This window comes from Allobosea sp. P4_E12, from assembly GCF_056401655.1.
In genome coordinates this window covers 1-50,294 of sequence record NZ_JBFUIY010000040.1, presented here as the reverse complement: position 1 = coordinate 50,294, position 50,294 = coordinate 1, and the positions used below count along the sequence as shown (strand labels likewise).

The following is a 50,294-nucleotide window of genomic DNA, read 5'->3' as shown; positions in this document are numbered from 1 at the left end:
TAGCTTGACTCCTTGGGGTGCTTGGATGTTCTAATTTTGTTCTCATTCGAGCGCGAGTCAAATGTCATCTTCCGATGTCGATCAGGCCCACCATTCCGCCGACCCTGGAGACGGATCTCCGGCACGATCCGTGGATCGTGCTTCGCTTTCGCTGCGATTACTGCAAGCGCTGGGCAGACGGGGGCCTGGCGGCCTGTGCGGAGAAATTCGGCGCCGGCACGACGCTGGGCGAGCTACTCGAGATGTTCAGGGGGCGGTGCGCCTGGCGGGCGGAAATCCGCAAGCCGCAGAAGTACGGGTTCAAGTGCGGGGGCTATTGTCTGGACGTTGGGAAGACACGGCCGCCCGATTTCCCGGCGACGATGGGAGGCTTGACCGTGATCGACGACGGGCGGGATGATCTGCTCCCGGCCGAGCCTCGCGAGATCGAGCGGCGGAAACGGATAGGCGAGGAGTAGCGGGAATGTGCGGCAGGTTCAGCCAGGCGTATTCGTGGGAGGAGATTGTCGCATTCAGCCAGCCGCTGATTGTGCCGGCCGAGCGGCCGAACCTGCGAGCTCGCTACAACATCGCGCCGACAACTGAAGTCGACATCATCGTTCGGGATGGGGAAGGCAATCGCGTCCTCAGGAAAGCGCGCTGGGGCCTGATCCCGGGCTGGTGGAAGAAGAAGGCGAACGAGTCGGGCGCGACCTTCAACGCGCGGATCGAGACGGTCGATTCCAGCGCCATGTTCCGATCGGCCTATGTGAAGCGCCGATGCATCATCCCGGCGAGCGGCTTCTACGAATGGACCGGCGAGAAGGGCGACAAGACCCCGCATTTCATCAACGCGGCCGATGGCGGCCTGCTCGGTTTCGCCGGCTTGTGGGAGGCCTGGACCAATCCAGAGACCGGCGAGGGGATCGTTACCTGCACGATCATCACGCGCGACGCGAACAAATGGATGTCGGAGATCCACAACCGAATGCCGGCAACGCTGCTGCCGCGGGACTTCGAAGCCTGGCTTGATGGGTCGGGCGGCAAAGAGCTGCTGATGCAGCCGCCGCAGGAGCTGCGCGAGTGGATCGTATCGCAGCGGATGAACAAGACCGGGGTAGGGGATGACGACCCGGCGACCGCGGAGGCGTTCAAGGAGACGCTGTTTTAGCCCAGGTTGCCCGCCCTCATGCCTTCTTTTGGTAGGCATCCGCGGCAGCCCTGCTGGCTCGCCTTCGCCGCATCGATCCGTTTGCGGCGTTCCTCGCGGCGGCCCGCGATCTCTTCAGGCGTCGATTGCGTCGGCGGGAATGACCTCGCCAGTTCGGCGATGTTCTCCGCTTTGTTCAGGGCGGTGATTCCGCTCATGACCGTCTAAAGCCTCAATAGGTCGCGCACGATCGCGTAACGCGCGGCCCGCATGCGAATGGTAACGAGATCATCCTCGTCGTCATCTACCTTGGACTCCCTGAACGCTTCCTTCATGAGGGGCTTCAGGGCGGCGGCTTGAACAGCCGCGACCAGAGGCTCATGCCTTCTCTCCCGAGCGGATGGCGGCGGGCTGGATGAGAGCGAACACCGCAGCGGCGAGGACATCCATTGGGGCGGATGACCGGTCCGGCCAGTAGCCCTGCTTCGCAAGAGCGGCGTCGCGTTCGGCGCGATACTCTGTCTGCGCCTTTACCATTGCGGCCTGGATCTCCTCCACCCCCGGAGCAATCGCCCCCGGCGGGGAGGCGGAGAGGGCGGCGCAAACCTCTTCGGCAATGCTGTCGACGAAAGAGGCCGCTGCATCCTCGGGGTTGACGTACTCGGCCGCTTCGCACCCCTTCACGATGATATCGCCGTTTGGCCGGCCGTTGACCTCGTCGGCACAAGCCCTGCGGATTGCAGCCTTGACCGCCTCGATCTCCCCGGCGGGCGCGGCTGGGATAGCTTGTACCGGCATCGCGCCGAACAGCCAGCAGTTCCAGTTCATGGTTGCGCGCGCCCAGAACTCGCGGGCCTCAGCTTCATCGGTAAAGACGGCGTCTCCGCGATCGGCGTCATCGAAGCGCACGATGAAATGGCGCTCGTTCTGCCGGTCGCCGGGCTGGCACCATTGCGCGCCCTTGGCGATCGAAGGCGTCGTCGGGGGCTCGGCGGGCGCGGCTGGGGCAGGGTGGGCGTAGAGGGGTGTCTCGGTATAGCCGGCCGCTTTGTCGGCATCGGTTAGGCGTGTGGTCTCGTAGGAAACGACGCCGAACCTCGGATGCTCGTGCCGCCAAGCCACAGCCTCTCCCGGCGTGCGCGAGAGAGCGGCGAGCGCTGCGTCTGCGCGTGCCAGAATGGCGTTGATGTCGTCATGGAGGTTCCCGTTCTGCAAGCGGACAATCGCGGTCAGATCGCGGACCAGCGCCTGGATGTCAGCCGTCGTCATGAGCAAACGTCCTCCGGCACGCGGGTGAGGGCCGCTTCCCAATGCGTCCATTCGATGATGTCGAGCGAGCAGTTCTCAGCCAGACCGTGTTCGGTTGTTGCGCCCTTCGACTTTTGCCAGCCGGGTAACAGGACGATCGTGTCAGCCTCGTTGCAGATGAAGGCGCAATATTCCGCGAACGCCTTCCGCTTCGGGAATGTTGGCTCCGTCCAGGTGAATTCGCGCGGATTGTAGACGCGATGGCCCATTCCCCGCAGGCAGCCGGCCACCCGCATGAACAGAGGGTGGTTCTTCTCAGGCATTCCCGAGATGGGTCCGCTCAGATAGATTGTTCGGGTCCCCATCACTTCCCTCCGTTCGCGGACAGGGCAGAGGGGGAGGTCATGGCGCGGGGCTTCAGGTCGTCGGGGGCGTCCGCGCGACCGATATAGAAGCCGTCCGTGTAACCCTGGCTGTTGCCCTTGACCGGCCACTCCTCGGAGACGGCGACGTTCAAGCCGTCTACGCCGCGGTCCTTTTGAATGCCGGCGACCCAGAGCGGCACCCGAGCCCATTCCCCGTACTTCCTCAGCACCTCGTCGGTCACTTCGACCGGGTCGCCAACGCGCGGCTGCCAGCCATCCCCGACCGTCCCCGCGATCTCAGCGGCCGGTGAGGTGGCGGAGAGGTAGGCCGCGACCGCAACACCAACGCTGTCGCGCCATTCGATCTTGACCTCCTCCGGCTCGCGGTCCCAGCCGACGTACGAGCATCCCTTGCGGTCGCCTTCGTATTCGTAGGAGCGCTGTGCCGCGTGCTCCAAAGCCTTGCTGTCGATCATGTCGGTTCTCCGGTGAGGGCGCGGGGATCGGGGATGATGTTCGATGAGACGAAGTCGGCTCCCCGCTCGCGAGCTATGTGGTAATTTCGAAGCAGCCATTTCTCTTCGTCGGTGGGCGCGATCAGCACGTCGATGCCGTTGACGTTGATCTTGACCCAGCAGCCGACCCGTCGCGCGACCCCGCAGGCGTCGATAATCGTGCGGTCTACGTCCTGACCTGCGAAGCCCCCCAGCTTCAGCATCACCGCGCTCATGACGCGTCACCTTCTGAGAGCGCACGGCGGCCGGCGGGTGTGACGCGGTAGCGGTAGGCTGCAAAGCTGTCGGCATCCTTCTTGTCGATTAAGCCTGCGCCGTGGAGTTGCTGGAGCGACCAGTTCCAAGGGTCGTAGCGTCGCATCCCATCTGGTTGGTCGGCGATCTCTTGCAGCACCCTCCGCCCCCAATCCGTAAGAGGCGCCTTCGTCAGATCAGTCATTGCTGTCTCCTGTGAGGGCGCGGGCGCGGCGGAAGTCGCCAACCGTGATCCTGCGTTGCTGCTCGAAGGCAGGGTCTTTGTCGGGCCAGCGCGCGACGTAGACGACGTGGTGACCGGGCTTGTACTCTGCGAGCAGCCCGAACTCGTCTCGCCACTCTTCGAACGATTGAGCAGCCTCAGCGAACGGCTTCAGCACCCCCTCCAGCTCGGCAACTCGCGCGGTGGCGGTGGTGGCGAGGGCTTCGGCGGCTTCGCACTCGTCAACCATTGCCGCGAACGGGTCGGTTGCGTCGCTGACCGCGATGTACTGCTTGACCTTCTCGATCTTGGCCAATGCCCCCTCCGCAGCCGCCAGCCGGGCGCGGAGGTCGTCGATAAGGGCGAGGAGAGAGCCGACGCGTGCGGGCGAGCAGCGGGCGACCCAATCCGCATTCGACGTTTCGAGATCCGCGCCACGGCCATCTTCCCACGCGGCAAGGCGATGGTCATTCCACTTCCCGTCCTTGCCATTGTTGTTATGGAACGTGCAGACCGTTGACCAACTATCGCCGGTCAAAACCTGCATGCCGAATCTGGATGGGTTCCAAGGCCCCGGCGTCACGCCTTCCATGGCAGCCCGCCATTCGGCCAGCACCGCGTCCTCGCTGATAGCGCTCTCGGGGGTGGCGTCAGTCATGGGCCGCCGCTCCTTGTTGGGGGGAGGGGGTGGCCAGGATGCCGAAGCCGGATGCCGCGGCCCTCTCAAGGGCTTGGCGAGCAGTCGAGCCTTTGGCCCAAAGGGCGGTGCCATTCGACGGTGACTTGCCGGCGGTCCCGTCAGGCCGGATGAACCGAAGCTTCCGGGTGAATAGGACGAGATCAGCGCGGCGCCACGCGTCCATGAACCACGGTGCGGACGTACGATCAGGTGTTAGGGCGATCCCGTCCCCATGGTCGAAGAACTTGGTTAGCCCCGGGGCCAAGGCATTCCGGCCGCCGAAGGGAGGGTTCATCCAGACGAAGCCGCTCCACGGATATTTCAGGCTGTGCGCGAAGATGTAGTTCTTGGCGGGGACGCGGCAGAGCGAGAAGTCGCCGGGCGCGGCAACATCCAGATCAAACGTGCAACCGAGCGCGTCAAAAACCTCGGGCGGCGTGTACCACTCATCCGAGCCGCCGGGCGTATCCCAGTAGCTCATGGCGCCACCTCGCGGAGGGGTGAACGGGGCGAGAAAGGTTTGCGAGCCGGATCGTAACCCGTTGATCCGATTGAGGTCGATTTTAGAGGTTTGCGAACCCTAAACCGTTGATTAACCTCAGTTCTGGCGCTCCAGCTCTGGGCACCATTCCCCCTCCAAGGGGGTGATCAGCAAAGAAAACGCGCTCCACCGAAAGCCCATCTCCCCGACGACGGTGAACGGGAGCGACCTATCGGGCCTGAAGACGCTCGTCGCATGGGCCGTAGCAAATCATTGCGTCCTCACGAACCCTACCCTCGGAGTGACAGTCGCCCCGGGTGGACCTCAAGCCTCCAATGCGGAATGCTCGGCGCATGGCTCGAATCATTGCTGCCACGTTGCTCTTTCTCGCAGCTCTCGGGATCGCCCAGGTGACTCTCGCTGCCGGTGCCTGCCGCCCCACGCGCGACGGCAAGGATCGCATTGAGATCACAGGTGGCTGCCCAAGCGGCTACTACGTGCGGGGGGCGTGCTGTGAATCCTTCAATGCCATCTCTCCACAGGCACAGCCGAATGCCAGCAGCGCGAAGACCTGCCCGGCCGGCACCGTGTTAAAGCTTGGGGTCTGTGTCGCCGGCCAGTGATCGGACTGGGGGCTAGCGCGGAGCGGACCTTGCAGCCTGTTCCCTATCGGGAGGGGCGGGGGCCAGTTTGCCGCGGCACAGGAGTAGCCGAGGGGCGTGGAGAATACGCGCGCCTGCAGAGTTCGTTTCCGGCGGTTGTGGAGCCCGTTCGCGGCAGACAGACCCGGTACGCACCTGCAGGGTCGGGGCGCGTCGGCGGAACGGAGGGGCGCAAGCTGGCATCGGCACAATGGTTGCTGAATCGTTATCGATGCAACCATTGGATGTCTTTGAATGATACAGGAGGCGCCGAAATCGTACGCGGGCCCCGCTTTGCCGGGCCAACGTGCGATGCTGAGAAGAGTTACAAGTGCCGTCGCTGGAGGAACCTGGGCTTTCGCATTGCTTGTTCCGCTCGAAAGCCGGGCCGACTGGCAGGTCACGACGCGATATTATGACGGCGGCAAGACCACGACTTATCGTCAAATTCGTCCAAGCAACTTCGCCATCAACTCTCTCCCGGACGGGCCGGCTCCCGCAAATGATTGTCCTGGCCTCGCCTTTGAGGTCCTGAACCCGAATCTCGGGGAAGCTCGCTGCGTCGGGCGCGTCAGATCGAACAGGGAGCGTTGATACGCCCCAACCGTCGCAAAGCATGACTTCAACAGAGTGGGCCGGTCGATTTGTCTTTCCGCGCGACCGGCCTTCGCGCGCCGGCCCGCGGACGCTGTCCAGCTCAACACCTGCATCAAGCCCTTCAGGAGCTGGCGAGGTGGCAGCTTGGGTTCCAACGGTGGCGCATCGGCAGGGGGCTACGGAGTTGCTCTATGGTTCCGGTGAGATGGTCTGCCTGAAGATGACAATGGACGTGATGGCAAGCGCCAGCCAAAACCCCCATCCGATCAAGATCGCAACATCGCCGCTGAGGACTGTGCGGCCGCTCACGCGCCAATAGAGGGAGAAGGGGCGTCTTCCGTAGTCACCGATCGCGAGCCTGCCCAGCGTTAGGCCGCGAATGAGCACCTTACCCGTCAGGTAGCCGATGATCTGAAGAAAGAACTCGGCTACCAGATTGAGCATCGCATCCAGCACGATTTCCCCCCTCCCAGCTATGGACTTCCGCTTCCGGCAGCTGAGAGGGCCGAAAACCCTCCCGGCCACACCGTGCCGGCTCTCTTCGTATGGCTCTGTGCGTCGCTGCTGACGGCTGCAGGCGCCCGCAACCCGCTGGCCGGGCCAAACATCCAGCTTGCGAAATGAACGCTTCAGTGTCGCGGCTCGCTGCCGCCCTTCAGCTCCACTTCAAATCGCAAGAGCTGGTCGAACAGCGGCGCCTTTCGGACGTCATCATCGAGCCCGCCATCGGGCCTCTTCTCCGATCGTCGGCTCTCGAGTAGCCCGAGCCATGACAGCGGCCGGAGCACCCGCGTCGTCAGGGCGAACTCGGGAAAGTCGGGAGCGATCGGGTCCCCGATGGTCTCCATGATCGTGCAGGCCGGCATCAGGTCCTTCGCATGGGACCAGCCATGCGCCGTCACCGACAGGCTCCACAGGATCACGCCCATGTGGTGCTGGGGCCAGAACTCCAGCGGGTTCCGGTCGAAGTCCTGGAGGTTCACCTTCCAGAATGTCGCTTCGAACAGCGCGGCCAGCAGCGCCGGGGCGGCCTGGGGTGCCAGCATGGCCTTGCCTGCCTTGCTCGCCTTCAGGACCCCCGAACGTTTCCGCAGGAGCCGGGCCGCCTGCAGCACGATCCGTGTGAACAGGACCCCGTAGGCATCGTGCTCGTTGATGACCTTGTTCGTCGCGAGCGTGGTGGCCTTGTCGTATCCCGGCCACTCCGTCCGGTCGAAGACGTGCCGGACATCGGCCCGCTTCAGGGCGCCCGCAGGGGTGAGGACCAGTCCGCCCGTCTCCACGGCAAGCGCCAGCAGGAGCCTCGCGGCGATAACCATGGGAGCCTGAAGCGCGACCTCGACCGAGACGTCATCGGGCGTGAGGCGAACAGCCTGCGGGACTCTGCCGGGAGGCTCAAGGAGCGCCTTGAGGGAGGACGGCTGAAGATGGGCCCAAGCGGGGGGAAGGTCTGTCACGGGGAGAGCGTAGGCGGGCCGGAGCGATTGCTCAACATTGCGCTTCGCTGGAGATGCGGGCCTCGGCGGGTGACACAGGTCGATGACAATAGGTCATGCCGGATGGCTTATCGAGGCTTTGATTTGATCGCGAATTTGGCGCCGACGCCCTATGGGCCATGGGCGCCATGCGCTCTGTTTCGGCTTTCGGTCGGTCATCGCGATGGCCCGCGCAAGGCCGGCGCAAAATCTGCGCCGGTCTGCCGAGTGGGCCTTCCACATGGAATCTAGCGGCCGAAGATGCTCTTGAAGAACTTCGCGACCGTGTTTCTGCTCTTCTTGCGCTCGAGTTCGGATGCGTCGGTGATCCACGCCGTCTGAACGACACGCCGCTCGCCCGCGAAGGGCTTGTGGCCGTGCCAGGAGTTGTCGGAGCGCAGGAAGCCGAAAACGGCGCCCATCGTCGGAGGCACCTCGCAGGCGAAGGGCTCGAAATTCGTGCCGTCATAGAGCACGCGCAACCGGCCTTCCGAAGCCGGGGACCAGTCGTCGTTCAGATAGAGCAGCACGGTCATGACCTTGCTCGGGCCATCGGTGTGAATGCGGCCGTCCTTGGCCTGCGAGAGCTTTCGCACAGTGGTCAGGCGCGGAAAGGCGTGGAGGTCTTTTCCAAAGCGCTGCGAAAGCACCTCGGTGAGGTCCGGGCTCTCCATTTCATCGATCAGCTGCTTAAAGCTTCCCGCCAGCTCGATATCGTCGACGGTCAGATAGCCAGGCTTCGTAATGGTCGGGTAATCCCGACGTATATCGGGGATGGCCTCAGGCCTGAGAAAGTTCTCACCAAGGAAATGCGGATAAGGCTGCAGTGAGAACGCACTGTCGCGGATCGCATCTGCATTGAGTAGCTGGAGAGCCATAGCCGTGGTCCCTTAGTAAATTACATTCGGTAATTTCGACCGGTGGTAGACATGTAAGAGCTGCTGACCGTGCCTGCGCGCGCTGGAGAAGGAGCCAAGGCTTGCAGACAGGAATCGAGCAGCCGAAATCGTATCTTATCCATACATGCGAGCCTCCACGATGCAAGATTGCTTGCATCGTCCACGGCGAAACCGTTCGGCGGGCGAGAATTCGCATTGTGTCGGCGCTGCGATTGCAGGAGGCGAGGCCCGCCTTCTGCTTCGTTCCGGCCCATTATCCCAGGCAATGACATCAGGGTGCGCGAACCCCTCCTGCATCCCGTGCGCATTCGGGCCTCGCGCATGCCGCGGACGCCGTTGCGCAAAGCCGATGACGAAAATTCGCAGGTTCGGGAATAAACGGCGCTGCAGAGCTGTCTCCTCAATGAACGCAGCGTGGTTGCGTTCCTGGGAGATCGACCATGACACATCATCGGATCGACAATGGGCGGCCTGACACCACCCGCCGCGAGACGCTCGAATGCATGATCTGGGCCGGAACCGGCGTGCTTTGGACGGTTGCGAGCGGGGTGCCGGTCTCGCTGGGCCTGCTCGGCAAGGCCGAGGCGGCAGAAGCGGTCACCAAGGGGTTCACCTTCCTGCAGATATCCGACAGCCATGTCGGCTTCGACAAGGCCGCGAACCCGCATGCTCTCGACACGCTCACCGAGGCCATCGCCCAGATCGGGGCGCTCCCGGCCAAGCCCGCCTTCATGATCCACACGGGCGACATCACGCATCTCTCCACGGCCGCTCAATTCGATGATGCGGCGCGTGTCATCGGCGGCGCGAGGCTCGACGTTCACTACGTGCCTGGCGAACATGACGTGATCGACGAGGGGAACGGACAGGCCTATTCGGAGCGGTACGGCAAGGGCAAGCAGGGCGCCGGATGGTATTCCTTCGACGAAGGCGGCGTGCATTTCATCGGCCTGGTCAACGTCGTGAACCTCAAGGCCGGCGGGCTCGGCCAGCTCGGGCCGGAGCAGCTGAAATGGCTCGCCGACGATTTGCGCGGCCGCAGCGCCTCGGCTCCCATCGTGGTCTTCGCGCATATCCCGCTCTGGACGGTCTATGCCGATTGGGGCTGGGGCACCGCCGACAGCACGCAGGCGCTTGCGCTGCTCAAGCCCTTCGGGTCCGTCACCATCCTCAACGGCCATATCCACCAGATCATGCAGAAGGTGGAAGGCAATGTGACCTTTCACACTGCAAGGTCCACGGCCTTTCCGCAGCCGGCGCCGGGGACCGCCTCCTCGCCCGGTCCCCTGACCGTCCCGGCTGGCGAGTTGCGCAAGTTCCTCGGCATTACGAGCGTCGCCATTCGCCCGGGCGCAAACGATCTGGCGATCATCGACAGCACGCTCGCGCGCGGCTGAACGAGGGATGGCGTAACCGTGCAATCGGGAGAGCGACATGACTTGCAGGCACAGGCCCCTCTGGGCTGCGGGCGCGATCATCGTCCTGTCGGTCCTCGCCGCATCCCGTCCCGCGGGGGCGGAGGAGGCGCTGGTGAGGATCTCCAACTTCGCTTTCGTTCCGCCGGACCTCACCGTGAAAGCCGGAACGACGGTCACGTTCCGGAACGAGGATGACGAACCGCATCTGGTTGTCGCGGGTGACGGCTCGTTCAGATCCCGCGCGCTCGATACGAAGGACAGTTTCGCGTATGATTTCACCCTGCCGGGGGAGTTTTCGTATTTCTGCAGCCTTCATCCGCATATGCAGGGAAAGATCCGCGTTTCCCGCTGATCGGACCTTGTGGCCGGGTGTCCAGACGGCGAGCCGACAGTGGCAGCAAGCGGCGACCCTTCCGCCGAACGGTTTCGCGAGGTGGTGTTGCCCCATCTTGCGGATGCGCTGGCCTTCGCCCGCTGGCTCACGGGCAATGCACATGATGCAGAAGACGTCGTCCAGGAGGCTTGCCTTCGCGCCTATGCCGGGATCGGAACCTATGCAGGCGGCAGCGCTCGCGCCTGGCTTCTCGCGATCGTGCGCAATGCCTGTCACACATGGCTCGCCAGGAATCGCGGGCCGATGCTCGTGCCGCTCGACGAGGTCACGGATGCGGATCTCCTGGCTTCTGGCCCATCAGGCGATGACGATGCGGAGGCGGCCATGATCGCCCGCGCCGACGCGGCAGAGATCGAAGCGGCGATTGCAGCGCTGCCCCAGCCGTTCCGCGAGGTTCTCGTGCTGCGCGATATCAATGGGCTGGGCTATCGCGAGATCGCCGATCTGATTTCGGCGCCGATTGGCACCGTCATGTCCCGCCTGTCGCGAGCCCGCACGATCCTGATCCGCCAGCTTGGGGGACGCAATGACCGAGCGTGACGGCCAGCCCATCGATCCAGGCGAAGCGCGGCTGCTTCTGCACGCTCTCGTCGATGGCGAACTCGATGCGGCCAGTGCATCTGCGCTCGAGCGCCGCCTCGCAACCGATCCGCCCCTCGCGGCGGAAAGGGCGCGGATCGTTGCCCTGCGCAGCGCGATGCGGCAGCTGCCCCGGCCGGAGCCCAGTGCCGAGCTGCGCAAGCGTGTCATTGCGATCGGCGCCGATGCATCGGCGCGGCCGGCTCGCAGTTTCGATTGGCGCGCACTGGCCGCAACCGCTCTGATCGCCAGCCTGCTGGCCGGGGGCGGAACCTATTGGGGCGTGTCGAGAGTGGCGCCGGAGGATATGGCGGGCGACATCGCCAGCAGTCACCGCCGGGCCCTCATCGCACCCACTCCGGTCGACATGGCCTCGTCCGATCGACACCAGGTCAAGCCATGGCTTGACGCCAAGATCGGCCTGTCTCCGCCGGCCGACGACTTTGCTCGGGATGGTTTTCCCCTCGTCGGCGCACGCATCGATGTCATCGGCAATCACGTCGCGCCGACCCTCGTCTACCGCCACAATGAGCATCTGATCTCGGTCGTCGCCTTGCCGCGCGCTGTCTCGTCCCAGCCGCCCGCCGGGCCCAGCGGCAGCTCGGCACGGGGGTTTTCACTGGTGACCTGGGAGGATCGCGCCTTCACCTATTGGGCGATCTCCGATCTGGAGCGGGCGGAGCTCGATGCCTTCGTGCGGCTGTTCCAGGCGCGCGCCGCCGAAAAGGGGTGACCACCGGCATCGCTCACCGCTTCCGAGGTGATGGTCCCGAGCTCTTCCGGCGCGTAACCTTGGGCATTCGGCTGGAGCGAGGCACCCGCTCAGCGGGGGCACCAGTCCCAGAAGCCGGTCATGCGCTGGGGCCCGCGCGCGGCGCCGGGCCGGCGAGCGAGACAGCCGCTGCCCCGGCGATGAAGCCGAGCGCCGCCCCCGCTGCAACCGCTCCGCCGCGATGCCAGTGACGCCGCGGGTGAACGACGGTCACAGGCCCCGGGCGATGATGCCGGACCTGCGGGCTCGGCCGATGGACATGCGACGGGCGCTTATACGGACGGTGCTGCGGCCGGCTGACATGCGCCCCGTTGCCGGGCCGTTGGGCGCTGGAATGGTGGCCCCTGCGGACAGTCTGCCCCGATATCTGCGGCGAGCTGGAGGAGCGGACCTGCGCTTCGGCCGTGCCCAGGCTGGGCAGGGGCGCCACGACGCTCGCTAGGAGGGCGAAGAGCATGAGAAGCGATTTCAGCTTGAGAGAATGGCGCATGATCTCTTCTCCTCCACGGCAATCGCTCACGCCCATCGAGCCATGGCGCTCCGGTGGCTTCGCGTCGCCGCCCATCCATGCTGGCCTGTCATGTGGAAGTCGATCAACTCATTGTGGGTTGGCGGCCCGGATGGTCCGGCAAGCTTGCCCGGACTCTTCGCGGGCTGTACGTCATCGGTTAACGTGCCGGGCGCAGGTTCCAGATAGACTTGAACCGATCGATCGTGGCGGGGATTTGCGAATTGCCGGGTCAGACTGAAGAGCGCCGCCACCACCGCAAGAAGGTTGTGCAGGAAGCGCGAATCCGGCTTCCCGGCCAGAACAACGAGATTCCCTGCATTATCCGCGATGTCTCGGTGTCCGGCGTCAAGCTGCGCGTGCCGATGGGGTTCGAGGCGCCAGACGTCTTCAGGCTGATCGCTCCGGCCCTGCACATCAACAGCTGCGTGCGGATCGCCTGGCGCAGCCAGCACTCGATCGGCGCGACCTTCATCGCGGACACTGAGCGCCCCGACTGAACGCTGCGAGAGCTGTGGCATTCTGCGAGAGGCGGGGGCCCTGGGTCGGAATTCGTCATCTTGCCGCAGGTCGGGTTCGATGCTGAGTTTCGCGGGTGCCGGAGGTGCCCGATGCCGTTCAGCTCCCTTCCCGAACTCCTCGAACTCGCAACAGCGCGCGAGGCCTTTGAGATCGCCTGGGCTCATATCGAGCCGTCACTCTGTTTCCAGGCCGCCAGCAGCGAGAGCATGAGGCTGTGGCTCGGCCATATCGTTGCCGGGCTGTCGAGTGCGCAGCCCGATGTCGATATCGTGCCTCTGGCGGTCGAGCAGTTCCTGGCGACGGTGCCGATCTCCCACTAGCCTGAATCCTGACGCTGCGCCGCTCCGGAGCAAGGACGGTGAGCGCCATCGCAGGCTGAGGTCTGTCGATTTCACGGCCCGATCAGTGGCTCGGCCTGGGCGAACTGGGCTGCGGAGGCCGTGATCAGTCCGTCATCGGCCATGCGTCGGAGCACCCAGTCGCGCCGCTCCTTGGCGCGACCGCGGTTGTCGGCGATGTCGAGCCGGTAGGTGTTCGGCGCCTTGGGCAGGGCGGCGAGATAGGCGGCTTCCGCGACGCTGAGATCGGCCGGGCTCTTGCCGAAATACTGGGCCGAGGCCGCCGCGATGCCATAGGCGTAGCCGCCGAAATAGATCTGGTTCAGGTAGAGTTCGAGGATCCGGTCCTTGCTCAGAGCGTCCTCGATCCGGCTCGCCAGGACGATCTCCTTCACCTTGCGGGCGAGCGAGGGCGGCTGGCCCGGCAGCAGCAGGTTCTTGGCGAGCTGCTGGGTGATGGTTGCGGCGCCTGCCGGCGTCCGGCTCTCGCCCAGGCTCGCGAGGTTCTGGGCTGAGGCCCGCAGGATGGCCGGCAGGCTGTAGCCGCCATGGCGGTAGTAGTCCTGGTCCTCCGCCGCGAGGAAGGCCTTCACCACATGGGGCGGGATGGTCGCGAGCGGCACCGGCCGGCGATACGCCGTCAGGCCGCCATCCCGGCCGTAGCGCTCGAGATCGGGCGGTACATAGCCTGCGATCTCGGCCGTGCTCGGCAGGTCCCCGCCGTGAGCCCAGAACAGGCCGCCGATCGCCGATGCGCTCAGGCCCGCGAGGAGGCCGAGCAGGGCTGCGCCGCGCAGCGCGGTGCGCTTGATGCTGCCCGCCACCGCATAGGGCACCGAGAGCGGCTCGCTCGCCACGCCCCAGGCTTCGCCGAGCTTGGCGATCATCTCGGCCGAGAGATGCCGCCGCCGGTTCAGGACCTCCGAAGCGCGCGAGCGCGAGCCGAGGAGCTCGGCGAGGTCGGCTTGCGTCCGCCCCTTGGCCTGCATCGCGAGCGTCAGATAGGCGATGGGGTCCGGCGACGCGATCGGATGGGTCTTGCGCTCGTAATCGGCGACCAGCAGGCACAGAACCTCGAGCCGGTCGGCCGCCGCGGAGCCCGGCTCCGCGGCAAACAACCGGTCGATCTCGGCCAGCGCCGCGTGATGATCCGCTTCGCTCCTGATCGGCCTGACGGGAAGGGTTTCGCGCTCCCTCACCTTGCGTCCTCCTCGTTGAGGGCGGTGACCGCGGTGATGCGGATCACGCCCAGCTCGAAATTGACCCTGAAGGCAACGCTGCAGCCGACATGCGGCAAGGCAAGCGCAACCGCATCCTCGCTCACGAAGCGGGCAACGGCGCCGCAATCGCGCGCAATCTCGTCGCGCGCCCGCCAGCTCGCCTGCCGCAGCAGCGCATTCAGGGCGCGCAGAGCAGAGCCGGCCTGTGGGTGCGCCTCGCCATACTCGGCCAGGGCCGAGGCTCCGATGACGATCATGCTGGTGCGATCATAATGTTCCCATAATTGGGAGCAATTGCTCTCATGCTCCCGTTTTCGGGAACATTGATAGGCGCTCGCGCCCGCGGTTCAAAGGATGAAGTGATGCGCCGTCTCCCACGCCTTGCGCTCGCCGCGCTCTTTCTCCTCACGCTCTTCATCCTGATCAGCAACAGCAGTCTCCTGGCCTCCCGGCCGCAGGGCCGGCCGACCTTGCTCGCCCATCGCGGCATCACCCAGCTCTACGACAAGACCGACCTGCGCTCCGATGTCTGCAGCGCCGCGCGCATGCTGCCGCCGCGCCATGACTTCATCGAGAACACGCTGCCATCCATGCGGGCAGCCTTTGAGGCCGGCGCCGATATCGTCGAGCTCGACGTGCACCCGACCACCGACGGCCAATTCGCGGTCTTCCACGACTGGACCCTGGAATGTCGGACGAACGGCGAGGGTGTCACGCGGGAGCACGCGATGGCGCAGCTGAAGGCGCTCGATGTCGGCTATGGCTATACCGCCGATGGTGGCAGGACCCATCCGCTGCGCGGGAAGGGCATCGGCATGGTGCCGACGCTCGACGAGGTCTTTGCAGCTTTTCCCGGGCGGCGCTTCGCCATCAATGTGAAGAGCCGGGACAGGAACGAGGGCGAGAAGCTCGCCGCAGTCCTGGGGGCATTGCCGCCTAAGGCCCGTGCGCGCCTGATCGTCTATGGCGGCGACGAGCCGGTCGAGACGCTGCGGCGCCTCCGACCGGATATCCCGGCCATGTCCAGGAGCACGCAGATCGGCTGCCTGACGCGCTATGTCGCCTATGGCTGGACCGGCGTGATGCCCGAGATCTGCCGGGGAACGATCGTCCGGGTGCCAATCAACATCGCCCCATGGCTCTGGGGCTGGCCAAACCGCTTCCTCAACCGTCTCGACAGCGCCGGCACCCAGGTCTTCGCGCTCGGCCCCTATCAGGGCGGCGGTTTTTCGACGGGCCTGGATACGCTCGCCGAATTGTCCCGTCTGCCCGCGGGCTATTCAGGCGGGATCTGGACCGACGAGATCGCCGTGATTGCCGGCGCAGTGAAGCCGACGCGCTGACGGCGTGTCCTTAGATCATCTGTGATTGCATCGGCTTTCCCGAAAACCGCAATCCACTTTTCCGGCCGATGCTTCAGCGGCGCCGGCAGAGGGCAGCCTCATGCGCAGTCGCGCGGCGAAGGATCTTCGTCGCCGTGATTCGCACCGGCGGTCCGTCCTCCACTGTGCCGGAAAGGACGAGACGCCCGGAATAGAGGCCACTGGTGAGGTCGCGGCGCGCAGCATCCGCGGCCGGCAGGCTGGAGAGGTCGGGATCGGTCTTCGCATAGCGCCGGCCTGACGGCACGAGAACGACATCCTTCGAAGGGCAGGGCGCCTGCACGCAGCGCAAACCATTGTCGCAGGCCACGAACAGCGCCTGGGCCACTGCCGGAGGCGGAATCGCGGCAGCAGCCAGGAGGGCGAGCCCGGCCCCAAGACAGCGCAGGCGGCTGCCTCCGCGCGCGGGCGACACGATCACTTTCAGGGCAGCGTGCATCGGCGATTTCCTCAGCCCGGTGAAGATGGCTGATAATCTTTCACACTGACGGCTTGTCAAAGCGCCGGGCAATCGGGCATAGAGCCGGTAACGGAGACGTGGCCGAGAGGCTGAAGGCACTCGTTTGCTAAATGAGCATACCCCACAAGGGTATCGAGGGTTCGAATCCCTCCGTCTCCGCCACTTCTAACCTCTTGAAATCGCGTCGCTAGGCCAATTCCTTCGGCGCGGCCGGGTCACAGGTGTCGGGCGCGTTCGAGCGAGGACGCTCTATCCGGGGCCACAATCGATTCCGGCCGCGTTCGCGTCTTGCCCAACATCGCCCCGAAGGAGTGTCTTGTCGCTCGGTCGGATTGCAGCCCCCTCGACGGTCACCGTCGCACATCCCGGTCCGAACGCCCACCGCGTCAGACCCTATTCTGCAGGACTATGCGGCTTGGCCACCGCTTCGCCAGCCTGCGGTGTCGCCGCCTCTGCGATCGGCTTCGGCCGCGTCGAGGGGCGCAGGCGTTCCCGCATCGATTGGAAGAAGACGTAGAGCGGCGGGATCACGAAGATCCCGAGCAGCGAGGCGAAGATCATGCCGCCGAAGACCGGCGTGCCGACATTGCGCCGGGCGAGCTGCGAGGCGCCAGTGGCGATGACGAGCGGCAGCAGCCCGAGGATGAAGGCGAAGGAGGTCATCATCACCGGGCGGAAGCGCAGCCGGGCGCCTTCCGCCGCGGCCTCGAGCAGCGGAACCCCGCTCTCGCGTTGCTCCTTGGCGAACTCGACGATCAGGATGCCGTTCTTCGCGGCAAGGCCGATCAGCACGATCATGCCGATCTGGGCATAGACATCGAGTGTCAGGTGCCCGAGCACCATGAAGGCGAAGGAGCCGAGAATGCCGATCGAGACCGAAAGCAGTACGGGCACCGGAATCGTCCAGCTCTCGTAGAGCGCGACGAGGAAGAGGAACGCGAAGAGCACGGCGAAGGCGAGGATGATCGGCGTCTTGCCCTCGGCCCGCTTCTCCTGAAAGGCGGTATCGGTCCATTCTCCGGCATAGCCCGCGGGCAGCACGCGGGCCGCGACCTCCTGCATGGCGTTGAGCGCCTCTCCCGAGGAGACGCCGGGCGCCGGGCCGCCCTGGATCGTGACGGCCCGCAGGTTGTTGTAGCGGATCAGCGCGGGAGGACCGACGACGACGTGGATCTCCAGGAGGCTGCGCAGCGGCACCATCTTGCCGTCGGCGCTGCGGACATTGATCCGGTAGATGTCGTCGATCGAGGCGCGGTCGACGGCCTCGGCCTGGAGTTGCACCTGCCAGGTCCGGCCGAACAGGTTCATGTCGTTGGCGTAGTAGCCGCCGAGCGAGGCCTGCAGCGCCTGGAACACATCCTGAAGCTTGACGCCGAGAATCTGGACCTTGTTGCGGTCGATATCGAGATAGATCGACGGCGTGGTCGCCGAGAAGGTGCTGAACACCCGCGACAGTCGCGGGTCCTGGTTGGCGGCAATGGTCAGGCCGCGGACCACCTGTGCCAGGGTTTTGGGGTCGCCGCCGCGCAGATCCTCCAGCACATAGGTGAAGCCGCCGCCGGTTCCCAGGCCGATGATCGGCGGTGGCGCGAGCGGCACCACGGTGCCGCCCTGGACCTGCGCGAATTTCGGCGCCAGCCGGCGCATGATGGCGGGCACGCCGAGATCGGCCCCCTGACGCTCGCTGAACGGCTTGAGCGTCACGACCATGAAGGCGGAGTTCGCCTGCGAGTAATTGTCGATGAAGTTGAGGCCGACGACGGAGGTGTAGTCGGCGACCGTCGCCTCGCCCTTGAGGATCTCCTCGGCTTGCTGGACCACGGCCGAGGTGCGCCCGACCGCAGCGCCGTCCGGCAACTGGACCACCACGAAGAAGGCGCCCTGGTCATCCTCGGGCAGGAAGCCGGTGGGGGTGAATTTCGAGAGGCCGCCAATACCCACCGCCGCGATGGCGACGAGGACGAGGCCCATCACGGAGAAGCGGACGATGCGCGCGACCACCGCGCCATAGCCGTCGCGGACCCGGTCGATGCTGCGCATCACATAGCCCATCAGGCCGCGCCTTGGGCCGTGATGGCGCTTGAGCAGGACACCGCACAGCGCCGGCGAGAGCGTGAGCGCGTTGATCGCCGACAGCACCATGGCGACGACGACCGTCACGGTGAACTGGCGAAACAGCTCGCCTGCGATGCCGGGAATGAAGGCGACGGGAACGAAGACGGAGAGCAGAACGAGCGTAATCGCGATGATCGGCGCGGTGATTTCCCGCATGGCGACCTTCGTCGCCTCGCCCGGCGTGAGCTCCGGCCGCTCCTCCATCACGCGCTCGACATTCTCGACCACGACGATCGCGTCGTCGACGACGATGCCGATGGCGAGCACGACGGCCAGCAGCGAAACCGAGTTCGCGGAGTAGCCGATGGCGTTGAGGACGATGAAGGCGCCGATCAGGCTGACGGGGACCGCGAGCGTCGGGATGAGCGTCGCGCGGAAACTCCCCAGGAACAGATAGACGACGATGACGACGAGCACGAAGGCCTCGAGGAGCGTCTTCTTGACCTCGTCGATGGTGGCGGTGATGAAGGCCGTCGGATCGTAGGTCACCTTCCATTCCAGGTCTTCGGGAAAGCTCTTGGCGAGCTCCCTGACCTGGGCGCGGACGGCGTCGAGCGTGGTGATCGCGTTGGCGCCGGGCGCCTGGTAGAGCGCGATCACGGCTGCCGGGCTGCCGCCGAGGTGGGTGTCGCGGTCGAGATTATTGGCCCCGAGCTCCAGCCGCGCGACGTCGCCGAGCCGCAGCACCGAACCATCCGGGTTCGTGCGCAGGATGATGTTGGAGAATTCCTCGGTGGTGGCCAGCCGTCCCTTGGTCTGGATGCTGAGCTGAAGCTGCTGGTCGTCGGAGATCGGCCGTCCGCCGATCCGGCCGACGGCGGCCTGCACGTTCTGCGACTGGATGGCGGCGATGAGGTCGCCGGTCGTCAGGTTGAGTCCGGTCAGTTCGTCGAGCTTGATCCAGGCGCGCATCGCATAATCCTGCGCGCCCCACAGAGCGGCATCGCCGACGCCCTGCGTGCTCTTGATCCGGTCGAGCATGTTGATGGTGACATAATTCGACAGGAAGAGCGGATCATAGGTGCGCTTCGGCGAGTAGACGGCGAGCACGCCGAGAAGAGCCGAGGACTTCTTCTTGACCGTGACGCCCTGGCGCTGGACATCCTGCGGCAGCTTCGACAGGGCGATCTGAACGCGGTTGTTGACGTTGACCGCGTTGATATCGGGATCGGTGCCGAGCTCGAACGAGGCGAGCAGCGTGTAGCTGCCGTCGTTGCCGCTGACGCTCTTCATGTACATCATCTTGTCGACGCCCACGACCTGGGCCTCGATCGGCTGCGCGACCGTCGCGTCGACGACCTGGGACGATGCGCCGGGATAGACCGTCGTCACCGAGACCTGCGGCGGCACGATGTCGGGGTATTGCGCGACCGGAATCGCCAGCAGCGAGAGCAGGCCGGCGATCGTGGTGACGATGGCGATGACGATGGCGAGGCGGGGCCGATCAACGAAGATCGCGGAGATCATGGGCTTCAGCTTCCCTTGATCATCGCCGGCACCGGGCGTGCCCGGACGGGTGCCCCTGGCCTGACGGCCTGCAGACCCTCGACGATGATCTGCTCGCCGCCGGCCAGGCCTTCGGACACGACGGCATTGGGGCCGTCCTCGCCGCCGAGCTTCAGCCGCTTGACGACGGCCTTGCCGTCCACGACCGCAAAGACATAGACGCCGGCCTGGTCGGCGATCAGGGCTGCCTGCGGCACCACGATCATCTGCTGCGGATCGCCGACCTCCAGGGCGACGCGCACCAGCTGCCCGTCGGTCAGCGCGCCGGTCGGATTGGGCATCCTCGCCCGGACGAGCACGGTGTCGGTGCCACGATCGACCGAGTTGTTGACGAAATCGATCTGCCCGAGCTGGTCGTAGAGAGTGCCGTCGGAGAAGCGGAGCTGCACCTTGACCGCCTTGGGATCGACATGCTTGCCCGTTTCGGCGCTCTTGAGGAATTCGCGCTGGCTGACCGGGAAGGTCACATACATCGGATCCTGGCTGATGATCGTCGTCAGCACGCCGCTGTCGGGGCCGACCACATTGCCCTTCGTGACATTGGTCAGGCCGATCTTTCCGGAGATCGGCGCCGTGATGGAGGTGTAGCCGAGATTGACTTTCGCCGTGGCGAGATCGGCCTGGTTGGTCATGATCGCGCCGGCGGTCTGCTGCTTCTGGGCAACGGCCTGATCGCGCGCCACGACGGTGCCGGCCGCCTTGGCCAGCAGGTCCTGGGCACGTTCGAGCTGGATCGCGGCCAAGGCGTCGGCCGACTTGCTGATCTCGAGCGCACCCTGCGCCTTCTCGACCGCTGCCTGGAAGAGGTCGCGCTCGACCCGGTAGAGCGGGGCGCCGGCCTTGACCATGTCGCCTTCCTTGAAGAGCACCTCCTCAAGATAGCCGGTGACCCGGGCCCTGATGTCGACCTTGTCGATTCCCGAGACGCGGCCGACGAAACCGAGAGACTTGGAAATCGGTTTGCGTTCTGCGTTGATGGTGCCGACCTGAACGGCGGCAGGCTCGCCTGTCTGTGCGAGGGCCGGCCCGGCAACGGCGCAGGCGACAGCCGCCACATATGCAATCCGCCACATCGACGCCTCCCTGCCAGCCGTGGTGAAGACTTCCCGGGCCGCTCTATGGCGCAGCGGGTCTAGGTTTCGCCGATTTCGTCAGTGACCGTGTGATGCCGATCGAGCGTGACATCCCCGATCTTGATCGCTGCCCCGGCGGGGCCAGGCGTGATCGGCGTCGCGCAGACCGGGATGAGAGCGCGCCTGTAGCCCTTTGGCTTCGGCCCGATGACCTGACAGCTGGCCGAAGGGCGACATCGCCCATCGAAGAACTCTCGCAGACGCCGTCATCCAGTGACCTCATCGCAAAGGTGATGCTCGATAGGTCCTGACAGTCGTTCCAAACGCTTCTGCCTAGAACTTTGATACTGTAACACCCGCAGTGCGATACAGTAAGTCGGTGCGGTCGGCCTATGGTTCGTCACCACACCGAGACCGTTATGTGCCGCTAGGGCAGACCGATGATGGCTCGTCGAAGGCAGGCAACCTCTCAGGCGTTGCTTCGGCTCCGGGTCCGGTGACGATCCGGCATCGGACGGAAGCGGCGGGCAGGCTCGCCAGCCAAGCGCGGCGCCAACCGTCATCGGCGCCGTCTTCGACTCGCCTTTGGGCCATCGATCTAGCGCTTTCTTAAGAGCTCTTCAGGCAGCGTCTGCAGTTCACCGGAGAGCAAGCACCTTCAGGGTAGCCTGTCACGACAGTTGATTCGGCCTCCTCGCCAGAGAGCGGCGGCCGGTCGAACCGACGCTGCTCCTCGATGCGTGTCTGGACGATGGAACGAACCTGATGAAGAGCCTGACGATACGCCGCCGCATTCTCGTGAGTTTTGCTGCGGTCCTGGCGGTGATGTCGGCGATGGCCGCCATCTCCTATCTCTGGTTCGTTCAGACCGAGCGCGAAGCGGCCAGGGTCGAAACCAACACGGTGCCGGCTCTCTATTTCAGCACCCGGCTGATGACGACATGGACGGAGGCCAGCAGCCTCCTGCGCGAATTCGTGCTCGAGGACGTGGCCGCGGACAAGGCCAGGATTGCCGACGCCATGCTCGCCAATCGCGATCAGCTGCGCGGCCTGCTGAAGTCCTATGAAGGCACGCTCGACTCCGAGCAGGATCGCCAGAACTATGCCCTGGTCAAACAGCTTTTCGACCAGGTCTTTCCGGCCGAAGACGCGATCGTGGCCGCAGGCAAACAGGCTGCGGCCGGCGGTCAGGCTCTTGACCAGCGCGGCGCAGTCCGGAGCGAGTTCGAGCCGATTGCTGCCAAGCTGCGGACAAGCCTGCAGGCGATGGTCGAGTACAACAAGTCGGAGGCCGATGAATCGACCCAGCGCATCGTCTCGATCGTGCGTACGGCGGAGTTGGGCCTGGCCGTCAGTTTCCTGGTCGCGCTCGCGCTCGCGGCGCTGTGCGGCTACCTGCTGTTTCGCGCCATCACCGTGCCGCTCGGAAAGCTGCTCGGCATCGTCGATCTCATGCGCCGCGGAGATTTCAGCGCGCGGCTCGAGCTCCAGCGTCGCGATGAGTTCAGCACGCTGGCCGACGGCGTCAACGCCATGGCCGACGATCTCGCCGGCCTGATCGGCCAGGTTCAGAAATCCAGCATCCAGGTCAACACCTCGATCACCGAAGTCGCCGCGACCTCCAAGGAGCAGCAGGCGACGGCCAGCGAGATCGCCGCGACGACGACGGAAATCGGCGCGACCGCCAAGGAAATCTCCGCGACCTCGAACGAGCTCGTGCGCACCATGGACGAGGTCTCTGTGGTCGCCGAGCAGACTGCGGTGCTTGCCGGAGGCGGGCAGGCCGGGTTGTCGCGCATGGAAACGACGATGCGCCACGTCATGGAGGCGGCCGGCGCGATCAATGCCAAGCTCGCGATCCTCAGCGAGAAGGCGGGCAACATCAATCAGGTCGTCACCACCATCACCAAGGTCGCCGACCAGACCAACCTGCTTTCGCTGAATGCCGCGATCGAGGCGGAAAAGGCCGGTCAGTACGGCCGGGGGTTTGCGGTCGTGGCGACGGAGATCCGCCGCCTCGCCGACCAGACAGCGGTGTCGACCTACGACATCGAGCAAATGGTCAAGGACATCCAGTCGGCCGTCGCAGCCGGCGTGATGGGCATGGACAAGTTCTCCGAGGAGGTGCGCCGCGGCATGCAGGAGGTGCAGCAGGTCGGCGGGCAGCTGTCGGAGATCATCGAACAGGTGCAGGGGCTGGTGCCGCGCTTCGAGGTGGCAAACGAGGGCATGCAGGCGCAGGCAACCGGTGCCGGCCAGATCAGCGAAGCCCTGTCGCAGCTCAGCGAAGCCGCCCAGCAGACGGTCGAGTCGCTGCAGCAATCCACGCTCGCGATCGACGAACTGAACCAGGTCTCGAGCGGGCTGCGCAGCAGCATCTCGCGTTTCAAACTTCGCGCGTAGAGCATCGGCCCGAAAAGTGGATACCGGTTTTCGTAAAAGCGGATGCAAAGACAAAGTGCGACAGCATCAGGCCGGATTTGATATCCGGTCTGATGCTGTCGCAGGAGCAGGCGAGCCGAGCCCCGTCCGATGCTGTTTCTGATGTTCCGCCTGGGTCAGGACCGCTATCTGCTCGATGCCCGGCAGGTCGAAATGGTCTTGCCCCTGCTCACCGTGAAAGCCCTGCCGGCTGCGCCGGTCGGCGTCGTCGGAGCCATCAACTACCGGGGCGCACCGGTGCCTTTGATCGATCTCAGCCTGCTCGCGCTCGGGCGCGCTGCTGCCCCCCTGCTGAGCACGCGGATCATCCTCGTGCGCTATCCGGTCGGTGCAGGCGAGCACGCCCTGCTCGGGCTCATTGCCGAGCGTGCGATCGAGACCGTCGAGCGCGATCCGGCGGATTTCGTGGCCACGGGTGTCGAGGCTGGAATGCCTCCCTATCTCGGCCCGGTCGCTTCCGACGACAAGGGGCTGATCCAGAGGATCCGGGCGGAAGCCCTGCTATCCCCAGCGATCCGTGAGATCTTGTTCCAGCAGCCCGCGACGCATTCCTGATGGACAGGGCCATGGGCACAGGGGCGTTCGAACAGCTTCTCAGGGAGATGATCGGGCTCAGCAGCGAGACGGTCGGCGCCTCGGTAATTCGTCATGCGCTCAAGCGACGGATGACCGACTGCGAGATGCCGGACCTCCACACCTATTGGAGTTATCTCAGCGAGAACCGCACCGAGCGTCAGGAGCTGATCGATGCGGTCGTCGTGCCGGAGACCTGGTTCTTCCGGGATCGCGAGGCCTTCGCGGCGATGACGCGCCAGGCTCGCGAAAGCCGGGGTTCCGGGACGCCGCTCAGACTTCTGAGTCTGCCATGCTCGACGGGCGAGGAGCCCTATTCCATGGCGATGGCGTTGTTCGACGCGGGCTTCGAGGCAACGGAATTCAGCATCGACGCCGTCGATGTGAGCACGCGTAATCTCGTCTATGCCGAACGTGCGGTCTACGGGCGCAACTCCTTCCGCGGCGAGGAACTCGGCTATCGCGACCGGCATTTCGATGCGGTCGAAGGCGGCTTCCGCCCGCATGAGCGCGTCCGCCGGCAGGTTTGCTTCACGCTCGGCAACCTGCTCGGGCCGGTCCCGCAGCCGAGGGCCGAACCTTACGACGTCATCTTCTGCCGCAACCTGCTGATCTATTTCGATCGCGAGACGCAGGGGCTGGCACTGGACCGGCTCAGGCAGATGCTCGCAGACAAGGGCCTGTTGCTGGTGGGGCCGGCCGAGTCCGGATTGCCGACCTTGCATGGCTTCGCTTCGGTGCGCTTCCCCAGGGCCTTCGCCTTCATCAAGGCAAGCGCTGTGCAGCAAGCGCCGGCAGCGGCTCCCGTACGGAGGTCGCGTCCGACGCCACTGCCCGCACAAGCGCCACGGCGTATCGCGCCGCCTCCGCGCGTGCGCCCCTTCGCGCAGAAGACCGCACCAGGAGAGGCTGCTTCGCCGGCGCCCGACCCGGCAGCCAAGAGCCTTGCCACCATCGAGCACGCCGCCAATGCCGGCCGCCTCGGTGAGGTCAAGCGCGCCGCTGCGAGCCATCTCGAGGAATTCGGGCCGTCACCGGAGGTCTTCTACCTGCTTGGCCTCGCCCATGATGCGGATGACGCGCCGTCGGACGCGATCCAGAATTACCGGAAGGCACTCTATCTTGCACCCGACCATCGTCAGGCGCTCGTCCAGCTCAAGCTCCTGCTGCAGCGGCAAGGCGACAAGGCCGGAGCCAAGGCGCTGACCGACCGGCTCGACCGGATTGCGAAGAGGAGTGACGTCTGATGTCCGTCACGGCCGGCATGCAAGCGACGGAGCAGGGACAGGGCATCAATGAGTGCTGGCGCCAGATCGGTGTCAGCGGGGACAGGTCCTGTCCGGAATTGCGGGAGCATCTGCATTGTCGGAACTGCCCGACCCATGCGGAGATCGCACGCAGTCTGCTCGATCGCCCCTTGCCTGCGGGCTATTCCGAGGAATGGGCACAGCATTTCGCGAGAGCTGCAGAGCGCCCCGAGGCCGAGGGTGGGGCTCGCAGCGTCGTTCTCTTTCGTCTGGGAGAGGAATGGCTCGGTCTCCCGACGACGACCTGTCACGAGATCGCGGAGCCGCGCCGCATCCATTCGCTGCCCCATCGCCGGACCGGCGCAGTGCTGGGCATCGTCAATGTCCGGGGCGAACTGCTCATCTGCATGTCGTTGCCGGAGCTCCTCGGCATCAATACGGGCGGGCAGAGTTCAGGCGGTGGCAAGATCGCCGTGTTTCGCCGTCTGATCGTGATTGGCAGGGATGAGAGGCGCGTCGCCTTCGAGGTCGACGAGGTGCACGGCATGCATTCCTATGGGGAGCGCGACCTGATCGCGGTACCGGCAACGATCGGCAAATCGGCCTCGACCGTCATCCAGGCCATGCTGTCCTGGCAGGGGCGCACGGTCGGCTGCCTCGATGAGGCACCGCTGCTCGCCATGATCGACCGGAGTATCGCATGAGCGGCGAGGATTTCAGCCAGCTCTCGATGCTGGACCTGTTTCGCGCCGAACTCGACTCGCAGTCGCAGGCGCTGACAGCAGGCCTGCTGGCGCTTGAGCGCGATCCTGTCGCGGCCGTTCATCTCGAAGCCTGCATGCGCGCCGCCCATTCGCTCAAGGGCGCGGCCCGGATCATCGATCTGACGCCTGCGGTGCAGGTGGCGCATGAGATGGAGGAGTGCTTCGTTGCGGCCCAGCGCGGGCAGGTCAGGCTCAATCACGCCCATATCGATGCGCTTCTGAAGGGCGTCGATCTGCTGGCCGCGATCGCCACTGAGCCGGGACCTGGCGAAGAGGAGATCCAGCGCAGAATCGCAGGCTTCGCGCAGGCGCTTCAGCAGCCTGGCTCCTCGGCTTCGGGGCCGGACGTGAATGACGAGCTCCCTGCGGCGGCTCCGGAGAGAGATCATTCCAGCGAAGCTCCGCCCGCTCGAGCCCAGGAGCCGGCTGCCGGATCCGCGCCGGCGCTATCCCAGACGCCGGGAAGCCCGGGGTCGGACCGCATGGTGCGCGTCACGGCAGAAAGCCTGAACCGGCTGCTCGGGCTCGCGGGCGAGTCCCTGATGTCGGCCCGGCGCCTCAGACCGTTCAACGATGGGCTCTTGCGCCTCAGGCGCGTCCAGACCGATCTTGCCAAGAGCTTTGACGCGCTGCGCGCCGCGATGCCGGCGGTGACGACGGATGTCAGGGCCCTGCAGGCGCTCGCCGAGGCTCAGCTCAAGCTCGGGGAAAGCCAGGCTATTCTGGCGCAGCGCCTCGACGAGCTCGATGCCGTCGACCGGCGCGCCACCGATCTCGCCAATCGGCTCTATGACGAGACGCTCGCCAGCCGGATGCGCCCCTTCGACGATGGCGTCCGGCATTTTTCGCGGACCGTCCGCGATATCGGGCGAACCCTGGGCAAGAAGGTCCGCCTCGAGATCGTCGGCGGCTCGACGAGCATCGACCGCGACATCCTCGAGGAACTCGATGCCCCGCTCGGGCACCTCCTGCGCAACGCCGTCGATCACGGGCTCGAACCTCCCGAGGAGCGGCGGGCCGCAGGAAAGGCGGAAGAAGGCCTGATCAAGCTCGAGGCCCGGCACAATGCCGGGCTGTTGCAGATCATCGTTGTCGACGATGGCCGCGGGATCGATCTCGACGCGCTGCGCCTTGCGACCAGCAGGCGGGGGCTGACGACGGCCGAGACGGCGCAGAGCCTGAGCGAGGCCGAACTCCTGGAGTTCCTGTTCCTGCCTGGCTTCTCGATGAAGGGCAGCGTCAGTGACATTTCCGGACGCGGCGTTGGCCTCGATGCCGTGCAGGCGATGGCACGCCAGGTCCGGGGGCAGGTGACCGTGTCGTCGGAGCTCGGCGCCGGGACGCGTTTCCAGCTTCAGTTGCCGCTGACGCTCTCGGTGATCCGCGCCCTGCTCGTCGAGATCGACGGCGAACCCTATGCGTTTCCGCTGGCCGGGATCACGCGGACGCTGATGCTGCCGCGGGAGCGGATCGAGATCCTCGAGGGCAGGCCGCATTTCCGCTTTGAGGAGCGGCAGGTCGGACTGGTCACGGCGCATGAGGTCCTGGGGCGTGACGAACCGCAATCGGGTTCTGTCGATCTCGCTGTCGTCGTGGTCGGCGAGGGGGGCGGGGCCTATGGGCTGGTCGTCGACCGCTTCCTTGGCGAGCGCGATCTCGTCGTCCGTCCGCTCGATCCACGGCTCGCCAAGGTCAAGGACATCAGCGCTGCGGCCCTGATGGAGGATGGTTCACCCGTCCTGATCCTCGACGTCGATGATCTGATCCGCTCGATGGAGAAGCTCGCCTCGACCGGCAGGCTCAAGACCCTGGAGCGCGTCGTTGCCAGCGTTGGCCAGAAGCGGCGCAAGCGCGTCCTGGTCGTCGACGATTCACTCACCGTGCGCGAACTGGAGCGCAAGCTGCTCGATCATCACGGCTACGAGGTTGAGGTCGCGGTCGACGGCATCGATGGCTGGAACGCCGTCCGATCCGAGCCGTTCGATCTCGTGGTCACCGATATCGACATGCCCCGTATGGACGGCATCGAGCTCGTGACACTGATCAAGAAGGATAGCGGGCTTCGGAACCTGCCGGTCATGATCGTGTCATACAAGGACCGGGAAGAAGACCGCCGCCGCGGGCTCGATGCCGGTGCGGACTATTATTTGACCAAGGGCAGTTTCCACGACGAGACTTTGATCCATGCCGTCGCCGACCTGATCGGTGAAGCATGGGGCTGAGCGGCAGCACGGAGAGAGGTTCATGAGGATCGGCCTCGTCAATGATCTGCCGATGGCGGTCGAGCTGCTTCGGCGCATCGTCGTTTCGACAACCGAGCATGCAGTCGCCTGGATCGCGGTGAACGGGCGCGAAGCGGTGGAGGCGTGCCGACGCGACAGGCCGGATCTGATCCTGATGGATCTGAACATGCCCGAGATGGATGGCGTCGCGGCCACCCAGCGGATCATGGCAGAGACGCCCTGTCCCATTCTGCTGGTGACCGCGAGCGTCGATGCCAATGTCTCGGGCGTCTATGACGCCATGGGCCATGGCGCGCTGGACGCGGTCGACATTCCCAGCGTGGGGGCCGACGGCAATGCCCAAGCTCAATCGGCGGCGCTGCTGGCCAGGATCGCGATGATCGGCCGGCTCTCGCGTGATGTCGCGCCCGTCGTCCGGACGACGGCGCCGGCCCGCACCGCTGCACCGTCGGCGCAGCAGTTGATCGCGATCGGTGCGTCGGCGGGGGGCCCCGCTGCCGTGGCCACACTCCTGGCCGGACTGCCGGGCGGCTTTCGCGCTGCTCTCATTCTCGTCCAGCATCTCGATGCCCAATTCGTGCCGGGCTTCGCCAGCTGGCTGGGCCAGCACACCGCTCTTTCCGTGCGCCCCGCCATCGAAGGCGACAGGCCCGAACCGGGGACCGTGCTGATCGCGGCAAGTGGCGATCACCTGGTCTTCAAATCGGGCCATGACCTCGGCTATAGGTCCGAACCGCGCGACTACGTCTACCGGCCATCGGTCGATGTGTTCTTCGAGAGTGTTGCGCAATGGTGGCAGGGAGATCTGGTGGGCGTGTTGCTGACCGGCATGGGCAGGGACGGCGCCCGCGGGTTGAAGCTCCTGCGCGACAGGAAATACTTGACCCTGGCACAGGACAGGGCGACGAGCGCCGTTTACGGAATGCCCAAGGCGGCCGCTGCGATCGATGCAGCTTCCGAAATTCTACCACTTGCCGCGATTGCGCCACGCCTTGTCGAGGCATGCCGTCAGTCGTTCTGAAGAGGTTGTCTTGATGACAGGCGAACCGACCCTCACCATGTCTTCCGTGCCCCCGCCGGCGGACAGTTACATGTCCATGATCCTGCTCGTCGATGACCAGGTCATGGTCTGCGAAGCCGTGCGGCGGGCGCTGGCCAACCAGCCCGATCTCGATTTCCACTACTGCACCGACCCCTTGGCGGCGATCAAGGTGGCCGAACAGGTGAAGCCGACCGTGATCCTGCAGGATCTCGTCATGCCGGGCGTCGACGGGCTGGACCTGGTGCGGCAGTATCGCAAGCACCCGTCGATCCACAATGTTCCCGTCATCGTTCTCTCGACCAAGGAAGATCCCGCCACCAAGAGCGAGGCCTTCCAGGCGGGCGCGAACGACTATCTCGTCAAGCTCCCCGACAAGCTCGAACTGATCGCTCGGGTGCGCTACCACACCCGCGCCTATCTCGATCATGTCCAGCGTGACGAGGCCTATCGGGCGCTGCGCGAAAGCCAGCGCGAGCTGATGCGGGTCAATCTCGAGCTCGAGCGCCTGACGCGGATCGACGGGCTGACCGGACTCGGGAACCGCCGCTATTTCGACGAGTATCTTGCGGCGGAGTGGAGACGCTGCCTGCGCACGCAGCATCCGCTGTCTGTCCTGATGATCGATGTCGATCACTTCAAGCGCTACAATGATGCGTATGGCCATCTCGCCGGCGATGAAGTGCTGAAACAGGTCGCCAACGTGATCCAGGGCGGCTGCACCCGTTCGACCGATCTGGCGGCGCGCTTCGGCGGCGAGGAGTTCGTCGTCATTCTGACGGATGTGCCGCAGGAAGGCGCGAGATACGTGGCGGAACGGCTGGTTCAGGGCGTACGGGATCTGAACATCGCGCACGGCACGGGCCGGGTCACGATCAGTGTGGGCATGGCAACGACGATGCCTCACGAAGGCGGAGAGCCGGCGAAACTGGTCAATGCCGCCGATCTCGCGCTCTTCCGCGCCAAGAACGAGGGGCGCGATCGTTCGGTCTCGTCGGAAATCTCCGCGGTGCCGTAGCGTCGTCGCCCCGGCACCTTCCGGGGCCGACACTGTCGGACTGACGCGCGCTGCTCACCCGGTATTGCGCAGCCCGGCAGCGATGCCGTTGATCGAGATCAGGATGCCGCGGCGGGCCTTCTCGTCGATCTGGCCGGAGCGCCAACGGCGCAGGAGCTCGACCTGGAGATGGTTGAGCGGGGCGATATAGGGGAAGCGGTGGATGATGGACAGCGCCAGGGCCGGGTTATCGGCCAGGCGCTGGGTTTCGCCGGTAATGGTCGTGATCGCCTGAACCGTCCGGGTCCATTCTGCTTCGATCTCGGTGAAGATGCGCTGGGCAAGCTCGCGATCCGGAACGAGATCGCAGTAGCGCCGGGCAATGCCGAGATCGGCCTTGGCCAGGACCATGTCCATATTGGACAGAAGTGTGCGGAAGAATGGCCACTGCGCGCTCATGCGCTGCAGCAGCGCGATGCGCTCGGCCGGCGCGGCGGCGATGAAGCCCTCGACCGCGGAGCCGAATCCGAACCAGCCGGGCAGGGCCAAGCGACTCTGGCCCCATGAGAAACCCCAGGGGATCGCGCGCAAATCCTCGATCGAGCGCGTCGCCTTTCGCGACGCCGGGCGCGAACCGATATTCAGCTCCGCGATCTCGGTGATCGGCGTGGCTGAATAGAAGTAGTCGGTGAAGCCGGCCGTTCCATAGACCAGCGCCCGATAGGCGGCCATGCTGCGCACGGAGAGTTCGGCTGCGGTGTCGAGAAATTCGGGCGCCGCCTCGTTGTGCGGCTGCAGCAGGGTGGCCTCCAGCGTCGCTGCCAGCAGGGTTTCCAGATTGCGCCGTCCGATCTCCGGGTTGGCATATTTGGCATTGATCACTTCGCCCTGCTCGGTCAGGCGGATCTGCCCCTTCACGGTGCCGGAAGGCTGGGCGAGGATGGCCTGATAGCTCGGCCCGCCACCACGCCCGACAGTGCCGCCGCGGCCATGGAACAGCCGCAGTGTCAGCCCCGGCTTGGTCTCGTAGAAGCGGACCAGCGCCGTCGACGCGCGATAGAGTTCCCAGTTGGAGGTGAAGTAGCCGCCATCCTTGTTGCTGTCGGAGTAGCCGAGCATGATGTCCTGCTCGCCGCCGGAATTGCGGATCAGCGCCTCGATGCCGGGCTGGTCGTAGAAGCCTCGCATGATCGGCTCGGCCGCGCGCAGATCGCCGATGGTCTCGAACAGCGGCACCACGATCAACTCGACACGGGGCTGCGTCGCCTCGCCGGGCGCAAGCGTGCCCGCCATCAGGCCGCATTCCTTCTGCAGCAGCACCACCTCCAGCAGATCGCTGACCGTTTCGGTGTGGCTGATGATGTAGTGGCGGATGGCATCGGTGCCGAAATCGGCGCGGACCTGTTTTGCCGCCTCGAAGATCGCAAGCTCTCCCTCGGTCTGCGGGGTGTAGGCGGCGTTGCGCACGCGAAGCGGGCGCGGATCGGCCAGCAGGGAGAGCAGCAAGGCGCGCTTGGCGTCTTCCGTGAGAGAGCCATAGCGTGGCTCGACGCGGGCCGTGGCCAGGAGTTCGGCAATGACCGCCTCGTGCTTGTCCGAGCTCTGGCGCAAATCGATGCTCGCCAGATGGAAGCCGAAAACCTCCGCCGCGCGCAGCAGGGGTGAGAGCCGCGCTCCCAGGAGCAGGCTACCATGGCGGGATCGCAGGCTGTCGGCAACGATGCGCAGCTCGGCCACGAATTCCGCGGGCGCTGAATAGGGCGCGCTCGGCGCCACCGCATGACGGAGCGCCTCGGTGCCGGTCAGCTTGCGCAGGGTCGCAGCCAGCCGGGCGTAGATGCCGATCAGGGCGCGGCGATAGGGTTCGTCGGCGCGGTGGGGATTGTCGTCACCCGAGCGATCGGCAAGGTCCCGCAGCGCCTGCGTGCTGCCGACCAGCGTGTTTGAAACCGGCAGTTCGGCACCGAGCTCATGAACCTCGGTCAGGTAATGACGCAACGCCGTCTCTGCCTGGAGGCGAACCGCCATCAGCAGGGTTTCGGCGGTGACATTGGGATTGCCGTCGCGATCGCCCCCGATCCAGCTTCCCATCCGGAAGAAGCTCGGCACGCGGGCGCCGAGCAGCTCCTCGAGTTCGGCATAGAGGCGCGGGATCTCGTGCAGGAACGTCGCGCGATAATAGCTCAGCACGTTCTCGATTTCGTCGCGCACGGCGAGCTTGGAGTAACGCAACAGCCGCGTCTGCCAGAGCTGGGCGATGCTGGCCCGCAGCGCCGTCTCGTTGCGGGTACGGGCGCGCGCGCCGCGCAGGGTGGGCCGGGCGGCGAGCAGCTCGGCAATGGTGCGCTCGGCATCGAGAATGCTCTTGCGTTGAACCTCGGTCGGATGCGCGGTGAGCACGGGCGACACCAGGCTGCGCGAGAGGGCGCGCTCGATCGCCGGCGCCCTGACGCCTGCCTGCGCGAACAGGTCGAAACTATGCGCCAGGCTGCCCTCGGGATGGGCGTCAACGGCCTCCAGATCGGCCTGTCGGCGGAGTTGGTGGCAATCCTCTGCGAGATTGGCGAGATGCGAAAAATAGGTGAAGGCGCGAATGACCGAAACGGTCTCCTTCGGGCTCAATCGCGCCAGCAGCGTATCGAGATCGCGACCGGCCTCGACATCGGCCTTGCGCTGGAAGGTGACGGAGAGCCGCCTGATCGCTTCGATCAGCTCGAAGGTCTGCTCGCCCTCCTGCTGCCGCACGGTGTCGCCGAGGATCTGTCCGAGCAGCCGGATATCCTCGAACAGGGGCTGGGCGTCGGCGGGGCCGGCGATTGGATTTGGCCGCGGATCGATGGCGGTGACAGGCACGGGCGCCTCGCGAGGAAAAGGGTCGACAGGTGGCGTTCCCGGCCATGGCAGCATGACTCATGCTGCCTTGCCAAGCTTTCATTGTGCAGTGCAACGCGTGCGGCGGACGCAAGGCCGGTGATCGCGCAGCCAGTTTCGCCGAAAGTCGATTCGTCTGATTGCTTTGCCTGAAACAGAGGCAACCCAGCGCTGGTTCCACGCGGCCGCCGGCGCGCTGACGTCGGGACCAGCGGATGATGCCTGGGCGATGAATACTCTGCGCATTGCAGAAGTACCGTAGGGGCGGGTCGATGTTGGCTTGCATGTAATCTATTGGTTGATTGTTTCGCCAGTGATGTATGTATATTTTCGTATAAATTTTAAGATATTTATGTTTAAATGTAATTTATAGGTAACTTGTGGTGGTAATTACCGAGCCGAAATTCCCGCTCTCGACCGTTGTGATTGAGTGACAGTTCGGGTTGGTTCATTTTGATCGATAGGCGTATCCCAGTGAATTGATGTGATGCGACGCAAGAAGGCGCCAAGAACTAGGGACTTTGGTTGCATACTTGGTCAGACCTTTTCCGCTTACTGAACCGCGTCTGGCCGAACTAAAGGTTAGCATCGAGGCGCGCCTTGGTTCAGTCCGGAAAAGGGGAAGAGGTATGTATCTCTCGCGCGAGACCACTGGCATCCGGTTGAAGGAAGCTGAGAGGGCTCTGGAGAACCGGCTCGATATCGTGAAGGCCCTTTCGGTGGGGCAGATCACCAAACGTGACCTGTTGCGGTGGGGATACTTTACCGCCGGCGGATTGTTGGTCGCGAAAAATGGGCTCAGCCCCTTCGCCAAGAGCGCATATGCCCAGGTGCCGACCGGTGCCCCGCGCAGCCCGAACTTCGGCGCTGTCAAATTCCATGACCCGATGCCGCGGCCAGACGTCCAGAAGCCGGTTCCGCTTCAGCGCCTGTCGAATGGCGATGCGGCCTGGCAGTTTGCTGGGGGAGGCCAGGAACTGCCGGCGAAGAACTTTTCCTACCATACCGATTTCAGCAACTCCGGCGGTGCGGCCTATCGCAACCCGGTCACCTGGGTTGGACCGATGGAAGGGCGCCCGCCCGGCGAGTTCTTCGCGCATCAGCGCTGGGAGGAACTCTATCCGAAAAAGGGCTACCTATTGTCCCTCGGGCAGATTGGCACGGGCAGCCGCTATTGCGGGGAAATGCCCGAGCAGGACGCGACTGCGATGTGGACCTTCGGTCCGCGCCAGCCCGGACAGGCGGGGAGCAAGGACGGCCTGCGCACGGGCCTCGGCCGTCCGATCCTAATCAAGGCACGTTATGGCGAACCGGTTCTGAGCCGGATCTACAATGATCTCCCGGTCGACCGGACCAAGAACGGCGGCTTCGGACGGAACGAGATCTCGATCCATTTCCACAACGCCCATAACGGCGCCGAAAGCGATGGTGCCTGCAACGCCTATCATTTCCCCGGAACCTTCTATGATTATCACTGGGGCATGGCGATGGCCCGGCGCGACATGCCGAGCCTGTGGCCGACGGGCGATCGCGACTATTCGCGCAAATGCTCGGGGCCCGACGATGACGAAGGCTATGTCCCGGTCGCCGGCGACTACCGGGAGATCCAGGGCAGCCTCTGGTTCCACGATCACCGCTTCTTCTTCACCGCCGAGAATGTGCACAAGGGCATCTTCGCGCTCTGCAACATCTATAGCGGGCCCGACAGGGGGCGCGAGGATCTCAATGACGGCATCAACCTGCGGCTGCCGAGCGGCTCGCAGCTGAAATGGGGTAATCTCGATTTCGACGTGAATCTCGCGATCTCGAATCCCGCCTTCGATGCCAGGGGCCAGTGCCGCTTCGATATCTTCGATACCGATGGTTTCCTCGGCGACATGCTCTGCGTCAACGGTGCCTATTATCCCTATTTCGAGGTGCTGCCGCGACGCTACCGCTTCCGCATCCTGAACGCCGCCATGGCCCGCTTCGTCAAGCTTGCGCTTGCGGTCAACAAGAGCAGGCGCTTTTCCCAGGGCACGAAGGTGCCCTTCTATTTCATCGCCAATGACGGCAACCTGGTGGTCAATCCGATTCTGCTGACCGAGACCGACGAGATGGGCGTGGCAGAGCGCTACGATATCGTCGTCGATTTCTCCGCCTTTGCGCCGGGCGACAGCGTCTACATCATGAACCTGCTGGAACAGACCGACGGGCGAAAGCCCAAGGGCGCCGTCTCGATCGAGAAGGCGTTCAAGGGACGGGACGATGACCCGTGCGTCGGCCCCATCCTTGAGTTCAGGGTCGTGAGCCAGGTCCAGAGCGTCGACAATCCCGGCAAGGTCTACAATGCCAGCAACCCGCTCGATGCCGATCGCAGTGCCAATTTCGCCGATCCCGACTGGAAATCAGGGGTCAAGACGCTGACCACGCAGATCCCGATCGTGGCCCCGGTGCGTGAGCGGGTGATCGAGTTCGGCAGGTCGGGAGAGGGGGATTCACGCGCTACGGCGGACGGGCAGTGCATACCCGAATGCGGAGACATCAAGTCCTTCCCCTGGACGATCAAGATCAACGGCGAGAAGGCGCATTCGCTCAACGCCAACCGCATCTCCCTGCTGATGCCCAAGCCGGGCGAGGTGGAGCATTGGACCCTGATCAATGGCGGGGGCGGCTGGGACCATCCCATCCACCTCCACTTCGAGGAGGGCGTCACCATGGACCGGGGCAGCGCGCCCATTCCCGCAACGGAGCGGCTCGTCCGCAAGGATGTCTGGCGCTTGCGGCCGTCCGGGAGGGTGAGGTTCCAGGTGCGGTTCGGGGAGTTCGGTGGCGCCTATGTCAGCCATTGCCACAACACCACCCATGAGGATTTCGCGATGCTGCTGCGCTACCAGCTGCAGACACCGCCCCCCGGCGACCCGGACTACAAGGGGCAACCACAGTACCAGGTGACGATGACGCCGATCCCGACACCGAACGGTGTCGTCTGGAAACAGCCCGAGGTTCTGCCCGAGGGCGACCCGAACAAACTCAGGGTCGCAACGCGCAGCTGACGCTGTGCAGCTTTCGACGCCGGGCAGGCTCAGCTCTGCCCGGCGTCGTGCATGAGGGGCAGGCGGCATTGGTCTGATCCGGAATGGCCGATTCGCGACCGCACAGCCGGGCTCGCGGCCTTGCCAGGCGTGGCCGGCGCGACGGCTCATAGCTCCTGGGCCGTTCACGCACCCTGCTCGCTCCATACCGATCAGCACCAAGCTCGCCCTGGAGCCGTGGCACGGGAGCGCAAATCCCGAAAACCCCTGCTATCCCGACCATTCCTTGTGTGGGGGGCGCGGCATGCGCGGCGGCGCCTACCCCCATCCCGCGCACGAACGAGGCTATGGGTTAGCCATCGCTGGCGACTCGCCCCGTAAGCCCTTCATCCCGGTCTGCAATCACCGCTGACCACCTCGCAGCTGTTGGATGAGGGGGCATGGACCCCCTCTATAGGCGGGCGGCGAGGGCAAGAGGCCGCGTCCCGGAATGGCTTCGGGGGAACCGGTCCGGCAGGTCGGCATCGCCGAGGCAGCAGGAGCTAGGGACCTTGGTCGGTAGTGTAGGGAATTAGGTCTGGAAGAACGACCAGACCAAACTCCGTCGCGCGCCCCAGACGCTGGTCGGGAAATAACGTCCGACATAGTCCTCTAACGACCAGTAGTGCCGACAGGCATCATGCTGTCACTGCGATAGGCCCATGACGGGCTGAAGCGCTGTCCGATCAAGTTCTGGCAAACGATGCAACCAGCGTCGTGCCTCTTTGGCGCGAGCGGCGGAGCATTGTCCCAGGCAAGGCCAACACGGGGTCCTGGACACCCCAGGAGGGCGTCATGGTACAGTACATTCGCTCCGATCTTGAATTCATCCTCGAGCAGATCAGGATTGCGGAGCGGAATGCTCAGGGCGAGAGCCTTACTGACATCCTGCCCAGCGTCCAGGTGCCCTTCGGTCTGCGGACCGTCGATGGTACATTCAACAACCTGGCCCACCCGGAATTCGGGGCCGCGGACCTGGCGTTTGCGCGCCTGACTGACCCGTCCTTCCAGGCGGCCGAGGCCGGCACCAATTATGGTGTTCCAGGCGGGGTCGTGGACTCCGAGCCGCGCACGATCAGCAACCTGATCGTCGACCAGACCAACAACAATCCGGCGGCCGTTGCGGCTGCTGCGCAGAACCCGGGATCGAGCACCGTCATCAGCCCCGGGCTGGACGGGATTTTCGGCACGGCGGACGACAAGCCGGTCAACTTCATCCCGAATGTCTCCCCGGATGTCGGCCTTTCCGCGCCGTTCAACGCCTGGATGACCTTCTTCGGCCAGTTCTTCGACCACGGTCTCGATCTCGTCACCAAGAGTTCAAGCCAGACCGAAGTCGTCTTCATTCCGCTGAAGCCCGATGACCCGCTGTTCAGCACGGCTCCCGGCGCTTTGAACTTCATGGTTCTGAGCCGCGCTGCAGGTGGCCAGGCTGCCACGAACACGACCTCGCCCTTCGTCGACCAGAGCCAGACCTACTCCTCGAATCCCTCGCACCAGGTCTTCCTGCGTGCCTATGAGCTGGACGCCAACGGCGATCCGGTGGCGACCGGCGAACTGATCACCAACCGCAATCTCGGCGCTGACGGCAGGTTCGGCACCGCCGACGATGTCGAGATCGGCGGCATGGCGACCTGGGCTGTGGTCAAGGCCCAGGCCCGCGACATTCTCGGCATCAATCTCACCGATGCCGATGTCGGCAATGTGCCGGTCCTGGCCGTGGACGCCTACGGCAACTTCATCAAGGGGCCGGGCGGCATGCCGATGGTCATGATGACCGACGGCAGCTTCACCGAGGGCAACCGGGCGGAGCCGATCAGCCTGGCGGGCGCAGCCCATACCGGCCATGCCTTCCTGAACGACATCGCGCATAATGCCGATCCGGCGGGCAAGACCGCGGATACCGACACCATCGTCAGCACCGGCCCGCTGGCGGCTGGCCAATACGATAACGAACTCCTCGACGCGCATTACATCGCCGGCGACGGTCGCGTGAACGAGAATATCGGCCTCACCGCCGTGCACGCCGTGTTCCATTCCGAGCATAATCGCCTGGTCCAGCAGACCAAGGACGTGGCGCTGGCGACCGGCGATCTCGCCTTCCTCAACCAGTGGCTCGATACGCCGGCCACGACCTTCCCGCTGACGCAGGCCCAGATCGACGCGCTCGACTGGAACGGCGAACGCCTGTTCCAGTCCGCCAAGTTCGGCACCGAGATGCAGTATCAGCATCTGGTGTTCGAGGAGTTTGCCCGCACGGTCCAGCCGCAGGTCGACGAATTCCTGGCGCCCAACGGCTACGACACCACGATCAACCCGGCGATCCTCGCGGAGTTCGCGCACACGGTCTATCGCTTCGGCCATTCGATGCTGACCGAGACGGTCGATCGCTTCGACCCGAATTTCAACACTGTCGGCGGCGATTCGCAGCTCGGCCTGATCGCGGCCTTCCTCAATCCGCTCGCCTATGCCGCAAGCGGCGTGACGCCGGAGCAGGCGACCGGCGCGATCGTGCGCGGCGTTACCCGCCAGGTCGGCAATGAGATCGACGAGTTCGTTACCGAGGCGCTGCGCAACAACCTGCTCGGCCTGCCGCTCGATCTGCCGGCGCTGAACATTGCGCGCGGTCGCGATACCGGCATCCCGTCGCTCAACAATGCGCGCTCCGAATTCTTCGCGATGACCGGCGACAGCCAGCTCAAGCCCTATACCAGCTGGACCGACTTTGCCGGGCATCTGAAGCACGCGGAGTCGCTGATCAACTTCATCGCGGCCTATGGCACGCATGGGTCGATCACCGGCGCGACGACGATGGCCGACAAGCGCGCGGCGGCGACGTTGATCGTGCTGGGCGGAGTCGGTGCGCCCGGAGATCGCCTCGATTTCCTGAACGCCACCGGCGCCTTTACCGGCGGCACGCTCGGCGGCCTCAACGATGTCGATTTCTGGATCGGCGGCCTTGCGGAAGAGAAGATGCCGTTTGGCGGCATGCTCGGCTCGACCTTCAACTTCGTCTTCGAAACCCAGCTTGAATCCCTGCAGAACGGCGACCGCTTCTACTATCTGTCGCGCACCGCCGGCATGAATTTCGGTACCGAACTCGAGAACAACTCCTTCGCCAAGCTGGTGATGCTGAACAGTGATGCGACGCATCTGCCGAACGCGATCTTCACCACCCCGACCTTCACGCTCGAAGTCGATCCGACCAAGCAGCACACAGGGCTGAACGAGGCTGGGCCTGATGGCATTCAGCTCGACGATCCCAATACCCTGGTCGACGAAAGCGCCGACAACGTCGTCGGAGCCGATGGCATTGCGGGCAATTCCGACCCGACCGGCGGCATCGAGATCAATGGCGTCGAAATTGTTCCTCTCGTCATCCGCAACAATCCGGCGACGCCCGGCGCGGACACCAACTACCTGCAGTACACCGGTGAGGACCATGTTGTCCTCGGCGGCACCGCGGGGAATGACGTCATCATCTCCGGCGATGGCGACGACACGCTCTATGGCGATGGCGGCAATGACCGGCTGGAAGGCGGCTACGGCAACGATACCATTCTGGGTGGCGCCGGCGACGACATTATCCAGGATCTGGGCGGCGATGACCGGCTCGAGGGCGGCGACGGCAACGACGTCATCCACGCCGGGAACATGATGGTCGGTGGCGTCGGGAACCTGATCCTGGGCGGCGCCGGCAAGGACTACATCGTCACGATGGAGGATATCTCGACCACCTTCGGTGGCCGCGGCGACGACTTCATCTACAGCTCCAAGACCAGCTTGCCGCCGACCGGAAACGAGGGCGATGACTGGATCGAGAAGGGCACGCAGGACGGCGCCCCTGGCGACAATTTCGCGCCCCTCCTGGCCGACGACATCATCGGTAACGACATCTTCGTCGGTGGCGGCGGCTTCGACGAGTTCATCGGCGAGGGCGGTGATGACATCTTCGTCGGCAGCGATGCCCAGGACAAGATGGACGGCATGTCCGGCTTCGACTGGGTCACCTATAAGAGCGACAATCAGGGCGTCACGGTCGACCTGACCTTGGCCGCGCTGGCCCAGCCGCATGGCGAGACGCCAAACACGAATGTGGGGGCAGTGCAGCCCGTCGGCGCCTCTCCGGCTTCGATCCTCGACCGCTTCGCCGAGGTCGAGGGCCTGTCCGGTTCGCGCTTTGCCGACATCCTGCGCGGCGACAATATCGACGCGGTCACGATCCTCAATCATGGCGGCGCCACGGGCGGCGCGCTGACCAATGTCGCGCTGATCGACGGGCTAGCGGCACTCCTCGGCCAGGCCGGTCTCTCGACCACCGGCTTCGCGACCGGCAACATCATGCTCGGCGGCGCCGGCAGCGACCTGCTCGAGGGGCGTGGCGGCGACGACCTGATCGATGGCGACCGCTGGCTGAACGTGCGCATCAGCGTGCGGGCCAACGCCGATGGAAGCGGTGGGGAGATCGCGACCTTCGACAGCATGGTCGCGCCACAACTGCTGCAGAACATGCTGAACGGGGTCTGGAACCCTGGTCAGCTGGTGGCGGTGCGCGAGCTCAAGGACGACGACAACGGCTTCGACACGGCCATTTTCTCCGGCAACAGGGCCGACTACACGGTCACCACGAACACGACGACTGGTATCAGCACCGTTACCGACAATGTCGGCAGGGATGGCAGCGATACTCTCGTCAATGTCGAGCGACTGCAATTTGCGGATCAGAGCGTGACGCTTCCGAATGGCGTCGGCCTCAACCTCAACCCGAGCGGCACACTTGCTATTCTCGACGCGGCATCGAGCACGGCTGACAACACGCCGACCTCAGGTCAACTGCTGCGTGTCTCGATTGCCGGCGTGAGCGACGGCAATACAAGTGCCGCGGCCCCCAATGGCATCCTGCCCGGCTCGATCTCCTATCTCTGGCAGTTCGAGGCGGATCCCGGTTCGGGTATCTTCGAGGACATCATCCTGCTTCCGCTCGGGGATCTCGCCTTCCAAAGTGCCGACGGCACGACCTTCAGGGTCACGCCCGATCTCGCCGGTTCGGCCCTGCGGGTGAAGGCGATCTTCACCGACGGGCATGGCGTCACCGAGACGGTGTTCTCGGCTCCGACCCAGCCGGTCGTGGCCGGTCCCGTGGCGCCGCCGGTCGCGCCGACGCCGGTCGTCGATGCGACGGCGGGTGGCGAGGGCATCATGCTGGTGCGCTCTGACCTCAACTTCATCCTCGACCAGATCAAGATTGCTGAAGCGAATGCGGCCGGTACGCCGCTGACCTCGCTGCTGCCGAATGTGCGGGCGGCGCTTGGCCTGCGCACGGTCGATGGTTCCGGAAACAACCTGCTCAATCAGCAGCAGAGCGACACCTTCGGAGCCGCCGACAACGTCTTCCCACGCGTCACGACGCCGGTGTTCAATCCGGCGCAGTCGGGTACCTCCTACCAGCAGACGAACGGTCTGGTGATCGACTCGCAGCCGCGCACGATCAGCAATCTCATCGTGGACCAGACCGCGAACAATCCCGCTGCGATTGCGGCGGCCCTTCGCAACGCCGGCTCGGAAAACATCACGGCGGACACCGCGACCTTCCTGGCCGCGCTCCAGGCATTCAACGCTGTGAAAGCGGCTGCGGCGAGCGGAGTTGCCGCTCTGCAGACAGCGCTCGGTGCTTCACAGGCGGTCCTTGCAACCGCGGATGCCAATCTCGCCGCAGCGACGGCCGCTGCGAACACCGCCACCACGGCGGCCGCGTCCGCAGCAGGCGCGGTTACGGCTGCGCAACTGGGGGAATCGACCGCGCAGACGGCTTTGGCCTTGGCGGTCGCCGCGGTGCCGGCGGGTGAAGACCCTCTGGCTGATCCAGGCGTGCAGGCGGCTGTCATCGCGCTCGATAACGCCGTTCAGGTGCGGACGGATGCCGAAGCTGCGTTCGCAGAGGCGGACGCACTCGTTACCTCGACTCAGGCCGCTCTCGGCCCAGCCCAAACCGCCCAGACGCAGGCGGCGAACCACGTTGCGCTCGATCAGGCGGCCTTGAACGACGCGAATGCCCCCGTCGTCGCCGCCCAGGCGACCTTCGACGGCGTGGCCGACGACCTCGGCCTGACCATCGTTACCAGCCCGGGTCTCGACGGCCAGTTCGGCACGGCCGACGATAAGCAGGTCTTCGAAATCCCGAACATTGCTCCGGATGCCGGTCTGTCGGCGCCGTTCAACGCCTGGATGACCTTCTTCGGCCAGTTCTTCGACCATGGCCTCGATCTCGTGACCAAGGGCGGTTCCGGCACGGTCTTCATCCCGCTTCAGCCGGACGATCCGCTCTACGTGCAGGGCAGCCCGACGAACTTCATGGTCCTGACCCGGGCGACCAACCTGCCTGGTCCGGACGGGATCCTCGGCAATGCCGACGACATCCACGAGCACACCAACACGACCTCGCCCTTCGTCGACCAGAACCAGACCTACTCCTCGCATCCCTCGCACCAGGTCTTCCTGCGAGCTTACCAACTCATGGATACCGATGGCGCTGGAGTGGGAGGAGCGCGGCCAGTTGCGACCGGTGAATTGATCACCAATCGTAATCTGGGCGCTGACGGCAAGTTCGGAACCGCTGACGATATCGAAATTGGCGGTATGGCGACCTGGAAGGTGGTGAAGGCGCAGGCGCGCGACATTCTCGGCATCAATCTCACCGACGCCGATATCGACAGCGGTCCGCTGCTGGCGACCGACGCCTATGGCAATTTCATCAAGGGCCCGAACGGCTTCCCGCAGGTCGTGATGAAGGGGCTGGACGGCATCGGCGGCACCGCTGACGACATCCTCGTCGAGGGCAATCCGCTTGCGCCGATCTCCCTGACCAATGCCGTGCGCACCGGCCACGCCTTCCTCAACGACATCGCCCACAACGCCGTGCCGGTATTCGCTGGTCTCGGTGCCGACGGGGTTGCCAACACGGCTGACGACCTTGTTCCCGATGGCGATGTGTTGACGGGAAATCCCGTGCCGGTGAATCAGCAAGGTAACAACCTCGCTTACGACAACGAGCTGCTCGACGCGCATTACATCGCCGGCGACGGCCGCGTGAACGAGAATATCGGCCTCACCGCCGTCCACGCGATCTTCCACTCCGAGCATAACCGGCTGGTCGAGCAGACCAAGAATACGGTGCTGACTTCGGGCGATCTCGCCTTCCTCAAGGAATGGCTGATCCCCGGCACCGAGCCGGCGACATTCCCGGCCAATCAGGCGGCGATCGACGCCCTGCAATGGAATGGCGAGCGCCTGTTCCAGACGGCGAAATTCGGCACCGAGATGCAGTATCAGCATCTGGTCTTCGAAGAGTTCGCCCGAACGATCCAGCCGAATGTCGACCTCTTCTTTGCGCCGACCCAGGTCTATGACGTCGACCTGGATCCCTCGATCGTCGCGGAGTTCGCGCACACGGTCTATCGTTTCGGCCATTCGATGCTGACCGAGACGGTCGACCGCTTCACTGCGGATTTCGACGTCGTCTCGTCCGATCCCAGCAATCCCGACCAGCAGATGGGCCTGATCGCTGCCTTCCTGAACCCGCTCGCCTTCGCTGCCAGCGGAGCCAATCCGGAAGACGCAGTCAGCGCGATCGTCCGCGGCGTGACCCGCCAGGCCGGCAACGAAATCGACGAATTCGTCACCGAGGCGCTGCGCAACAACCTGCTCGGCCTGCCGCTCGACCTTCCCGCGATCAACCTCGCGCGCGGCCGGGACGTCGGTATTCCCTCGCTGAACGAAGTCCGCCGGCAAATCTATACGTCGACCGGCGAAGTCCAGCTCAAGCCCTACGCCAGCTGGGCGGATCTCGTTCAGAGCCTGAAGCACCCGGATTCGCTGATCAACTTCATCGCCGCCTACGGCACGCATTCGTCGATCACGGGCGCGGCCACACTTGTGGACAAGCGTGCGGCCGCCATGTCGCTGGTACTCGGTGGCGCCGGCGCACCTGCCGACCGTCTCGACTTCCTGAACGGTACGGGGGCCTGGGCCAGCGGCGCCAATGGTGTCACCATCACCGGCGTCGATGCCATCGATCTCTGGATCGGCGGTCTCGCCGAGGAGAAGATGCCCTTCGGCGGCATGCTGGGCTCGACCTTCAACTTCATCTTCGAGAACCAGCTCGAAAAGCTGCAGGATGGCGACCGCTTCTACTATCTCGAGCGCACGTCCGGCCTGAGCTTCAATGCGGAGCTCGAGAGCAACTCCTTCGCCAAGCTGATCATGGCGAATTCGTCGGCGACCCATCTCCCCGGCGTGGTCTTCACGACACCCGGTTTCACGCTCGAGGTCGATCCGACCAAGCAGCACACCGGGCTCGGCGCGACCGGCAACGACGACCCGACAAACGGCGATCCGTTGCTTCCGCTCGTCATTCGCGACAACCCGAATACGGCCGGGCCCGACAGCAACTATCTGCAGTATACCGGTGACGAGCATGTCGTTCTCGGCGGTAGCGTCGGCAATGACATCCTGATTGCGAGCGAGGGCGACGACACGATCTGGGGCGATGGCGGAAATGACCGCATCGAGGGCGGCGACGGCAACGACCAGCTGCGCGGCGGCGCCGGCGACGACATCATCACGGACACCGGTGGTGACGACAACATCCAGGGTGGCGACGGCAACGACGTCCTCCATGGCGGCAACGGCGTCAACCTGATCATCGGCGGTTTCGGCAGCGATTTCATCGTCACTGGCGAGGACGCATCGGAGGCCATTGGCGGCCAGGGGAACGACTTCATCCTCGGCAGCAAGGCCAATGAACAGGATATGGGCAACGAGGGTGACGACTGGATCGAGAAGGGCACCACCGACGGCGCGCCTGGTGACAATTTCGATCCGCTCGGCAATGACCCGGTCATCGGCAATGACGTCTTCATCGGCGACGGCGAGAACGACAAGTTCAACGGCGAAGGCGGCGACGACATCATGGCCGGCAAGACCGGCTTCGGCGATCGCTATATCGGCGGCTCCGGCTATGACTGGGCGATCTACAAGCCCAACACCACCGGCGTCTATATCGACATCTCCGACCGCTTCTTCGATCAGCCGCCCGTGCCCGGTGGGTCGACCTCGCTTAGCCGCTTCGACTTCGTCGAAGGCCTCTCCGGCTCGGATTTCGGCGATGTCCTCAATGGCGATGACTCCGATGCCACCACCCTGCCAACTGCAGGTGCGACCGGCAGCGTGATGACCAATATCGATCTGATCGACGGTCTGCGCGCTCTGCTTCCCAATAGCGCCGCAACCTTCTTCGAGGGTGGTAACATCATCCTCGGCGGCAAGGGCAGCGACATCATCCAGGGCCGCGGCGGCGACGACATTATCGACGGCGACCGCTACTTGAACGTGCGCATCAGCGTTCGACAGAATCTGGACGGTAGCGGCCCCGAGATCGCGACCTTCGACAGCATGGAGCCGATGGTTCCGTTGATGCTGAACGGCACCTATAATCCCGGCCAGCTCAGGATCGTTCGCGAGATCCTGAGCTCGAATACCACCGATTTCGATACGGCCAAGTTCTCGGGCCTGCGGGCGAGCTACACGATCACGCCCAACGCCGACGGCTCCGTGACCGTTACGGACAATGTTGGCACTGATGGGACGGATACGCTCCGGAACATCGAGCGGCTGCAGTTCGCGGATCAGTCGATCGTGCTCGGCGGCGCGAACAACCAGCCCGTGGGCCGGCCGGTCATCGTTGATAGCACAACCACCAACGTCGGCATTCAGGTCGGCGACGTCCTGACTGTGAGCCTGGCCGGCTTGAATCTGGCGGGGCTGACGGATGCCGACAATCCGGGCGGGCTCGTTCCAGCCGCACCCATTTCCTACTTCTGGCAGGTCGATGACGGCACCGGTTTCGCCGATATCGAGCTCTTCGGCGCCGGCGAGGTGGAGCGCGCGCATGGCCCGAGCTTCACGGTCACGGATGGCGAGAACGGGCTGCCGATCAGGCTGCGCATCGTCTACCAGGATGCCCATGGCGTGCTCGAGGAGGTGTTCTCGCTCCCGACCGCGACTGTCGGCACCAATATCCCGACGGATCCGGCCATCCTCGGAACGCGCGGCAATGACGTGCTCGTCGGCACTGCCGGGGCCGATATCATCAACGCTGATCGCGGTGACGACACCGTCACCGGTCTTGCAGGCAATGACACGATCGACGCAGGCCGCGGGGCCGATACGGTTGACGGCGGCGACGGCGACGACACCATCCTCGGCGATCGCGACAACGACATCCTCAATGGCGGAGCCGGAAACGACACGATCGATGGTGGCCGCGGTGACGACACCATCAATGGCGGCCTGGGCAATGACACGATCCTTGGCGATCGCGGCGATGATCTGATCATCGTCGGTTCGACCGAAGGGCGTGACATCATCGACGGCGGCCGTGACACCGACACCGTTCGGATCGTGGGGAATGCGACTGCTGAGGTTTTCCAGATCTATGCGGCAGCCAATGCGCCGGCCGCGTTCAATCTCAACCCGGCAACGGAGATCGCCATCGTCCGCAATGGCGTGGTGATCGCGGAGCTGGCAAACATCGAGGAAATCCAGATCACCGGTGGTGGCGGCGGCGATACCTTCCAGGTCCTCGGCAATTTCGCGGCGACCACCTTGTTCACCAACACCATCACGATCGATGGTTCGACGGGCGACGACACCGTCAATATCTCGGCGCTAACCTCGGCACATCGCATCGTCTTCAAGTCGATGGGCGGCCATGACACGATCATCGGGACCTTGCGGCCTCAGGATGTCATCGAACTGGCGCCCGGTTCGACGCTCGCCAACTACACGAGCACGAACAACGGCAACGGCACGACGACCCTGACGAATGGCGGCCATACCATCACCTTCGCGACCCTGCCGGGCGGCGCGTCGCCGACCTTCGCGAATTCCGGCGGCAGCGGTGGCAACGGCGGTGGCGGAAATGGGGGCGGCACGGGAGGCGGAGATGGTGGAGGCGACGGCGTCACCGGCGCGTTCGAACTCACCGCCGGCGACCTTTCGGGGCTGAAGCACCTGGTCAACGGCCAGGACGTTCCTGGCGATGACGACACGGTGCCCGGCGTGCGTGATCTCAGCGGCCACGGCAACAATGTCGCCCATCCCGATTACGGCGCGGCGGACGAGCACTTCATCCGGCTGACCGAAGCCCGCTATGGCGAATACGACGCGGCGACCGGCAACAACCAGATCAACCCGATCTTCGAGGGGCTGGATCCGCGCAATATCAGCAACATCCTGGGTGTGCAGGAAGCCGACCTGCCGAAGAACAGCAACGACGCCAATATCTTCTTCATGGCCTTCGGCCAGTATTTCGACCATGGCCTCGACTTCCTGCCGAAGGGTGGCAACGGCACGATCCAGATCGGAGCTCCCGGGAACGGTGCGCCCGGATCAGGCAACCCGGCCGATCTCACCCGGGGCACGGTCGACGAAATCGTCGACGGCGTTCCCCAGCATATCAACCGCACTTCGCCCTTCGCGGACCAGAACCAGGCCTATGGCTCGAACGGGCTCGTCGGCCAGTTCCTCCGCGAAGGCGACGGCGATGGCGGTCTCGGCTCCATGCTGCTGGCGGGAGGGCCGGATCCGTCTGACCCGAACTTCCGGTTGCTGCCGACGCTGCGCGAGCTGATCCTCGAGCATTGGGAGAACAACACCGTCTTCACCGGCCTGCCAGGCGGCCCGGTCGCCTTCCAGACCTATTTCCCTGGGCTGGTCAACGGCGGTGTGATCAACACCACGATGGCAGCGAGCATGGCGTCCAATTTCATGGGCACCGGACATGCGCTGCTGCTCGATGCCAATCCGTTCGTCAGCGTTCTCGACCACTACATCGCYGGYGACGGCCGGGCGAACGAGAACTTYKCCCTGACYGCGATGCACACGATCTGGGCGCGCAATCACAACTTCCACGTCGAGAATCTGGTGGARGCCGGCTTCCAGGGCACRCAGGAGGAGCTCTTCCAGGCGGCCAAGATCATCAACGAGGCCGARTACCAGCGCGTCGTCTTCGACGAGTTCGCCGATCATCTCATCGGCGGCATCAAGGGCGATGGCGACCACGGCCAYGGCGACTACAATCCRGATGCGACGGCCGCCATCTCGCATGAGTTCGCGGCGGCCGTGTACCGGGTCGGTCACTCCCTGATCGGCCAGACCATGACCGTGCTCGATGCCGAYGGTCAGCCGAAGCAGGTGGCGCTGTTCGACGCCTTCCTGAAYCCGACGAACGACGCYGGCGCCTTCACYGCTCCCTTGCCYCCCGGCTAYGTCCCGCAGCCCGGCTATGAGCAGCTCGGTGTGGGATCGATCCTGGGCGGCATCATCAGGCAGCCGGCGGAGGAGGTTGACTTCAACATCGTCGACGCGGTGCGCAACGATCTGGTGCGGATCAATGCCGACCTGTTCGCCTTCAATGTGGCACGCGGCTGGGATGTCGGGCTGGGAACGTTGAACCAGGTGCGTTCGGATCTTGCCGCTTCGCAGGATCCCTATGTCTCCGAGGCCGTCGGATATGCCGGAAACCTCTCACCCTATACCTCCTGGGAGGACTTCCAGCAGCGCAACAATCTGAGCGACGCAGTGATCGCCCAGTTCAAGCAGGCCTATCCCGACCTCGTCCTGGACGCCAATGAGATAGCTGCCTTCCAGGCGATCAACTCGAATATCAGCGTGGCCATCCAGGCCGACGGCACCGGCATGGTGAAGGGGATCGACCGGGTCGATCTCTGGGTCGGTGGCCTTGCCGAGACGCATATCAATGGCGGCATGGTCGGGCAGACCTTCTGGGTCGTGCTGCAGGAGCAGTTCGATCGCCTGCAGGAGGCCGACCGGTTCTACTATCTCGACCGGGTCGAGAATTTCGACTTCTACGAAAATTTCATCGAGGGCCAGGAGTTCTCGGACATCATCGCCCGCAATACCAGCCTGGCCAATCTGCCGGAGAACATCTTCGAGACCGTCGTCGTCGATGATGGCGGCATCGGCACCGGTAACGGGAGCGGCGGCGTCTCGGGCAACGAGACCGAGAACGGCGGTGGCGGCGGCACCGGCAACGAGACCGAGAATGGCGGCGGCGGCGGCACCGGCAACGAGACGGAGAATGGCGGCGGCGGCGGCACCGGCAACGAGACGGAGAATGGCGGCGGCGGCGGCACCGGCAACGAGACGGAGAATGGCGGCGGCGGCGGCACCGGCAACGAGACGGAGAATGGCGGCGGCAGCGGCTCAGGCAACGAGACCGAGAACGGCGGCGGCGGGAGTTGCGGCACCGGCACCGAGACCGGCAATGGTGGCGGAACCGGCCAGACAACGCAGCACGACGCCGGACTGGTTCTGGTCGGTATGCCCGAGGCGGACGTGTTGCTCGGGGCGTCTGGGGCGGACAACCTGATCGGCCAGGGCGGCGACGATGTCCTGATCGGAGCGGGCGGCAACGACACGATCTCGGCGGGCGACGGCAACGACTTCGTTGATGCCGGGGAGGGCCGCGACGTGGTCTTCGGCGGAGCCGGCGACGACGTGCTGCTTGGCGGGGCCGGCAACGACCTGATCGATGGCGAGGCCGGCAACGACCGGATCTTCGGTGGCACGGGCGACGACCGGATCACGGCCGGGGCCGGCGACGACACCGTGGTGGCGGGTGCGGGCAATGACGTGTTCGTGGCTGCGATCGGTGACGGCAACGACGTCTATTTCGGCGATGACAGCGACGGCGGCACGGGCATCGACACGCTCGACATGTCGGCGATCATGGCGAACCTGACGGTCGATCTCGGCAACGGCCTGCTCGGACGCGGCAGCGCGGTCAGCACGGACAGCGGCASCGACACGCTCTGGAGCATMGAGAACGTCGCGACCGGCGCAGGYAACGACACGATCACGGCCAGTGCGGCGGTGAACGTGATGGARGGCGGGGCSGGCAACGACACCTTCCGCTTCGAGAGCAAGGAAGCGGCGGATGGCGACACCATCCTCGACTTCGAGCCTGGCGATAAGCTCGACCTCTCCGGCATCGACGCCAATGGCGCGCTCGCCGGCAACCAGAGCTTCACCCTGACCAGCGGCCCGGCCTTCACCGCCACGGCCCAGCTGGTGGTCKCCTACGAGACCCGGGCCGACGGCGACTACACCGTGGTCAAGGGCAATGTCGACGGCGACGGCGATGCCGACTTCCAGATCAACCTGAAGGGCAGTCACACCCTGACCGCCGGCAACTTCGCGCTCTAGAAGCCG

The 50,294-nt window shown here is 64.8% G+C and carries 37 protein-coding genes and 1 tRNA gene; 20 read left to right on the top strand and 18 right to left on the bottom strand.

Going from position 1 to position 50,294, the window contains the following annotated elements; all coding sequences use genetic code 11:
• The first annotated feature begins 74 nt into the window (after positions 1-74).
• Together AC1DW9_RS31430 and AC1DW9_RS31425 are read left to right on the top strand one after the other, a co-directional pair.
• A complete protein-coding gene (locus tag AC1DW9_RS31430) occupies positions 75-458 on the top strand; it encodes a hypothetical protein (RefSeq protein WP_476776965.1) in 384 nt (127 codons plus the stop codon).
• A gap of 5 nt (positions 459-463) precedes the next feature.
• Entirely contained in the window at positions 464-1,150 is a 687-nt protein-coding gene (locus tag AC1DW9_RS31425; RefSeq protein ID WP_476776966.1) for an SOS response-associated peptidase, read from the top strand.
• Here the strand turns inward: AC1DW9_RS31425 and AC1DW9_RS31420 are convergent.
• From AC1DW9_RS31420 to AC1DW9_RS31385, 8 genes are all read right to left on the bottom strand, one after another.
• Positions 1,147-1,347 (bottom strand): hypothetical protein, encoded by a 201-nt coding sequence (locus AC1DW9_RS31420; protein WP_476776967.1) that lies wholly within the window; start codon positions 1,345-1,347, stop codon positions 1,147-1,149. The two genes, AC1DW9_RS31425 and AC1DW9_RS31420, sit on opposite strands and share 4 nt — an antisense overlap.
• A 160-nt stretch (positions 1,348-1,507) precedes the next feature.
• Complete coding sequence (locus AC1DW9_RS31415; RefSeq protein WP_476776968.1) at positions 1,508-2,398, bottom strand: hypothetical protein; 891 nt, start codon at positions 2,396-2,398, stop codon at positions 1,508-1,510.
• Entirely contained in the window at positions 2,395-2,742 is a 348-nt protein-coding gene (locus AC1DW9_RS31410) for a DUF4406 domain-containing protein (RefSeq protein WP_476776969.1), read from the bottom strand. Before AC1DW9_RS31410 ends, AC1DW9_RS31415 begins: the two co-directional genes overlap by 4 nt.
• Entirely contained in the window at positions 2,742-3,218 is a 477-nt protein-coding gene (locus AC1DW9_RS31405) for a hypothetical protein (RefSeq protein ID WP_476776970.1), read from the bottom strand. The genes AC1DW9_RS31410 and AC1DW9_RS31405 overlap by 1 nt, the downstream gene beginning before the upstream one ends.
• Positions 3,215-3,472 carry a hypothetical protein gene (locus AC1DW9_RS31400; protein ID WP_476776971.1) on the bottom strand — a complete coding sequence of 86 codons (258 nt, stop codon included), beginning with the start codon at positions 3,470-3,472 and terminating at the stop codon, positions 3,215-3,217. The genes AC1DW9_RS31405 and AC1DW9_RS31400 overlap by 4 nt, the downstream gene beginning before the upstream one ends.
• Entirely contained in the window at positions 3,469-3,696 is a 228-nt protein-coding gene (locus AC1DW9_RS31395; RefSeq protein ID WP_476776972.1) for a hypothetical protein, read from the bottom strand. The genes AC1DW9_RS31400 and AC1DW9_RS31395 overlap by 4 nt, the downstream gene beginning before the upstream one ends.
• Positions 3,689-4,372, bottom strand: a complete 684-nt coding sequence (locus AC1DW9_RS31390; RefSeq protein WP_476776973.1) for a hypothetical protein — start codon at positions 4,370-4,372, stop codon at positions 3,689-3,691. Before AC1DW9_RS31390 ends, AC1DW9_RS31395 begins: the two co-directional genes overlap by 8 nt.
• On the bottom strand, positions 4,365-4,874 hold the full coding sequence (locus tag AC1DW9_RS31385) for a DNA N-6-adenine-methyltransferase (RefSeq protein WP_476776974.1): 510 nt from the start codon (positions 4,872-4,874) through the stop codon (positions 4,365-4,367). Before AC1DW9_RS31385 ends, AC1DW9_RS31390 begins: the two co-directional genes overlap by 8 nt.
• Before the next feature lie 353 nt (positions 4,875-5,227).
• On the opposite strand from AC1DW9_RS31385, the gene AC1DW9_RS31380 reads away from it, so the two are divergent.
• Positions 5,228-5,497: a hypothetical protein gene (locus tag AC1DW9_RS31380; protein ID WP_476776975.1), complete on the top strand. Its 270-nt coding sequence runs from the start codon at positions 5,228-5,230 to the stop codon at positions 5,495-5,497.
• 804 nt (positions 5,498-6,301) lie between these two features.
• On the opposite strand, the gene AC1DW9_RS31375 is transcribed toward AC1DW9_RS31380, so the two are convergent.
• The 3 genes from AC1DW9_RS31375 to AC1DW9_RS31365 all read right to left on the bottom strand — a co-directional run bounded on the left by AC1DW9_RS31375 (position 6,302) and on the right by AC1DW9_RS31365 (position 8,465).
• Positions 6,302-6,568 carry a hypothetical protein gene (locus AC1DW9_RS31375; RefSeq protein ID WP_476776976.1) on the bottom strand — a complete coding sequence of 89 codons (267 nt, stop codon included), beginning with the start codon at positions 6,566-6,568 and terminating at the stop codon, positions 6,302-6,304.
• Between the two features lie 173 nt (positions 6,569-6,741).
• Positions 6,742-7,569 carry a hypothetical protein gene (locus AC1DW9_RS31370; RefSeq protein ID WP_476776977.1) on the bottom strand — a complete coding sequence of 276 codons (828 nt, stop codon included), beginning with the start codon at positions 7,567-7,569 and terminating at the stop codon, positions 6,742-6,744.
• Positions 7,570-7,835: 266 nt separating this feature from the next.
• Positions 7,836-8,465, bottom strand: a complete 630-nt coding sequence (locus AC1DW9_RS31365; RefSeq protein WP_476776978.1) for a 2OG-Fe(II) oxygenase — start codon at positions 8,463-8,465, stop codon at positions 7,836-7,838.
• A gap of 461 nt (positions 8,466-8,926) precedes the next feature.
• Here AC1DW9_RS31365 and AC1DW9_RS31360 point away from each other — a divergent pair, with 461 nt between their 5' ends.
• Genes AC1DW9_RS31360 through AC1DW9_RS31345 form a run of 4 tightly spaced genes read left to right on the top strand, consistent with a single transcriptional unit; the run spans position 8,927 to position 11,610 of the window.
• Entirely contained in the window at positions 8,927-9,883 is a 957-nt protein-coding gene (locus tag AC1DW9_RS31360) for a metallophosphoesterase family protein (RefSeq protein ID WP_476776979.1), read from the top strand.
• A 37-nt stretch (positions 9,884-9,920) separates the two neighbouring features.
• Entirely contained in the window at positions 9,921-10,256 is a 336-nt protein-coding gene (locus AC1DW9_RS31355; protein ID WP_441493058.1) for a cupredoxin domain-containing protein, read from the top strand.
• 39 nt (positions 10,257-10,295) lie between these two features.
• Positions 10,296-10,838, top strand: coding sequence for a sigma-70 family RNA polymerase sigma factor (locus AC1DW9_RS31350; RefSeq protein WP_476776980.1), 543 nt, complete (start codon positions 10,296-10,298; stop codon positions 10,836-10,838).
• On the top strand, positions 10,825-11,610 hold the full coding sequence (locus AC1DW9_RS31345; protein ID WP_476776981.1) for an anti-sigma factor family protein: 786 nt from the start codon (positions 10,825-10,827) through the stop codon (positions 11,608-11,610). Before AC1DW9_RS31350 ends, AC1DW9_RS31345 begins: the two co-directional genes overlap by 14 nt.
• A gap of 118 nt (positions 11,611-11,728) precedes the next feature.
• Here AC1DW9_RS31345 and AC1DW9_RS31340 read toward each other — a convergent pair whose 3' ends face one another.
• Complete coding sequence (locus AC1DW9_RS31340) at positions 11,729-12,139, bottom strand: hypothetical protein (RefSeq protein ID WP_476776982.1); 411 nt, start codon at positions 12,137-12,139, stop codon at positions 11,729-11,731.
• A 242-nt stretch (positions 12,140-12,381) separates the two neighbouring features.
• On the opposite strand from AC1DW9_RS31340, the gene AC1DW9_RS31335 reads away from it, so the two are divergent.
• A complete protein-coding gene (locus tag AC1DW9_RS31335) occupies positions 12,382-12,657 on the top strand; it encodes a PilZ domain-containing protein (RefSeq protein ID WP_441507892.1) in 276 nt (91 codons plus the stop codon).
• A 111-nt stretch (positions 12,658-12,768) separates the two neighbouring features.
• Positions 12,769-12,999, top strand: a complete 231-nt coding sequence (locus tag AC1DW9_RS31330) for a hypothetical protein (protein ID WP_441480806.1) — start codon at positions 12,769-12,771, stop codon at positions 12,997-12,999.
• A gap of 71 nt (positions 13,000-13,070) precedes the next feature.
• Here AC1DW9_RS31330 and AC1DW9_RS31325 read toward each other — a convergent pair whose 3' ends face one another.
• Both AC1DW9_RS31325 and AC1DW9_RS31320 read right to left on the bottom strand, forming a co-directional pair.
• Positions 13,071-14,216 carry a helix-turn-helix domain-containing protein gene (locus AC1DW9_RS31325; RefSeq protein WP_476776983.1) on the bottom strand — a complete coding sequence of 382 codons (1,146 nt, stop codon included), beginning with the start codon at positions 14,214-14,216 and terminating at the stop codon, positions 13,071-13,073.
• Complete coding sequence (locus AC1DW9_RS31320) at positions 14,213-14,494, bottom strand: type II toxin-antitoxin system HigB family toxin (protein WP_441507889.1); 282 nt, start codon at positions 14,492-14,494, stop codon at positions 14,213-14,215. Before AC1DW9_RS31320 ends, AC1DW9_RS31325 begins: the two co-directional genes overlap by 4 nt.
• 105 nt (positions 14,495-14,599) lie before the next feature.
• Here AC1DW9_RS31320 and AC1DW9_RS31315 point away from each other — a divergent pair, with 105 nt between their 5' ends.
• Positions 14,600-15,580: a glycerophosphodiester phosphodiesterase family protein gene (locus AC1DW9_RS31315; protein ID WP_476776984.1), complete on the top strand. Its 981-nt coding sequence runs from the start codon at positions 14,600-14,602 to the stop codon at positions 15,578-15,580.
• A 73-nt stretch (positions 15,581-15,653) separates the two neighbouring features.
• Here the strand turns inward: AC1DW9_RS31315 and AC1DW9_RS31310 are convergent, their stop codons facing one another.
• Entirely contained in the window at positions 15,654-16,058 is a 405-nt protein-coding gene (locus AC1DW9_RS31310; RefSeq protein WP_441507887.1) for a hypothetical protein, read from the bottom strand.
• 92 nt (positions 16,059-16,150) lie between these two features.
• On the opposite strand from AC1DW9_RS31310, the gene AC1DW9_RS31305 reads away from it, so the two are divergent.
• Positions 16,151-16,241, top strand: a tRNA-Ser gene (locus AC1DW9_RS31305).
• Positions 16,242-16,472: 231 nt separating this feature from the next.
• On the opposite strand, the gene AC1DW9_RS31300 is transcribed toward AC1DW9_RS31305, so the two are convergent.
• Together AC1DW9_RS31300 and AC1DW9_RS31295 are read right to left on the bottom strand one after the other, a co-directional pair.
• Entirely contained in the window at positions 16,473-19,661 is a 3,189-nt protein-coding gene (locus AC1DW9_RS31300; RefSeq protein WP_476776985.1) for an efflux RND transporter permease subunit, read from the bottom strand.
• A gap of 5 nt (positions 19,662-19,666) precedes the next feature.
• Entirely contained in the window at positions 19,667-20,773 is a 1,107-nt protein-coding gene (locus AC1DW9_RS31295; RefSeq protein WP_476770710.1) for an efflux RND transporter periplasmic adaptor subunit, read from the bottom strand.
• A gap of 765 nt (positions 20,774-21,538) precedes the next feature.
• On the opposite strand from AC1DW9_RS31295, the gene AC1DW9_RS31290 reads away from it, so the two are divergent.
• From AC1DW9_RS31290 to AC1DW9_RS31260, 7 genes are all read left to right on the top strand, one after another.
• The gene (locus AC1DW9_RS31290; RefSeq protein WP_441507884.1) at positions 21,539-23,176 is read left to right on the top strand and encodes a methyl-accepting chemotaxis protein; all 1,638 of its coding nucleotides are present in this window, start codon (positions 21,539-21,541) and stop codon (positions 23,174-23,176) included.
• A 129-nt stretch (positions 23,177-23,305) separates the two neighbouring features.
• On the top strand, positions 23,306-23,770 hold the full coding sequence (locus AC1DW9_RS31285; RefSeq protein WP_441507883.1) for a chemotaxis protein CheW: 465 nt from the start codon (positions 23,306-23,308) through the stop codon (positions 23,768-23,770).
• A gap of 11 nt (positions 23,771-23,781) precedes the next feature.
• A complete protein-coding gene (locus tag AC1DW9_RS31280) occupies positions 23,782-25,035 on the top strand; it encodes a CheR family methyltransferase (RefSeq protein WP_441507882.1) in 1,254 nt (417 codons plus the stop codon).
• Positions 25,035-25,739: a chemotaxis protein CheW gene (locus tag AC1DW9_RS31275; protein WP_441507881.1), complete on the top strand. Its 705-nt coding sequence runs from the start codon at positions 25,035-25,037 to the stop codon at positions 25,737-25,739. The genes AC1DW9_RS31280 and AC1DW9_RS31275 overlap by 1 nt, the downstream gene beginning before the upstream one ends.
• Positions 25,736-28,021, top strand: coding sequence for a hybrid sensor histidine kinase/response regulator (locus AC1DW9_RS31270; protein WP_441507880.1), 2,286 nt, complete (start codon positions 25,736-25,738; stop codon positions 28,019-28,021). The genes AC1DW9_RS31275 and AC1DW9_RS31270 overlap by 4 nt, the downstream gene beginning before the upstream one ends.
• A 22-nt stretch (positions 28,022-28,043) precedes the next feature.
• A complete protein-coding gene (cheB, locus tag AC1DW9_RS31265; RefSeq protein WP_441507879.1) occupies positions 28,044-29,063 on the top strand; it encodes a chemotaxis response regulator protein-glutamate methylesterase in 1,020 nt (339 codons plus the stop codon).
• A gap of 70 nt (positions 29,064-29,133) precedes the next feature.
• Positions 29,134-30,099, top strand: coding sequence for a diguanylate cyclase (locus tag AC1DW9_RS31260; RefSeq protein WP_441507878.1), 966 nt, complete (start codon positions 29,134-29,136; stop codon positions 30,097-30,099).
• 54 nt (positions 30,100-30,153) lie between these two features.
• Here the strand turns inward: AC1DW9_RS31260 and ppc are convergent, their stop codons facing one another.
• The gene (ppc, locus tag AC1DW9_RS31255; RefSeq protein ID WP_441507877.1) at positions 30,154-32,985 is read right to left on the bottom strand and encodes a phosphoenolpyruvate carboxylase; all 2,832 of its coding nucleotides are present in this window, start codon (positions 32,983-32,985) and stop codon (positions 30,154-30,156) included.
• A 593-nt stretch (positions 32,986-33,578) separates the two neighbouring features.
• Here ppc and AC1DW9_RS31250 point away from each other — a divergent pair.
• Positions 33,579-35,984 (top strand): multicopper oxidase domain-containing protein, encoded by a 2,406-nt coding sequence (locus tag AC1DW9_RS31250; RefSeq protein WP_441493038.1) that lies wholly within the window; start codon positions 33,579-33,581, stop codon positions 35,982-35,984.
• Between the two features lie 813 nt (positions 35,985-36,797).
• Complete coding sequence (locus AC1DW9_RS31245; RefSeq protein WP_476855290.1) at positions 36,798-50,288, top strand: peroxidase family protein; 13,491 nt, start codon at positions 36,798-36,800, stop codon at positions 50,286-50,288.
• Positions 50,289-50,294: the final 6 nt, after the last annotated feature.

Excerpts from the sequence above, each read along its gene's own strand:
- AC1DW9_RS31410 (WP_476776969.1), bottom strand. The coding sequence starts at position 2,742 with ATGGGGACCCGAACAATCTATCTGAGCGGACCCATCTCGGGAATGCCT.
- AC1DW9_RS31315 (WP_476776984.1), top strand. The coding sequence starts at position 14,600 with ATGCGCCGTCTCCCACGCCTTGCGCTCGCCGCGCTCTTTCTCCTCACG.
- AC1DW9_RS31290 (WP_441507884.1), top strand. The coding sequence starts at position 21,539 with ATGAAGAGCCTGACGATACGCCGCCGCATTCTCGTGAGTTTTGCTGCG.
- AC1DW9_RS31355 (WP_441493058.1), top strand. The coding sequence starts at position 9,921 with ATGACTTGCAGGCACAGGCCCCTCTGGGCTGCGGGCGCGATCATCGTC.
- AC1DW9_RS31395 (WP_476776972.1), bottom strand. The coding sequence starts at position 3,696 with ATGACTGATCTGACGAAGGCGCCTCTTACGGATTGGGGGCGGAGGGTG.
- AC1DW9_RS31420 (WP_476776967.1), bottom strand. The coding sequence starts at position 1,347 with ATGAGCGGAATCACCGCCCTGAACAAAGCGGAGAACATCGCCGAACTG.
- AC1DW9_RS31260 (WP_441507878.1), top strand. The coding sequence starts at position 29,134 with ATGTCCATGATCCTGCTCGTCGATGACCAGGTCATGGTCTGCGAAGCC.
- AC1DW9_RS31330 (WP_441480806.1), top strand. The coding sequence starts at position 12,769 with ATGCCGTTCAGCTCCCTTCCCGAACTCCTCGAACTCGCAACAGCGCGC.
- AC1DW9_RS31340 (WP_476776982.1), bottom strand. The coding sequence starts at position 12,139 with ATGCGCCATTCTCTCAAGCTGAAATCGCTTCTCATGCTCTTCGCCCTC.
- AC1DW9_RS31405 (WP_476776970.1), bottom strand. The coding sequence starts at position 3,218 with ATGATCGACAGCAAGGCTTTGGAGCACGCGGCACAGCGCTCCTACGAA.
- AC1DW9_RS31310 (WP_441507887.1), bottom strand. The coding sequence starts at position 16,058 with ATGCACGCTGCCCTGAAAGTGATCGTGTCGCCCGCGCGCGGAGGCAGC.
- AC1DW9_RS31280 (WP_441507882.1), top strand. The coding sequence starts at position 23,782 with ATGGGCACAGGGGCGTTCGAACAGCTTCTCAGGGAGATGATCGGGCTC.
- AC1DW9_RS31400 (WP_476776971.1), bottom strand. The coding sequence starts at position 3,472 with ATGAGCGCGGTGATGCTGAAGCTGGGGGGCTTCGCAGGTCAGGACGTA.
- AC1DW9_RS31365 (WP_476776978.1), bottom strand. The coding sequence starts at position 8,465 with ATGGCTCTCCAGCTACTCAATGCAGATGCGATCCGCGACAGTGCGTTC.
- AC1DW9_RS31295 (WP_476770710.1), bottom strand. The coding sequence starts at position 20,773 with ATGTGGCGGATTGCATATGTGGCGGCTGTCGCCTGCGCCGTTGCCGGG.
- AC1DW9_RS31385 (WP_476776974.1), bottom strand. The coding sequence starts at position 4,874 with ATGAGCTACTGGGATACGCCCGGCGGCTCGGATGAGTGGTACACGCCG.
- AC1DW9_RS31300 (WP_476776985.1), bottom strand. The coding sequence starts at position 19,661 with ATGATCTCCGCGATCTTCGTTGATCGGCCCCGCCTCGCCATCGTCATC.
- AC1DW9_RS31250 (WP_441493038.1), top strand. The coding sequence starts at position 33,579 with ATGTATCTCTCGCGCGAGACCACTGGCATCCGGTTGAAGGAAGCTGAG.
- AC1DW9_RS31270 (WP_441507880.1), top strand. The coding sequence starts at position 25,736 with ATGAGCGGCGAGGATTTCAGCCAGCTCTCGATGCTGGACCTGTTTCGC.
- AC1DW9_RS31390 (WP_476776973.1), bottom strand. The coding sequence starts at position 4,372 with ATGACTGACGCCACCCCCGAGAGCGCTATCAGCGAGGACGCGGTGCTG.
- AC1DW9_RS31380 (WP_476776975.1), top strand. The coding sequence starts at position 5,228 with ATGGCTCGAATCATTGCTGCCACGTTGCTCTTTCTCGCAGCTCTCGGG.
- AC1DW9_RS31360 (WP_476776979.1), top strand. The coding sequence starts at position 8,927 with ATGACACATCATCGGATCGACAATGGGCGGCCTGACACCACCCGCCGC.
- AC1DW9_RS31275 (WP_441507881.1), top strand. The coding sequence starts at position 25,035 with ATGTCCGTCACGGCCGGCATGCAAGCGACGGAGCAGGGACAGGGCATC.
- AC1DW9_RS31320 (WP_441507889.1), bottom strand. The coding sequence starts at position 14,494 with ATGATCGTCATCGGAGCCTCGGCCCTGGCCGAGTATGGCGAGGCGCAC.
- cheB (WP_441507879.1), top strand. The coding sequence starts at position 28,044 with ATGAGGATCGGCCTCGTCAATGATCTGCCGATGGCGGTCGAGCTGCTT.
- AC1DW9_RS31415 (WP_476776968.1), bottom strand. The coding sequence starts at position 2,398 with ATGACGACGGCTGACATCCAGGCGCTGGTCCGCGATCTGACCGCGATT.
- AC1DW9_RS31430 (WP_476776965.1), top strand. The coding sequence starts at position 75 with ATGTCGATCAGGCCCACCATTCCGCCGACCCTGGAGACGGATCTCCGG.
- AC1DW9_RS31345 (WP_476776981.1), top strand. The coding sequence starts at position 10,825 with ATGACCGAGCGTGACGGCCAGCCCATCGATCCAGGCGAAGCGCGGCTG.
- AC1DW9_RS31425 (WP_476776966.1), top strand. The coding sequence starts at position 464 with ATGTGCGGCAGGTTCAGCCAGGCGTATTCGTGGGAGGAGATTGTCGCA.
- ppc (WP_441507877.1), bottom strand. The coding sequence starts at position 32,985 with ATGCTGCCATGGCCGGGAACGCCACCTGTCGACCCTTTTCCTCGCGAG.
- AC1DW9_RS31285 (WP_441507883.1), top strand. The coding sequence starts at position 23,306 with ATGCTGTTTCTGATGTTCCGCCTGGGTCAGGACCGCTATCTGCTCGAT.